A 57,671-nucleotide genomic window follows, 5' to 3' on the forward strand; every position below is an offset into this window, starting at 1 on the left:
CGGAAACCATCGCTTCCCTGCTGCTTTGCGCAAAAAATCTGCCTGACTTTATCTGGCGCCCCTGCTCTAGCGACACAGTCGGTTCTCCGGTGATCTTTCCGTCCTGCTTTTTTGAGGAATTAAAAAATCTCCCTCCCAAAAAGGGAGGGAACGTGATCGTTTCCAGGTATCCAAATCTCGTCCGGACACTTCCGGTTTCTTATTCGGAAGAATTAAAGGACATCGATACAAAAGAGGAGCTGCTTGCTATTTCACAGTATTTGGAGCAGCAGTCATCAAACCGCTGTTGGCGCTTTGATGACTGTGGGGCTTTCGCCCCTTAAAATACTGTCCAGACTGCTCCGCTTGCAAGTTTACTTGCAGCGGTGCATCTGGACAAGACTTTTGCTTCCTCCTCTCCGCCGGGCAGCAGTCATCAAACCGCTGTTGGCGCTTTGATGACTGTGGGGCTTTCGCCCCTTAAAATACTGTCCAGACTGCTCCGCTTGCAAGTTTACTTGCAGCGGTGCATCTGGACAGTATTTTACCCGGCTCAATGGGAGAGCATATTTTCGATAAAGATTCCGTATCCCCGCGTGGGGTCATTTACAAAGACGTGGGTGACGGCACCGACAATTTTCCCGTTCTGGAGGATCGGGGAACCGCTCATGCCCTGGACGATTCCACCGGTTTTTTCCAGCAGTCTTTCATCTGTTACCTGGATTTCGATTCCGCGGTTGATGTTGTCGTGATCCAGGTGAAGGGCTTTGATTTCGATCGTATAGAGCTGCGGCGCTCCGTCCTCCTCCAGGCAGCTCAGGATCTGTGCTTCTCCTTTTTTTACTTCCTGTTTCAATCCAACCGGCAGTGCTTCGCCCTGTATTTCGTCCGCTTCTTCCTGGCTCAGGGTGCCGAAGATTCCTTCGACAGAATTTATGGAGATCGCGCCGATCCGGTTTTCTTTCTTATAATCGATCACTCCGGTCAGTTCTCCCGGCGTTCCACTAATGCCTTTTCGAATGTTGACGATTTTTGTTTTGTAAAGACTGCCGCTCTGTACCTCCATCAAGTCCGCCGTATCCGTATCGTTGATTCCATGTCCCAGTGCGCCGAAGCCGTTTTTCTCATCCAGATAGGTCATCGTACCCACGCCCTGCGCGTTATCCCGAATCCAGATACCCAGCTTGTATACCCCCTCTGTGTTCTGCTGCGGCGTAACCGTCACATCAAAGGTCTGTCCGTCCCTACAGATCGTCAGACACAGCTCCTTTCCCTCCGACGCTGCTACTTGCTCAGTGAACTGCTTTTTTCCTTCCAATTCTACGCCGTCCACCTTTAAAATGTAATCTCCCGCCCTCAACAGGTATCTTGCCGGTTCCTTTCTGCTATGATCCAATCCTTCAAAATCGCTTTCTGCGATCACTAAAATCCCCTCGGTTTTGATGTAAATTCCCACCGGGACGCCTGCCGGAATCAACCGCTGTCCCTCGACCACATGGACGTCCACCTGTTTAAACGGCACGATTCCAAACAGCTTTACATCCATCGTGTAATCCTGAATCTGACTCGCCTGCACGGTCAGCGGTCTGTTCAAATTGACCGGAATCACGTCTTTCTGCGCCGTCTTTTCGCCGTAAATCGTTCCGCTCACCGGCACATCCAAAAACAACTCCTGCTCTTCTCCGGCGCGAATCCGGATGGAGGAGGGGATTTTCTGCCAGGTCTGGTAAATCCAGCCGCCAGCACCACCAAGCACCGCCATCAAAATCCAGAATGCTAAAATCTTCCGAAGACAAGGCTTTCGTTTCTTTCCAGCTGCATGCGTAGGAAAAACGCTGCTTGGCGCATGAGGCAGCGAAGCTGCACTGTTTTGCATACAGTTTTCCGGATTCCGTTTTTTGACAACGTCTTTTTTCTCCATGCAGCTTCTCCTTTCTGATTTCCTTCCAATAGCCTGTAGAATCCTGCGCCTGCGGCGGGTAACATAAGCGACATCATTTCCCTTCGCCTCCCCGCGGAGCGTTTTTTATCGTATAGATACAAAGTTTCCTGTACGATAAAAAAAGAGAACATCATCTCTGACGTCCTCTTTAGTATGCTCAGTTCTGTTTCTTTTTTTCTGCCAAATCCTTCATTTCTTTTGCATTGGCAAGCACCGATTCTGTCAGCTGCGCCGCTCCGGAAAGCCTTGCAAGCTCTTTCAGGCTGTCTGCCTCGGACAGCTCTGTGATCGTCGTCGCCGTAGAATGGTCGGTTGCATTTTTTTCAATATAAAAATGATGATCCGCCATCGCCGCGATCTGCGGCAGATGCGTGATGCAGATAATCTGGTGCGTTCTGCCTAAAATTCCCAGTTTTTCCGAAACCTTCCAGGCGGTCTTTCCGCTGATTCCGGCATCAATTTCATCAAAAATAAACGTGCCGATCTTTTCCTGCTTCGCCGTAATCGTCTTTAGCGCAAGCATGATTCTGGAGAGCTCGCCGCCGCTTGCAATCGCCGCCAGCGGTTTGACCGGCTCTCCGGGATTAGTCGAAATCAAAAATACAACCTCGTCCTTTCCCTCTGCACCAAAGCTGTCTTTTTGCGTCAGGGAAACCTGAAATTCCACATGCAGAAAGTTCATATCCTGTAATGCGCTTTCCATGTCCTTCTGAAACTCCTGCGCCGCCTTTGTTCGAAGCGCTGTCAGCCTCTGTGCCAGCTGTGCTAACATTTTTTCGTTCTCAGAAAGTTCCCTGCGCCTTTGCTCCAGCCATTCCTCCTGGTGCAGCAGGCGATCCAGCTCCTGATTTTTCTGTTCTGCGTAAGCCAAAACTTCTTCTATGGTGCTGCCGTATTTATCTTTTAGGTGATTGACCGTATTTAAACGATTTTCCGTCTCTGAAAGCTGTTCTTCATCAAATTCGAGATCGGACAGATATTCCGAAACTGCCCGATTAAAATCGTTCAACAGTCCGTCCACATCCGCCAGCAGCTGTACCAGCTGTCCGAGTCCGTCATCACAGGATAATACCTGTGACAGCTCCCGAAGCGCACGCCCGGTCAGCTCCCCGGCTCCGTTTCCTTCTTCCTCTCCGGTCAGTCCGTGTACCAGATTCAACGTCTCTGCAATCTTGCGCCCGTTCACCATCCTACGGTAATCACGTTCCAGCTGCTCGTCCTCACCTGCCTGCAAATTTGCTTCTTCAATTTCATCCCGCTCGAACTCTGCGAGGGAAATTTCCCGTTTACGTGTCTGTTCGTCCAGCTCGTTTTCCGCAATCTCCTGCAGAATCGCGCTGTGCTCACGCCAGCAGGCAGCATACGCTTCTTTTACATGGGGCAGCTCTTTTTCCGCATATGCGTCCAGAATTTCCAGATGTCTCTTCGTCTGCAAGAGAATCTGGCTATCATGTTGTCCGTGAATGTCGATCAAAAGCCCTGCCAGCTCGCGCATCTGGCGGATCGGCACAGTCTCCCCGTTAATCCGGCAGATACTTCGGTTTGGCATGACCCTTCTCTGTAAAATAATCTGATTGTCCTCCGCCGGAAGATCCATCCGGCGAAGTGCCTCCCTCACTTCTTCTGACCCTTCAAAGGTCAGCTCGATCAACGCATATTCCGCACCCGTCCGGATCATATCCCGATCCGCCTTTGCGCCAAGCGCCAGCGCCACCGAGCCAAGAATGACGGATTTTCCGGCGCCCGTCTCGCCCGTCAGAATGTTCAGTCCCGGCTGAAAGAACACTTCCGTCTCTTCAATCAGCGCCAGGTTCCTGACATGCAGACTCACTAACATTGTTTGGCTCAATCTTGTACTCCCTTTACTGTTTCATCAGTTCCCGGATTTTTCCCATCAGAATCCGGGTATCCTCTACGGAACGAACTGCAATCATAATCGTATCATCGCCTGCGATACAGCCGACCACTTCCCCGAAATGAATGGCATCCAGCGCAGCCGCCACTGCCATCGCCATTCCGGAAACCGTCCGCATGACCAAAATATTCTGCGCCATATCCATCGATACAAAGGCGTCCCTCAGCACGCGGATATACTTGTCCGACAGCAGCTCATTTTCTTTTTTCAGAATCACATATTTCTGCCGCCCATTTCCGGTCGGAAGCTTGGAAAGGTTCATCTGACGGATATCGCGGGAAATTGTCGCCTGCGTCACCGTAAATCCGGCTTCTTTTAATTTTTCCGCAAGCTCTTCCTGGGTTTCGATCTCATAGCGTGATACCAGCTCTGCAATTTTCTGATGTCTGTTTTGTTTCATTCCTGTTTTCTCCCCTTACAGACGGTTAATCGCTCATCTTCCGATGCAGCACGTCCAAAAAACCGGCTTCACTGATTTTGATAATCGAAGTCGTCTTGATGCTTTTGGTTACTCGCACCTCGTCAAGCGGAGCCAGCTCCACGTTTCTCGCCCCATCAAAGCATGCCTCAATCCCGGTCTCTTCCCGCCCCGCCTTGCCGATAATCCGGATAATAATCTCATCGTCCGCCCGCAGGACGATGCTTCTCGTCTGCAGGGTATGCGGACAAACCGGCGTCAGCAGAATCATCTGAGCGCCCGGCTCTACCAGAGGACCGCCTGCCGACATGTTATACCCGGTTGAACCAGTCGGCGTCGCAATGATAATGCCGTCCGCATGATATTCCTTTAACAATTTTCCATTTACATAGATCTGAAAATACAACATTCGCAGATGGCCGCAGCGCGTGATCGTGATATCATTTAGTGCACTGTTTTCCTCTTCCATCCTACCCTGCCGGTAAATCTGTCCGCACAGCATCATTCGGTCTTCTACCTGATAGCTGCCCGCCACCAGCCGGTCTATTGCATCTTCCATTCCACTTTTTTCTACTTCTGTCAAATAGCCGAGGGTTCCCAGATTGATCCCGAGCATCGGAATCTGGCTATCCGCCGTATCCCGCGCCGCCCGCAGCATCGTCCCGTCCCCGCCCAGTACCAAAATCGCATCTGTCCGGTCTCCCTCCCTCAGAAGAATCCGCTTCCATTCCTCTTTCGGAATTTCGTCCGCATAAACACTGCATGACGCCTGCCGCAGCTTCAACAGCTCCTGCACTCGTCGGGTGATCTCCAGATCCGGATCTTTCGGGCGGTTCGTAATGATAATAAAATGTTTCATAATTCTTTCCCCTGCCCGGATTTTTATTCTTTGAGCGTCTCGTGTGCCTGCTCTACGATCCTCGCAATCAGCTGGCGATTTTCTTCTGTTTCGGAAATACCGCCTTTAGCAGCCTGTGTCTCTTCCAGTGCAGCCTCTGCCGCCTGTTCGCTTTCATAGGCTTCCGGCTGCTCTTCTTTCTGTATAAAAATCAGATATTCAATATTTCCCTCAGGTCCCTTGATCGGCGACCAGGTCAACCCCAACACGGAAAAATGTAAAAGCGCCGCAAAATCCATAACCTTTGCAATGACCTCGCGATGCACTGCCGGATCGCGGACAACACCCTTTTTCCCGACCTTTTCCCGACCTGCCTCGAACTGTGGTTTGATCAGACAAACCATCTGTCCGCCGCATTTTAAAAGTCTCCATGCCGGAAGCAGGATTTTCGTCAGGGAAATAAAGGAAACATCCACCGATGCAAAATCGAGGTCATCCGCAATCTGATCCCTCGTCAGATACCGGAAATTCGTCTTTTCCATGCAGACAACGCGCTCGTCCTGCCGCAGCTTCCACGCGAGCTGACCGTGTCCGACATCGACGGAATAAACCTTTTTCGCCCCGTTCTGCAGCATGCAGTCCGTAAAGCCCCCGGTCGAAGAACCGATATCCATACAGATATCACCCTCCAGTGTGATCGGGAAGCACGCCATCGCCTTTTCCAGCTTCAGACCGCCGCGGCTCACATAACGCAGCGAGCTTCCCTTTACCGTGATCGTCACCTTCGATTCATCGAACATGGCTCCCGCCTTGTCCTCTCTCTGTCCCTGGACAAAGACCTCTCCCGCCATAATCACAGCCTTGGCTTTTTCTCTTGATTCTGCAAGTCCCTGCTTCACTAACAGGACATCCAAGCGTTCCTTCATTTTGCTTCCAGTTCCTTTTCTATCTTTTCCAGGACAGCGGATGTACTGATTCCGATCTCCTGTTTCAAAATATCTACATTGCCGTGCTCTACATATTCGTCCGGAATCGTAATCGGCAGTACCTCGATCGGCAGCTTTTCCTGCTCCACGAGCGTAATTACCTTTTCAGACAGACCGCCACTCGCCACATTTTCTTCCATCGGCACGATCAGGTCGTGGTTCTTTGCAAGGTATCGAACCATATTCTCATCGATGGGCTTGACAAATCTTGCGTTGACAACTGTACAGGAAATGCCTTTTTCTTTCAATGCTTCCCGCACCTCTACCGCAGTCTTTACCATGCTGCCGACTGCAAACAGAGCAATCTTTTCTTCTTCGAACAGCATCTCACTCTTGCCCATTTCAACGTCCGCACGCTTGTCCGCCAGCCCGTCATACGCCTCACCGCGGGGATACCGGATTGCGATCGGCCCTTTGAAATCATAGGCAAACTTCATCATATCGGAAAGTTCCCATTTGTTTTTGGGCGCCATGATGTGCATATTCGGGATGGACGATAAAAACGACAGATCAAAAATGCCCTGATGGGTCTCACCGTCGCTTCCGACCAGCCCCGCCCGGTCAATCGCAAAGATTACCGGAACATTCTGCAGACAGACATCGTGTAAAATCTGGTCGTAGGCACGCTGCAAAAACGAAGAATAAATCGCCACAACCGGATGCAGTCCGCCAACCGCCAGACCTGCTGCAAAGGTCACTGCATGCTCTTCCGCAATGCCAACGTCAAAAAAACGTTCGGGGTATGCCTTACGGAAACGCTTTAATCCGGTTCCGTCCGGCATCGCCGCCGTAATCGCCACCACATCGGGATGGCGCGCCGCAAGCTTTACCATGACGGTAGAAAAAATATCTGTATAGTTGGCTTTTGTTTTTTTCTTTACCGGAACACCGGTTGCCACATCGAAGGGCTCTGCCCCATGGAATCTCGCCGGATGCTTCTCTGCCGGAGCATAGCCCTTGCCCTTCTGGGTCAGAACATGGATCAGGACGCAGTTTTTGCGCCGCTTCGCCTCGCGGATGACCCGAACCAGTCCGTTGACATCGTGTCCATCCACAGGCCCTAAATAGGTGATCCCCATATCCTCAAACCACATACCCGGAATCACCAGCTGTTTTAAGCTGTTTTTGGCGCGGCGCACACCGGTCACAACGCCGTCTCCGTAACGCGTGTTGCGCAGTGCGTCGTAAATGTTGTCCTTGATGTCCAAATAGGCGTTCGAAGTACGGATGTTATTCAGATATTTGGAAACACCGCCCACATTTTCGGAAATAGACATGTTGTTATCATTTAAAATAATGATAAAGTTCGTCTCCATCCTCGCCGCATTGTTCAGCGCTTCGTATGCCATTCCACCTGTCAGCGCACCGTCTCCGATCACGGAAACAACGGTATTGGTTTTACCCTGAATATCTCTTGCGCGCACAAGTCCCAGTCCGGCAGAAATCGAAGTGGAGGAATGTCCCGTATCAAAGCTGTCGCAGTCGCTCTCTTTGCGTTTCGGAAATCCGCTCATTCCGCCGTATTTGCGCAAATGGTCGAAGCCCTCACGTCTGCCGGTCAGCAGCTTATGGGTGTAGGACTGATGCCCGACGTCCCATACGATCTTATCTTCCGGCAGATTCAGCGCGATATGCATCGCCATCGTCAGCTCGACAGCTCCCAGATTCGAGCCGAGATGCCCGCCAGTTACACTGATCTTCTCAATCAGGAACTGACGGATTTCCTCTGCAAGAAGCGGATAATCCTTTGGATTTATTTTTTTGATATCATTTGTCTGCTGTATCTGTTCCAGAAGCATAAGCAGCCCCCTCTTTATTTTTCTCTTGTAATCAGTGCACGAACCAGATCTTCCAGAAATTCATTTCGCCGGTCAAAGGAAGAAAGAATCTTCAGTGCTTCTTCCGACAGCGCTTCCACATCTTTTTTCGACTGTTCCAGTCCGTTTAACCGCACATAGGTTACCTTATGATTCTTTTCATCGCTTCCAACCGGTTTGCCAAGCACCTCCAGAGAACTGGTCACATCTAAAATATCGTCCTGAATCTGGAATGCGATGCCGATATTTTCCGCCGCCTGCTCCAGCTTCTTTACCGCCTCGTCCGGTGCTCCTGCCAGAACGGCTCCGATCATCAGCGCCGCTTCAATCAGCGCTGCCGTTTTATTTTTGTGGATGTACCAGAGCAGCTCTTTCGTCACATGATCTGCCGGCAGCTCTTCTGCACAGATGTCCGCGCACTGTCCGCCGATCATACCATAGATGCCCGCTTTGTTGGCGAGAATCTGCAGTGCCTTTGCGACAGCAGCGTACCGGGCTGCGATGTCTGCTGCTTCCCCGATCATGGAAAACGCTTCTGCTGCCGTCTCGAACGCTTTATTTAACAGCGCATCCCCGGCCAGCACCGCCATGCCCTCGCCATATACATTCCAGGTTGTCTTGCGTCCCCGGCGGTATTCGTCATTATCCATCGCAGGCAGGTCGTCGTGTACCAGGGAATAGTTGTGAATCATTTCCAACGCCGCCATAAAAGGCTCCACAATTGCAGAGTTCCCGCCAAACAGCCGGAAGCTCTCTTCCATCAGAATCGGGCGCAGACGTTTTCCACCCGCCAGGACGCTATAATTCATCGACTCGATGACTTTTTTCTGATATCCTTTTTCTTCTGGCAGATATTTTGTTAAAACGTCTTCTGCATGAACTGTTTTCTCCGCAAGCGTTTCTTTAAAATTCATCCAGTTTTCCCTCCCCGTTTAAGACGAGAACCTTTTTCTCCACTTTATCAATGCTTTCATTACAGTATTTCAAAAGCTCCATTCCCTTCTGGTATACGGTAAAGGACTCCTCCAGAGAGATATTTTCATCCTCCAGCGCCCTTGTCACCTCTTCCAGACGTAAGAATGCTTCTTCCAGCGTCAGCTCTTTTTCGGCTGTTTCCATTCTTCTTTCTCCTTCACCTGTGCAACAATCCGTCCGTTTTTGACATGGATCGTCACCAGCTCTCCGACCTGTATCCGATTGACGTCGGTTACCGTCCGCCCTTCTGCGTCCGCCACATGGGAAAATCCCTGACTGAGCTTTTCCAGTGGCGACAGGCCTTTTAATTTCTCCGCATATAAGGATACCTGATACCTGCGTTCCCGAAGCTTTTCCTGCATCTGCCGTTCCAGCTTTTCTTCCAGGGAAACCAGATAGCTTCGCTTCTCCCGGATCTGTCCTGCCGGGCTTAAATGAGAAAGGCGGATCTGGTCGTTCGACAGGCGCATCCTCGCAGATGCGATCTGCTGTTTCATCCGTCTGGTATAGCGCAGTGCAAGCTCATCCAGCTGCGTCTGCATCAGCGAATAATCGTAAACTGCAAGCTCTGCACCTGCAGACGGCGTCGGCGCACGCAGATCTGCAACAAAATCGGCGATTGTCGTATCCGTTTCATGACCGACTGCGGAAATAATCGGAACGCTGCAGTCAAAAATCGCCTGTGCGACAATCTCTTCATTAAATGCCCAGAGGTCTTCAATGGAACCGCCGCCGCGCCCGACAATCATCACATCAACCTTGCAGCGTTCCAGCGCCCGTATTCCGTTGACAATGCTCGCAGGCGCCTGCTCTCCCTGCACGATCGCAGGATACAGGATAATCTGCACATATGGATTGCGTCGCGTCGCAATATTGATAATATCGCGCACTGCAGCTCCAGTCGGTGCAGTCACAACGCCGAGCGTCCGGATAAAACGAGGAATTGGCTGTTTATACTCCGGTGCAAACAGCCCCTGCTCCGCCAGCTCCCGCTTGAGCTGTTCAAAACGCTCATACAGCTGTCCTGCCCCGTCGAGCGTAATCGACTTTGCGTACAGCTGATATCTGCCGTCCCGTTCAAACACGTCGATCGTCCCTCCGACGACGACCTGCTGTCCTTCCTGCATATGAAATTTCAGTCCGCTCCGGTTGCCGGCAAACATAACACAGGCAATTGCGCCCTTTCCATCCTTCAGGGTAAAATAAATATGCCCTGAAGAATGGTATTTACAATTGCTCACTTCGCCTTTGACCAGAATGGACTGGAGTAAAAAATCCTGGGTAAACATATTTTTGATATATCCGTTTACCTGGGCTACTGTATAGACATTTTTCATGCAAATTTCGCCAGAATACCGTTTACAAATCCGGAGGAACCTTCCTGTCCGAATTTCTTTGCAAGCTCTACTGCTTCGTTGATTGCGACACCGGTCGGAACCGTCTCGTCAAACCGAATCTCATAAACCGCAAGGCGGATGATCGTCAGTTCCACCTTTCCCATACGCTGGGTATCCCAGCCTATCGCCGTTTCATTGATCAGCTTATCAATCTCCGGCAGTTTCTCTGCAATTTTTTCATATTTAGAACGGATATAGGCAGCATCCTTTTCGGAAATCTCGGTATCTCCATCTTCCAGGAAAAGGGTACACTGCTCCGGCATATCGTCCTTCTGATTAAACTCTACCCGAAACAGCAGCATAAAAATCTGTTCTCTCAGCTCTCTTCTGTTCATCTGTTCTCCCATCCGGCTTTCTGTATCAGTGTTTTCCGGCACTCATATTCACGCCTGCAATACGGATATTAACATCCGTTACAGTCAGACCAGTCATATTTTCAATTGCATTCTTAACACGTTCCTGTACCTTCTGGCTGGTAGCCGGAATGTTGTATCCATACTCCATCAGTACAGCCAGCTCAGCTCTTACCTGATGGTTGAATACCTCTACCTTTACGCCCTTTGTCAGACCTTTTACGCCAACCTTGCTCATCAGCTCGTTGGTAATATTGCCTGCCATGGAAGAAACACCTTCTACTTCCGTAGCGGCCAAAGATGCGATAATTGCAACAACTTCATCAGCAATCTGAACAGTGCCGATGTTTTCATCCTCCTGCAGTACATAGGTATTTTTAACGGTTTCTTTTCCCATAATGGCGCCTCCTTTACTCTCACATCTCATTATAACAAAATCCTTCTGGTTTGGCTAGACTTCGTTTCCTGTACAGGCACGAAATCTGTCCGGTATCCGTCACGAGACCTCTGTAAACCAGAAATAAAACGTCCTTTCTCTGTCGGAATCAAGGTACGCTGCCGTTGTTTCCGACTCCGGCAGATATGCGAAGATCCCCTGTTCCTCAATTAACAGCCGGTACACTTCCTGATAAACGGTATCGTCCGCACACTGAAAACAAACCATCGGCGCGCCCTTTTGCGCTGCGCGTGCAAAGATTTCGTCGATTTTTTCTTTGTCCGCACTCTGCAGATACAGTCCCTCATGGCGGTAATACTGATCCTGCACCGCATTACAGACCGGAAGCAGCTGGTTGTCATCCATCGAATGCGTCCGTTCGATCTCCTGTGTCGTCACGCAAAAATAATCGTAGTTGACCGTTTCCGTCAGCGCTGGCGTTTCTTCCCCTTCTTCTCTCTGATAGGAAGCGTCTCCCCAGGTCGGATCGATGTAATACCAGTCCCCGTCGAGAAAAACGATATTCCAGGCATGTCCTTCCCCGTTCACTTCTCCGGTAACGAGCATCGCAGGAATCCCTGCAAGCTGGCACAGATACTGAAATGTCTTGGCATAGCCCTGGCAGACGGAACGCTGGTTTAACAAAACGGAGCAGATATTTTGGCTGTCCGCACTGCCCTGCTCGTATTCCGTGCGCAAAATCAGTTCATCGTAAATATATTTCGCCTTTTCAAAATCGTCCGTCCCATCCGGCAGCCCTTCCAGCCAGAGCGCTGCAGCCGCTTCCAGCTGTGCCCGGCGCGAAAGAACTTCGTCTGATTCCAGCGTCCAGGTTCCGGTAAACGTGATCCTGCGAAGTTCTGTTCCAAGCCGATAAGTCGTCACCTCATAGCCGTCCGCATAAAAAATTTCCGGGTGATCCGCCATCACATACCGGAACACGCGCTCTACCATTTCCGGATCCTTTACAGAAAGCTCCGTTTCTTCCTGATAGCTTATAAGGCTGTTTAAAATCTCCCGGTACAGCTGTTCTTCGTCTCCGGACAGCTGCGAATACCCGTAGGAAAAGGCTGCATCGGACTGTGCCGACAGGTCCTTTTCGCCAAACGGAGCGCCGTCGGCAGTGTTCGTCCAGCCGGACTGCGGTTCGCTGCCTTCGTCTTCCCGGAACAGGTCTGATTCCAGTCGATCTGCCGTATCCGTTTCTGCTTCCTCCAGCCAGTCTTGTCCAATCGTCAAGTCTTTGGACGCATCCCATTCGTTGTCGCAGCCTGCAAGGCACAGCAGCAGAGCTGTGAATATGACACTGCAGAACCTGTAGGCGTTTCGTACAACGCGAATTTTAAAAGAAGCTTTCTGTTCAAAGGCAGCGATTTCTTTTCCATCCGTATTTGCTCCGCCTGCAAGGATTTTTTCCATAGGCATCTCCCGGTCTGTTTAGTTTTTCCCGAATTCGGAAAGTTCCAGTCCCTTATTTCTGTCAAGCACCATGCCGACGCTCCAGGAATTGACAAACAGGAGCAGCGGATTGCCCTTCATATCCTTGATCTTCTTCATATCGGAGGTGCCGACTAACTTCGTCAAATCGACCTCTTCTTTATTTGCAATCCAGCGGATATGCTCATAAGGAAGCGGCTCAAGACGAATTTCAACATTATATTCGCTTTCCAGACGGAATTTTAAAACGTCAAACTGCAGGACGCCGACAACACCGACGATGATCTCTTCCATACCGGTATTGAACTCCTGGAAGATCTGGATTGCGCCCTCCTGCGCGATCTGCGTAATACCCTTGACGAACTGCTTCCGCTTCATGGTATCGACCTGGCGTACTCTTGCAAAATGCTCCGGCGCGAAGGTCGGGATCCCTTCATATGCGAACTGCTCTTTCGGCATACAGAGCGTATCGCCGATGGAGAAAATGCCCGGATCGAATACGCCGATGATATCTCCGGCATAGGCTTCCGACAGGATTTTGCGGTCGTTTGCCATGATCTGCTGCGGCTGGGAAAGTCTCATAACTCTCTGGCTCTGGACATGCTTGACGTCCATATCCGCCTCAAATTTGCCGGAACAGATTCTCATAAATGCGATTCTGTCACGGTGCGCTTTGTTCATGTTCGCCTGAATCTTGAACACGAACGCGCTGAAGTCATGCTCTACAGGGTCAATCAGTCCGATGTCCGCGCGGCGCGGCAGAGGCGTCGTCGTCATCTGTAAAAAGTGCTGTAAAAAGTCCTCCACGCCGAAGTTGGTCAGCGCTGAACCGAAAAATACAGGGGTCAGTTCGCCTGCCTGTACCTGCTCCAGATCAAATTCTGCACTCGCACCGTCCAAAAGCTCGATTTCTTCCAGAAGCTTTTCCTTTAAGTTCTCGCCGACAAAGCCTGTCAGCTTGTCCAGCTCGCTAAGCGGAATCTCGGTTGCTTCGCCTTCCTTGGTTCCCTTTTCGGTATCGGAATAGGTGATCACACAGCGCTTTTCTCTGTCGTAGACTCCCTTAAAGCTCTTGCCGGAACCGATCGGCCAGTTCATCGGACAGGTTGCGATGCCCAGCTCCTTTTCGATATCGTCCAACAAGTCAAACGTATCGTTCGCGTCGCGATCCATCTTATTGATAAAGGTAAAAATCGGGATCTTGCGCATAACACAGACCTTGAACAGCTTTCGGGTCTGCGCCTCTACGCCCTTGCTCGCGTCGATGACCATGACTGCGGAATCCGCCGCCATCAGGGTACGGTATGTGTCCTCTGAGAAGTCCTGGTGTCCCGGCGTATCCAGAATGTTGATACAAAAGCCATCGTATTCAAACTGCAGGACGGAAGAGGTTACGGAAATACCTCTCTGCTTTTCGATCTCCATCCAGTCGGAAACTGCGTGTCTGGCTGTCGCCTTACCTTTCACGGAACCAGCCAGGTTGATCGCTCCGCCGTACAGCAGGAATTTCTCTGTCAAAGTAGTCTTTCCGGCATCCGGGTGAGAGATAATTGCAAATGTTCTTCTTCTGTTGATTTCTTCTTTCAGATTGCCCAACGTATTTCTCCTCGTCTTTCTATCAGGAAACATCCGGACCGTCTGCCGGATGCCTCCTGTCTTCATAATCCAAACCAGCCGCCTCCATTCTTCCATGCAGGCAGCCGCATATCTGCACAATTAGAATCAGTGTATCATATTTTCTTCTGTTTGGCACGCATTTCTTTTGGGGATTCGAAACAGCCGTAACAACGCTGCTTTTTCTGCCTGGGACAACGCGTTCTGCTCCTCTCTACCGGGAGAGTGGATTGATGACGATATTCTGCGCGGCGATTCCGGTCTTGCGCGCCACGATGTCCTCGATCTGCGCACACTGCGCGTCCGACAGCACGGACATGCCGACCACAACATCTGCCGATTCATCCGTAATCGTCACGACAGCGTCCGCATAGCCCCTTGTCTCCAGCAAAATTTCTGCCGCCGTCTCCCGCTCTGTCAGATCAGTCAGCGCGATCATTTCATCGACCGCTTCCTGCTTCTGATTCTCTGCGATGTTGGCGTTATTGATGATCTCTAAAAGCGTCTCTTTATTTTTGGCGCGCGTCTGTTCTTTTAAAAGCCGCGCCCCGGAAAGGCTGCTGACAGAGCCAGAGTTGGTATAGACTGCTTCGCCCGGAATCTCTCCCTCCTGCACCTCGGCATCCAGCGCCTCTTCCGCAGAATCTGCTGCGTCATCCGTCAGCGCTGCAACATCCTGATCGCTGATCGTCTGCATATTTTCATTCAGAAAATTCTCCGCCGCCACATCCTCCGTATCCGAATCCAGGCTTGCGATGTCCCCTTTTCCATCTTCATCCGAAAGCTCCAACAATGCTTCCATGTCCGATTCCTGCCCGGCAGACGCCCCGACGTCCGCCAGCTCTTCTTCCCCAACCTTTGTCCCTGCAAAATTCAGATACCCAGCCACCGCTATCATAATAGCAAGCGCTGTAATCATGACCTGATTGCGTTTGAACATGTTTTTCAATTTCTGCTCCCTTCCGCATTGCTCTTTGTTTTGATCCGGCACGCCTCCGGTATGCATTACAGCAGGCTTACCGGGTGTCCGCCATCTTTGCTACTTTTATTTTATGAGGCTCTATATCAAATAATGCCTCAATGACTTCGGTAATGTTCTTCTTCAAAACGGGGGAATCCCCACCCTGTGCAAGCACCGTCACGCCCTCCACCTTTGCAGAAAGCGTATGGGTCACATACGGTGTTTTACTGCCGTCCCTGCCGGTCTGATAGACCGTGTTTTCCTGACGCGAGGACTCGGAAATCACCCGGCTCGTGCCGCCTGCGTCGTTCTCACTCGTCTGCGAATTCGTGACAGACGGCGTCTCCTTTTCTATGACCTGTTCTTCTGTGGAAGCGTATGTGATCAGTACCTCCACCCTGCCTGCACCCTCCATCCGGGATAAAAACTGAGCGAGCTTTTCTTCCATCGCTTCCTGTTGTGCACTGTTGCTTTCTGAATCCATTGTAACCGTCTGGGTGTCCAATTGAACGGACTTGCTTTCGTCCGTCTTATTTTTTTCTTTTCCGGTCGGAATCGCGACCACCATCAAAAGAACACCTGACAGCGCCAGTACGATCATATTTTCTTTTGTCATCTTTTTTCGACACCAGGAAAACAGCTTATTCAACTTCTACCACCTCCAGCTGGGTCTGACCGATTCCAATCACAGCGGCAAACCGCTCCTTTAAATCCTCCCGCGCAGTGCCTTTTAAAGCTTCCCCATCCGCCAGGACAAACTGTTCCTGCCGGGCTTTGGTGCTCTCGACCGGTCTGACCGGCTCGACCGATATGCCGGAGTCCTGCCCTGCCCCTTCTTCACTGCTCTGACCGGGCGCACCCACCGCCTGCCCTCCCCCTTCTGCGTGCTTTTGCCCGGAAACGCTGATAAAAACCGTCCCATCCTCCAGCAGCCGCACTCCTTTTACTCTGACGCCTGCCGCCTCCGCCTCCTTTTGCACACGCGCCTCGATCGAATCTGCCATATTATTACGAAACAATCCCGTTTCCTGTTCCTCCAGCTTCTCCAGATGCTGCGAAAACATCTCATTTTCCGTCTCCAGCAAAGCAACCCTCTCCCCGAATTCTCCCGGAAGGTCTGCGTCTGCGACGGACAGGATCGGCACAAGCAGCATCGAAAGCACTGCCATCGATAAAATCACATTTTCATATGGAAGATATCTTTTGCCGGGAAGCAGATGACGAACCAACTGTGTCGTCAGAATAAACAGGGTTGCCTCTTTTAATACCTGCAGCAGATTTTCCATGCTCTTCCTTTCTACAGCCTTCCTGCAAGGCAGCTCACAATCGCAGCCAGTATCCAGACGCATGCTGCGCCGGTGCCCGCCAGCTTCAGCGAAGAAAACACCACATCCGCCGTTTTTGTCATACAGGCGGTCAGACGTTTATCCGCCACAAGTCCGACAAACGCCCCGGCGAGCTTTAGCACCACACCGTATGCCGCGATTTTCAAAAGCGGGACGACGAGCAGGACAGCGAGCAAAATTCCGACGAACATGCCGAGGCTGTTTTTAACCAGAACCGCAGAACCTAAAAGCACCTGCGCCGTTCCTTCTGCCAGATCACCAAGACCTGGAATTGCAGCAATCGCCTTTTGCGCAGCCGTCCGCTTCCAGGCATCCAGCGCTGGTGCCACCATCGATTGCAGCACGCCAAGACCGGTCACCGTTCCGAGGCAAAACTTCAAAATCCAGGACAAGGATTTTTCCACCAGCTCCATCATCGCACTCAGTCGCCCCTCCTCCCATACGCCGGACAGCACGACCAGCAGCATCCAGAGCGGAAGCAGCAGCAGGCAGAACCCGGAAAGGAACCGTTCTATCAGAAAAATGAACCCCAGCGTAAGCTCATAATACCCTGCCGCCGTCACACTGCCCGCTGCAGGTCCCAACGAAAGACAAAGCGCCGGCAGGGTCAGGTGCGAAAACTGCTTCAGCGTTTCCAGCGTGCTGCCGGTAATCCGGTACACCGTCGAAAATACCTTTAACAGTACGGTCAACACCAACAAAAAAAACATATCATGGGCGATCTGCGCCACCTGCTGATTTTCAAAGCTTCCCATCAGGCAGGAGACCAGCACCGACAGGATGCCGAGCAGCAATAAAACCGATAAAATCTGCCGCATCCCGGAAAACTCCTGTCCCACGCTGCCTGTGATCTGCCGCCCCAAAAGCTGCAGTGCCTCCTTTCCATTTCCGGACAGAATATCTGAAAAAAGCTGCTCCAGACTAAAATCTGCCAAAAACGCAGAAGAAAAGCACCGGTTTAACTGCTCCATCAGCTCTGTGAGATTCAACTGTTCCAGATAATGCTCTGTATTCCCAGGTTCCACCCCTTACCCTCCTGCAAATCCTGCAATCGTTTCCGCCAGTGCAAGGAAAATCGGCATTCCGGCAAACAGAATAGCGATTTTTCCAAACAGCTCCACCTGGGATGCGACCGCACTGTAACCGCTGTCTTTACAGATTCCGGAAACCAGCTCGCTGATCCACGTAATTCCGACCACCTTAAACAGAAGTGTCAGATAACTTTGCCCACCGGAAAGCTGCTGCCATAATCCCATCAACTGTTTTTTTGCCTGTCCCATATAGGAAAGGGTGCAGGAAAATACCACAACCGCCAATGCTGCACCCAGATAGATGCCATATTCCTGTTTTCCACCTTTAAACTGCAGTGCAAGAAGCACTCCCATCAGAGCGAACGCGCACACTTTCACCAGCTCCATCTGCATCCCTCCCTTTCTTTCAGAAATTCATAAGGAAAATAACGTCTGAATCGTCGAAAACAGATCGAAAATATAGGGTACAATCCAGCTTAGCACCAGAATCAGCGCCGCCAGGGAAAGCAAAAATGCGTGTTCTTCCCGGCCGCTGTGCTTGAGCACCTGGCTTAAAATTGTCACTAAAATCCCCACCGCCGCTATTTTAAAGATCAGTCCAACTTCCATCTAGTCCCTGCACCCCTTCTTTCAGATGATCTGTTTTTACCAAAAAAGCACAACCACGAGCGCTCCAGCTGCCAGGCTGACAGACAACACCATCCTTTTTTCTGACGCTGCCTTTTCAAAAACAGATTCCGCCCGGCTTTTGAATTCGCCGGACAGCCTGAGCATCCACTGTCTTTGTCGTTCCCGGTCTGGAAAGCCCTGCTCCTTTGCAAAGGAAAGCAGCTTTTCAGCTTCTTCCCTCGAGAGCACCGTCTGAGCTGCCCATGCACCGAGTTCTGCGTTCCACACTACTTCCAATGGCTCGCTGCGCTCCTGCTCCAGGCGGTCTGCACAGTGAAGGAGTGCCTCTGCAAGCGCTGACGCTTCTTCTTTTCCGAAACTATCGTTTTCTGCGTCCTTTGCCAGCCAGACTGACATTTGGGAAAATACGTCCGGCAGGCGCTCTGCGCTGTAGCCAATTTCCTCCGCCATCCGCAAAAACAGCTCCGCCAGCAAAAAGAGCGTTCCTGCATGTCTGCTTTTTTCCCGGCAAAAGGCGATCCCGCTCCCGAAGCTCCCGGCAAGCGTCAGGCAGATGCCGATCAGGCGCAGCATGCCAGACCGGACGCCAGCAGCTGTCCGTCTCCGTCCCGTACCTGCTCGACGAAAAAGGTGCCGTCGCAGTGTTTTAACACCAGATACCTTTGAAACGCGCCAGCCTGCAAAAGCGGCTGTAAAAACCGTTTCCGGCTCAGCTCTTCATACGAACCTCCATGAACCGTAGCGAGCACGCTGCACCCGCATTTGAGCACCTGCTCCAGCGCAGTGGTATCCTCCCGGTCTCCCAGCTCATCCACCGCCACAACATCCGGCGCCATGGAACGCAGCAGCATCAGCATTCCGGCAGCTTTTAGACACCCGTCTAAAATATCTGTCCGCATTCCAAGATCATTGACCGCAATCCCATCACAGCAGCCTGCAAGCTCCGACCGCTCATCCACAACGCCGACTGTCATTCCACCAGCCAGCCTGTTACCATCGGAAACCATCCGGATGATGTCCCGAAGAAGCGTCGTTTTTCCACAGCCCGGAGGAGAAATCAACAACGTACTGCATAGCTTTTTTTCTTCATATAAATAGGGCAGCACCGCGCCCGCGATTCCTTTCGCTTCATGGGCGACGCGGATGTTCAGACTGGAAATGCAGCGGATATTTTTGACGCTGCCGTCCGTTCCCATTAAGACCTCCCCGGCGACGCCGACCCGGCAGCCAAACGCCGTGCTGATAAACCCCTTTCCCAGTTCCTCTTCATACGCATACATGGAATACCGGCAGATGTGCTGAATGATCTGCAAAATCTCCTTCCGGCTGGCGATCCACTGCAGCGTAGGCTGCAGTGTCTTTTGCAAACTGCCGTCCTCCGTTGCGAACCATTCCTCGCCGTCTATGTAAAACAAAACCGGACGTCCGATGCGGAAGCGGATTTCCTGCAGGCCACAGGTGTAGCGCTGGCGGCTGTGTGACGCGCCGCCGATACTGAGCGGTTGCCTGTCCGGCACACCCCTGCCTCCGGCGCTCTCCAGTGCCGTGCGGACCTTCTGCCGGTATGGCTCCGGGAACAGCTGCAGCACTGCAAAACAGTCACGCGGCTCTTTCCTGATCTCTGTCTGATTCATACGCATCCCTCCCAAATTTTTCCATCGGTTTCTGAGTACCGTTCTTTTCCAAAAGAACAAACAGCTCATGGGCCAGCAGCGGAAAACAGGAAAGCCCCGCCAGATACAGCCATTCCCCTACAGAGAGTCTGCCCGTTGAGAACACCCCGGTCAGAAACGGCAGCTCTGTCACCGCTGCCTGCAGCAAAAATCCAATCCCACCGGCAACCAGCATCAGCCGGTTTTCAAACGGCCTGCGTGAAAAAATGCTCTGCCTCACATCCCGCATTCCGACCGCGTGAAACAGCTGCGACATGCCGAGCACAGTAAAGGCATAGGTCTGCGCCCGTTTTAACACCTTTTTCTGTTCCAGAAACGCGGCCAGCACCGCAACCGAAAAATCCGCCCTCTCCTGTTTCATCAGCATATACGGAACGGTAAAAAACGCCGTCAGGCTGATGCCGGCAATCAGTGCGCCGTAAAAACAGATTACCGAAAGTCCACCGTTTGCTAAAAGGCTTTCCGACGCTGTTCGGGGCGGTCTGCCCATCAACTTTTTTCCATCGTTTTTATCAACACCGAGCGCCAGTGCCGGGAGCGAGTCCGTAATCAGGTTGATCCACAAAATATGTGCGGATTGCAGCGGCGAGGGAAGTCCCATCAGCACTGCTGCAAACATCGTCAGAATTTCCCCCAGGTTGGAGGACAATAGAAACAGCACTGATTTTCGGATATTTTCATAGACGCCCCTGCCCTCCTCCATCGCCCTGCGAATCGTCGCAAAGTTGTCGTTTGTCAAAATCATATCGGACGCCTGCCGCGCCACATCCGTTCCGCCCTTTCCCATCGCAATTCCAACATCCGCTGCCTTTAACGACGGCGCATCGTTGACACCGTCCCCTGTCATCGCCACGATCTGTCCCCGTTTCTGGAACGCCCGCACAATTTTCACCTTATCTTTCGGGGAAACCCTCGCAAACACCCGGATCTCATCCAGATGTCCTGCAAGATCATCCTCCGACAATCCGGACAATACCTCTCCCGTCATGCACTGGCTTTGTTTTGATACGATTCCGAGTTTTTTCCCGACCGCAAACGCTGTCGCTACATGGTCTCCTGTGATCATAACCGTGCTGACGCCCGCCTTCTGAAAATCCGCCACCGCACGGATTGCCTCCGGGCGGATCGGATCCCGCATACCGGTTATTCCCAGAAAAATCAGGTTCATCTCCGCCATGTTTTCCGGTTCCCCTTCCTGATACGGTCTGCAGGCAAACGCCAGCGTCCGCAGTTCTTCTGCCGCCATCTTTTCCACTCCTGCCAAAATCTGCTGCCGGTGCGCCTGCGTCATCGGCACAGGCTGTCCCCACACCATCACCTGACTGCAGCGCTTTAAAATCCGATCCGCCGCGCCTTTAACATACCATGTCAGCTTTCCCTGTTCCCGGCAGAGCACGGACATCATTTTCCGGTCAGAATCAAAGGCATTCTCTTTTTTCCGTTCAAAAGAAGTTCCCAGTGCGTTTTTTTCAAATCCATATCTCGCCCCGAAATCCAACAGCGCGAGCTCCGTCGGATCTCCTACCCTGCTTTTTTCAATCTGTGCATCGTTGCAGAGAAGCATCGCCAGAAACAGATCCCTGTTTCTTTTTCCGTTCATCCGCTCTGCAGGCAACAGCTTCTGGTCTGCAAAACAGGCTTCCACCGTCATTTTATTCTGCGTCAGCGTCCCAGTTTTATCCGAGCAGACGACAGAAACCGCGCCCAATGTTTCCACGCTCGGCAGACGACGGATGATCGTATTGATCTTTGCCATCCGCGTCACGCTCAGTGCCAGACACAAAGTGACCACCGCCGGCAATCCCTCCGGGACAGCTGCCACCGCAAGGGAAATCGCCGTCAGAAGCATATCGAACACCGGACGCTTCTGCACAATCGCCAGCAAAAACAACACGATGCAGATTCCAAGGGAGCCCAAGCTTAAGAATTTTCCAAGCTCTCCCAGCTTTTTTTGCAGCGGCGTCGTCTCCTCCCGGCTTTCATGCATCAGCGCCGCGATTTTTCCAATCTGCGTCTGCAAACCCACCGCACAGACCATCCCCGTCCCTCGCCCTGCGCTCACCATCGTCGATAAAAACGTCATATTGTTCCGGTCCCCCAGCGGGATCCTGCCGCCCTGTTTTCCGGAAAGTCTCGCCGTCTGTTTTTGCACCGGAAGATTTTCCCCCGTCAGCGCCGCCTCCTGGAGCTGTAAATTCTCCGCCTCCACAAGCCGCAGATCCGCGGGAACCATCGCCCCCGCCTGCAGGCAGACCAGATCACCCACAACAAGCTTTGCCGCCGGAATTTCCTGCTCTGAACCGTCCCGGATCACGACCGCACGCGGCTGCATCAGCTGCTTTAAGGAATCCAGTGCCCGCTGCGCTTTTCCCTCCTGCAAAACGCCGACCGCAGCATTCAAGCAAACAACGAATGCAATAATTCCTGCGTCACTGTATTCTCCAAGCAGCACGGAAATAAGCGCTGCTGCGAGCAGCACATAGATTAACGGATCGTTTAACTGCTCTAAAAAGCTTTGCAGCACCGACTTTTTTTCTGCCTCCGGCAATCGGTTTTCTCCGTTTTCCCAAAGCCTGCGTTCCGCCTCCTGCGCAGAAAGTCCCCGCTTTGGATCGGTATGCAGGCTGGCTGCAGCCTCCTGTATCGTTTGCCGGTAAAATTCCTGTTTCTGTACCATGCTTCCTCCGACTCTGCCCTGAACACTTCTGTTTACAGGTACAACCTATGCAAAAAAAGGACAGCTTATGATAGGGAATCCGGCACGAGAAAAAAACACACTATCGGAAAAATCCGGTAGTGTGTTTATAAAAATGATATTCATGACAATAGAATGCTCGCAGAGCGTGCATTCTATTGTTTGATTCGGGTTTGAATGTCCTCACTTCGTCCCAATCAGCCGGATGACCGCCTTTTTCCACATCCGGTAGGGCTGATAGCGCACGGGAATGTCCACGATTTGAGATTTGTCCAGAATGCTCTTTTGATGGCTGAAGGTTTCGAAGCTCCTTTTGCCGTGGTAAGCGCCCATGCCGCTGTTTCCGACGCCTCCAAAGGGCAGCTTAGGCGTTGTCAGGTGCATCACGGTGTCATTGACGCAGCCGCCGCCAAAGGACGTATAACGGACAAATTTTCTGCGCGTCTTTCTGCTCGAAGTGAAGATATAGCAGGCGAGCGGTTTTTCCCGATTCTGCACAAAGCGCTGCGCTTCGTCCATATTTTCCACGACAAGGATCGGTAAAACAGGTCCGAAAATCTCTTCCTGCATGACGGCATCTTTTTCAGAAACCGGAAACAGAATTGTCGGCTCGATCTGCAATGTTTCTTCCTTTGTCCTGCCGCCGTAAACGACTTTGTTCTCCTCTATCAGCCCGCTGATCCGGTCAAAATGCTTCCGGTTGACGATTCGTCCATAGGATGGATTTGCAAACGCATTTTCGCCGTACATTTTTTTCGTCCAGTAGATCAGATATTTTAAAAATGCGTCCTTCACCCGGCGCTCCACCAGCACATAATCCGGTGCAACACACGTCTGCCCACAGTTTAAAAATTTTCCAAATACAATCCGTTTTGCTGCCAGCGACAGCTTTGCCGTATGGTCAACGATGCACGGGCTTTTTCCCCCAAGCTCCAGGGAAACCGGTGTCAGATGCTTTGCTGCCTTTTCCATAACAAGCTTTCCGACAGAGACACTTCCCGTAAAGAAAATATAGTCAAACCGCTGTTCCAGCAGCTCCTGGTTTTCCTGCCTGCCGCCCTCGATCACCGCAACATAGCCTTCCGGGAAGCATTCTTTTACAATCGCTGCAATGACAGCCGAAGTTGCAGGTGCATAGGCGGACGGCTTTACCACGCAGCAGTTTCCTGCCGCAATTGCTCCGGCGAGCGGCTCCATCGCCAGCATAAACGGATAATTCCACGGGGACATCACGAGCGTGACGCCGTATGGCTCCTGCACCAGATATCCTTTTGCCGGAAAATTCGCCATGCTGACCGGGACACGTTTTGTTTTGCTATAGGCTTTGACATTCCGGTACAGCCCGCGGATTTCCGCAAGCGTCAGCCCGACCTCGCACATATAGCCTTCCGTTTCCGATTTCCCAAGATCTTCTGTCAACGCCTGACAGACTTCTTTTTCGTGCGCCAGGATCGAAGCCTCGAGCCGTTTCAGGGCAGCCTTTCTGAAACGGATCTCATAGGTCTTCCCTTCTGCAAAAAAGGCGCGCTGCTTCTGCAGGATCCGGTCAGTCTCACTTCTCTGCCTTCTGCGGTTATACAGCTCTTTCTTTTTGGTCAGCATACAAACCTCCCCTTTCGATCTACCTGCAGAACGTGCATTTTATTCATGACAATAGAATACTCGCAGAGCGTGCATTCTATTGTTGCTTTTTCTGCTCTACAGTCTGTCTTGCAATATCTGCGTCCACGATTTCTTCTCCGGTCTGATGCGCCAGCTGTGCGCGGGATGCGGCGCTTAAGCCATCGTTTACCTTTGCATTTTGGTCGCAGGTGCTGCAGCGGTCCAGCTGCTCCTTTGTCACCTTGCCGTCCCGATAATCGCGGACAATTTTATTTTCATACATGGAGTAAGGCTTTTTTATAAAAAGGGCTTTGAATTTGTGCCAGATCACCCATGCTGCCGGAACCCAGATATATTTATGCATTGCCGGGGAAACCGAACCGATCATCCAGCAGTTTCTGTCACAGCAGCGCACCTTTTTGCGCACGGCTTCCGCCTCCGGGCTACTCCACAGCTCATCCCAGCTTTGGGTGTTTAAATTGCCCATCACTTCTTTGTCCTTTGTACCGTTGCAGGGCATGACATCTCCATAGGGATCGATGAAAAACGTATCGAAGCTCATATCACACGGCAGCAGGCGCTTCTGTCCGTAAATATAATTGATCAGACCGTGGTTGAAATACGCGCGGAACCACTTTTTCGGGCTGTTGGATTTTAACAGCTCGTTAACCAGCTTTTCAAAATTTTCAGCCACCATCGGGCGGTCATGAATGATATTTTTGGCTTCCACGAAATAAAAGCTGTTGTGCAGGCTCGCCGTTGCAAACTCCATGCCCATCTCATTAGAAAGCTCGTAAAGGGGAACGAGGTCCGGTGCGTTTTTATCCTGCACCGTCATACCGAAGCCGACATCCTTCATGCCCATTTCCCGCAGGGTTTTCAGGGTCGTATATCCTTTATTAAAACCGTCCTGCAGACCGCGGATTTCGTTATTCGTCTGCTCTAACCCTTCGATCGAAATGCGGATGCCGATATCTGGAAATTCCTTGCACAGATCAACGATCCGATCCGTAAAAAATCCGTTCGTGGAAATTACAATACGGTCGCTCTTTTTATATAATTCCCGGACGATGTCCTTTAAATCCGTGCGGATAAACGGTTCCCCGCCGGTGATGTTGGTAAAGTACATTTTCGGCAGTTTTTTTATCGTTTCGATTGAAATTTCCTCATCCGGTCTGGAAGGTTTTTTATAACGGCTGCACATCGAACATCTCGCGTTACAGCGGTAGGTTACAATGACAGTTCCGTTGAGTTTTTTTTCTGACATGCGTATACTCCTTTTCTATTTGAAATTCAGAAGCCGCCCCGTGCAAGCACGGCGGCTTCTGAACTTGCCTTTTGTGCTGCGATTGATATCACCGGATTGCTCCGCAATCCGATGACATTCGGAATCCGCTGATTTACTTCGTAAATCGCTGCTTCCTCATGTCTTGCGGGATCCAAATTCAGAAGCCGCCCCGTGCAAGCACGGCGGCTTCTGAACTTGCCTTTTGCGCTGCGAATGATATCACCGGATTGCTCCGCAATCCGATGACATTCGGAATCCACTGATTTACTTCGTAAATCGCTGCTTCCTCATGTCTTGCGGGATCCAAATTCAGAAGCCGCCCCGTGCAAGCACGGCGGCTTCTGAACTTGGATCCCTGATATCATCATACTATGCTTTCCGGTTTCGGGCAAGCGACATTCTCTTGCTGCGCGCTACCTCGTATAGTCGTTTAGCAGCTGTTCGATCTGCAGATTCACGCTTTCCGGCATGCCTGCCGTATCTTTTTCCAAGAGCTTTACATAAAAATTCAGCTTCTGGCAGGCTGCCTTTTTGCCCTCAGCAGCTTTCATGCGAACCTTTACACGGCGTTGTTCCATCAGCGGGATGACAACATAGTACATGCAATCGTCCCGAAACGAAAGGTAGCCCAGTTCTTCGCCCTGGCTGTTTTTTACATAAAGGCGGTGTTTAGTCAGGCGCTTCGGGGAGATCACTTCGCCCTCGGCTGCCTGGATGTTTCCGGTCAGCTCCAGCATCGCCGGAATCAGAAAAATCCGGTTTCCTTCTGCGTCCGCTTTCTGCTCCTGTCCAAGCTCTTTTAACAGCGCCGTGCTGTTCAGAAACTGCTGTGCCAATAAATAAACCAGAGCCGCCAGCGTCTGTATGCGGAGCCGCTCACTTTTATATATCTGTTTTTTGCGCTCTACTTCTTCCAAAATCTGCGATGCGCAGGCGAAAATGCTTTTCTGGAACAGGGAAAAGTCCTCTTCTGTCTTCCAGATATATTTTCCTGCTGCGATTTTAAAATACCCGATTTTCTCGCCTTCACTGTCCTCCGCATAGGAATAAATTTCCCGTTCGCGCCACGCCCGCAGGTTGACTGGTGCATCCCAGACCTGTGTTTTTGACGCACGGGATTTCACCTGATACGACTTTTTAGACACATGTCCATCATACCAGCCGTTCTTTTTCAAATACGCATACGCATAATTTAACAGCTGCGCACTGTATTCCGTCTCTTCCTCCGGCTGGACGTCCGGATGTGCGCTTAGTATCCTTTGCCGATATTTTTTCTTGATCAGGCGCTCAACTGCCTGTCGGTTAAAATTTTGAAACGCGTTGTCAAAGCTTTGGGGATTTTCTCCTATTGCTTTGTATGCCGTGCGGGACGATGTGGACGCTGCTGTTGTGTGCAGCGATGCCGCCCCGGATGATACTGCATCTTCCGGCGTTTCCAGAGCTGCCGCCTCGATTTCTTCCTCCGTGATTCCAAGGATTTTATATGCTTCCTGTTGTGTCATGTCAAAAATTCCTGTCCCAAAATTGATTTCCCGCTGCCGTACAGCCAAAAAATATGATTTCGGCGCTGCGCAAAACTCCGCCAATCGCTGCCGAAAATACGATTCCCGACGACGGGTCTGCGCCAGATCTGCGCCACCCCGTCTCTTTACGATTATGCACCGTTTTTATCTTTTACACAACAGGAAATAAAAAACCGACAGGTGCCCAATCAGCCCTGCCGGTTTCCATTTTTCCTTTTTTTCTGTTTTACACCGCCCCGACAGAAGCCAAACTCAGTCTCCTGCCTGGATACAATTTTTACCTTTTACATGCAGCCTCAGATGCTATACCACTTGATCTCATTAGCTTCCAGCTTCAGGAAAAAGCTGCTGCCGTCGCCGCAGTATACAGTCGTTTCCTGCGGTTCGTAGGTATTGTTGACCACACAGTATTTTCCGTTTTCCACATATGCATGCACTTCTACGTTGAAGTTTTCACTGTACCAGCAATGCAGAATGTCCTCACCGTGGGCACTCCACAGAATACTGCGGTACAAAATCCGGCTGTTTTCGAAGCTGTAGGGCAGACCGCTGATGTAAACGCTGCGCCCTTTTCCAAACTCATTGACAGCCATCTGCACCTCCCGGTCGCGCTGCACCAGAATCTCAGTATCAGCATAGGCATACATGTTTTTCTTGCCTTCGCCAAAATCCACCGGCTTTGTGATATCCTGCAGGATAAAATGTTCCGGATGCTCTTCCCAGTTGTACTTATCATAGTTTAAGGTAAATCCGGTTTCTTTTTCCACACCGATCAGGTCAGCGAGCTGCAGATAATGTCCCTGATATGCATGTCCGGAGGGTTCTCCGACTCCGATAAAGCCTCCACCCTCGTATACAAACTTCCGGATTGCCGCCGCTACCGCAGGATTTTCCCACGCTGCTCCGCCGGTATGCGCTGTATCCCCGTCACCTACATTGATGATGACATCGATTTCCTTTAACAGGCTCGGATCGGCTAAAATATCGTCAAACGAAAGGAACCATACCTCAAAGGGTGCACCGCTGAGTGCTTCAATAATACCTGCATAGCTGTAATTTTGCTTCTGATACAGTGCATGATGCACCATATGACAGCCCCAGCTCCTGATTTTTCCCCAGCTGTTTAACACTGCAACCTTTTTGACGCAGTACGGCGTCGTCTGGCGAATATTCTCATACAGCTCCCGAAACTCGTTGCAGACGCTTTCCACATAATCCAGAAACTCCGGGAAATCCAGCGTGAGCTTTAAATAACCGCCATACCCGATCCGGTCGATGGGCTTTCTCAAGATCGCACGACGCGCCGTGATCCAGTTTTCCTTTGCTTCCTTTACCGGGTCGCCGCCCTCATGGAAGGTATCCGGAAAGAAATACGGTAAAAATCTTCCCTCTGTATACTTTACGCCCTCAATATCAGAAATCAGGCGCAGCGTGCTTCCGTTTCCGACGCTTCCTACTACCGCATCCAGACCGATCGTTGCAAATTCCTTCATAAAGGGCTCTGTTCCGATCCAGTGGTCGCCTAAAAACATCATCGCTTCCTTGCCGTATTCGTGGGTGATATCCACCATTTCCTTTGCAAGCTTTGCGACTTCCCGACGCTGAAATGCCTGAAAATCCAGAAATTCCTTCGAAGGCACGCGATACTGGTTGTTGTAATAGCCCTGATCGATAATAAATTCCGGGCGGAACCGATAGCCAACCTCTTTTTCAAACTGCTCTAAAATATACGGGCTGACAGACGCGGAATACCCGTACCAATCCACATATTTTTCTCGTTTTAATTCGTCAAACAACAGCGTAAACTGGTGGAAAAACGTCGTATAGCGGATGACATTCACATACGGATGCTCTTCACAGTATTTTTTCAGCCGCTCCATCGAATATTTGTGGGTTTTGGGCTGCCGGACATCAAAGGTGATCTGATGTTCAAAATCCTTCCACTCATTCGTCACGGCGTTGTACATATGCACCGGGTCCCAGATGATATAGGCTAAAAAGCTGACGGTATATTCATGAAACAGCTCTGCGTCATGAATGATCACATTTCCGCTTTCTTTCTCGTATTCCCACTGCGTGCAATCCACGACAGCCCCGGTCGAGCGGTCGATTACCTCCCACCAGCGCCGAATATCATCCCGGGTATTGACCTCCATCAACTCTTTGGAAATGCCTTTCATCAACGGAATTTTCAGCGTTTTATCAACCGCCGTATAAAAAGCCGACATGATATAGCATTGCTGCACCTCATCCGGATTTTTCTTCGCCCATTCATTGTCTTTTCTGGTCGTATAATAGGTCGCATAAATCTTTGCACCGGTTTCAACCAGCTCCTTGGGAAATTCTGTTCCATCACAATCCCGGATCGCATCTGCGCCCCATCGTTTCATCAATTCTATCGTTTCCGGCACGATGTCCAGATTTGTCGGAATCGTCACTCTCCCTGTCCGCTCCCTCATCGTTCTTCCTCCTCCAGCAAAATAATTTCATCCGCTTTCTGCGTATACGTTCCGCCGTCCATATTTTTTCGGACAAACGGTATTCCTTTCCGGACATAATACCTGTTGTGAAAAAGCAGGGCATCCGGATTCTGCGCCGGACTGATCGTCCCGGAAAGGTCATCGAAGCTCACATTGTTGCAAAACCGGCTGTGAATTGCTTCCTCCAGACAGAACATCACGCAGCCGCCCTCATTCTGCCTGCTGAAATTATATTCATACACCGTCCCGTCTCCGGAATCCGCATCGTATGCCATTCCATCCTGATTCAGCCTCGTATCTGCTGCCTCATTAAACCGAAACAGCGCGTCCTTACATTTCCATGGCCAGATCGCAGCTGCCACTTTTCCGCCCCGCTTCTGGGGCTCCTGGTAAATCCGGTCGTTGATCTCCTGCGCCGCGCTGTCCGAACAGTTATGCTCCACCACAGGTCTTAACGCATACATTACAGTAATCGCATCGCCTCCTGACCGCTTCACATAATTATCCCGAATCGTAATATTTTCGTGTCCATACTTTAAAAACGCTTCTTCCGAAAGCTCTGCTCCGGCAAAAGCGGCATGCGCATAAGTATAGCCGACTGCAATTCCCCAGCGGCTCACCCGGTCTACATAACAGCCTTCTACTGTCACATCCCGGAAACGCGCAGCTTCTGTGTTCCTTGCGATCGGCTTCAGCGCCGTCATATAGATACCGCCGTTGTTCATATGCTTGTCGTACACATTTCCATTGACGTCGTGGATGACAAGATTGCGCAGCGTAATCCCGCTTCTGACACCTTTATTCCTCGCAGCGACGGCAACTCCGGTTCGGTTCATTTTATCCGGTGCACTGTATCGTTCCCCGATAATATCCTGACCGCTGTTTGTCAGCTCGAGATCCTGCAGCGTCACATATTCTGCATCATACAACAATACCGCAGACGATACATATCCGCTCCTGGTATGTGTCGGGGAATCCAGCTCACATCCATAATCCTGATACCAGATTCCCTGCCCGTTTGCTGCGATAACCGGCGGATGCTGCTCTGCTTGCGTCCGATCCTCATATGCACCGATCACAATCGGTAAATCCTTCGTCCCGCTGTCCGTAATCTGTAAAAACTGTCCGGCAAATACGGAATTGTTTTCCAGCAAAATCCGGTCGCCTGGCTGCAGCTTCAGACGGTTGATCGCAAAAAGACTGGCATATGGCTCTGCACTGCTTCTTCCGCTGTTTTGGTCATTCCCGTGTTTCTGACTGACATAATATGTCCTGCACAAGTCTGTCATAAGCCGCCTCCCTCAGTCTTTTTTCGATCACTGCTTCGATTTCTTCATAGGAAAACAGATCTCCCTGCGCGCGCGTCAGCAGATCCTGATTTTCCTGATAAAATGTCCTTTTCTGTGCTTCTGTTATCTCAGGGCAATATCCAGAATCCCGTACTGTCCCGGAAGGAAGAGCAAATTCCAGTCGGAATCTGGTCAGCTCATATTGCAGATACATCGGTCTGGTAAAGCTGCAGGGTCCGTAAAAAACTTCTCCGGCAGCTTTTTTTCTGCGGTTTTCTTCGTTTTTCTGCAGGCGCCGCTGTTCCAGCGCATCAAAGCCCGCCTGCCCAATCAGCCCCAGTGATACCGCGAGCTCAAGCTCTGCCTCTGCCCGGCAAAATTCCTCTTCTGATAACGCGTATGCTCTTCTCATTTCACTGCTCCTGCAATTCCATTTGCAAAGCTCTTCTGCAGACATAAAAAGATGACCGCGGTCGGAAGGGTACAGATCAGGACTCCAAGCATCAGCATTCCATAATCCACGCTGTATCCGCTCTTTAAATTGGCAACCAGCATCGGCATCGTAATCTGATTTTTATCCTGTAAAATAATCGTCGGCCACAGATAGTTATTCCACGCATTCATGAATGTTACCGTCATTGCTGCTCCGTAAGTAGACTTCATGATCGGAAGAAACATCGTGAAAAAGATCTTGATCTCACTGAGTCCTTCCAGTCTGGAGGCCTCGATGATATCATGTGGAAAAGAGCGTGCAGCCTGTCGGAACATCATGATCAAAAACGGCGTCGAAATCGACGGCAGTGCCAGCGCAATCCAGGTATTGACCAGCTTCCATGCAGAAAACATTTTAAACAGCGGAATCATGATTGCAACAAAGGGCAGCATCATTGCCAGCAGCAGGATGCTCATCAAAATATCTTTTCCTTTATCATGGTAGATTTCGAAGCCATAGCCTGCGATCGAGCAGACCAGCAGCGCAACTACCGTGATGACAATGGCATTTCGGAAGGAATTAAACATCGCACGTCCGAGATTCTGCGTCGCGATCAGTGTCTGGAAATTTTCCAGAAGATGGGTTCCCGGCAGTAATCTTCCGCGCACAATGTCGATACTGGTATTGGTCGCCCCGCAGATCATATAGTAAAGCGGAAATGCCGACAAAAAACTGGCAAGAATTAAAATCACATAAGAAAAAGCTGTTTTTACTTTAGTCACGCTTGTCACCTACTTTCATCTGAATGGCTGACAAAATTGCTACGCTGACGAGGATAAACACAGACAATGCCGCCGCATAGTTAAATTTCGGCGTTTCTACAAAGGAAATATTGTAAATATAATGTGCCAGCGTCATCGTCGATTTTCCAGGGCCTCCTGCTGTCAGGTTGACCGATTCATCAAACAGCTGCAGGGTTCCTGATGTGGACATGATCGCAGTCAACAAAATTGTAGGCTTCAGCAGCGGAACCGTAATCTTCAAAAACTGCTGAAACGGTGTCGCTCCGTCAATATAGCTCGCTTCATATACGGAATAGTCAATATTCTGCAGTCCGGCCAGATAAAAGACCATGTTGTAGCCTGTCCATCTCCAGATCAGTGCAAGGATGATCACCCATCGGGCTGCCCAGGCATTCTGAAACCAGTCTATTCTGGAAAATCCGATGGCAGTGATCACATTGTTGACCAGTCCATCCTGAGCAAACAAAGATTTAAAGATCATCGAATAGGATACCAGTGATGTTGCACAGGGCAAAAAGATCAGCGTACGGAAAATACCTTTTCCTTTGATCTTGGGATTATTTAACAGCTGTGCAAGTCCCAGCGCCAGCACAAGCATCACCGGAACCTGAATGATAAAATAAAAAACGGTATTGAACAGACACTGCTGGAATGTCTTATCCTTTAAAATTCTCTGGTAATTTGCCAATCCGACAAAGGTGCTCCCACCCGTTCCTTTTTTGGAAAAAGAAAGGATCAGTGCCTGCACCATCGGGTAAAAGCAAAAAATAAAGATCAGAAGTGCCGCCGGGATCAGAAAAGCCCAACCGGTCAGATTATGTCTTTTTTCCAGACTCATCTTCGCTTTTTTCTGCATACTGCTCTCTCCTGTATACTTCCTGGATAAAAATACCGGGAACGCAATACGCTGCATTCCCGGTACTGGTTCATATGTTTATTCGCTGATGTTAAATTCTACCGTATCCTGTGCATTCTGGATTTCTGCCTCAACATCCGCACCATTCTGTACGACATTGGTGATAGCATCCGTCAACGCGCTTCTGATATCAGAATAATATGCGCCGTAATCGATTCCGGGAACCTTTCCTGCAAATTCCACGATATCCTTATAAACAGCCTGTCCGCCGTAGAATTCAGAAGCTTCGCCATATGCATCAGAAGCTGCTGCAGGCAGGTAGCTTGCGATCACGCCTGCATTCGGAAGCAGCTCGTCATACAGGTCTACACTGCTGCCAAAGGTTGCATTTAAGAAGTCAAATGCAAGCTCTGTGTTTTTGCAGTTAGAGGATACTGCCCAGCTTGCGCCGCCGCAGTTTGCATAATTGGTTGCGCCGTCAATTTCGTCCAGTGCAGGCATGTTCACGATCGCCCATTCGCCGCTCTGGTCTTCTGCTGCCTGAATAGAGGACATGATCCAGCAGCCCTGGATCACACCGGCAGCCTCGCCTTTGTTCATGGAAGCGATGTACTGATCCCAGTCTGTGTAATCTACCATGATGCCTTCCTCAATCAGCTGTTTGTATACTTCGATCGCTTTCTTCAGTGCTGCATTATCTACCAGCTTCACTTCACCGTCCTGCATGGGAGACGCGCCTGCGGACTGCAGCATTTCAATTACGATTTCCGAACCGCCGGAGCTTGTCAGCATCGGTACGCCATTGGCATCTACTACCTTCTTTGCAAGTTCCATAAATTCAGACCAGGTAGTATCCTTGAAATCTTCTACCGTCAGTCCTGCTTTTTCTACCATATCAGAGCGGATCGCCATGATCGTTGCACCGTTATCAAAGGGAATTCCGTAATGCTTGCCATCTACGGTAGAATCTGCAAGCTTACCGCCGGAGAACTGAGAAAAATCGATGCCGGAATCTGTCAGCTCTGTAAAGATCTCCGGATAGTTTGCAACATCTTTATGGAAGGAATAATCCTGCATCAGGAAGATATCCGGCAGAGTATCGAAGTTTCCAGCTTCTGCTGCAGTGATCAGACTCTGTTCAATATCGGTATATACCTTTTCCTGAATATCCAGCTTGAAATTCGGATGCTCCTTCTGATAAAGTGCTTCTGCCTGCTTCATTGCATATACATTAAAGTTAGGATCCCAGCACCATACAGTCAGGACTTCTTCCCCTTCTGCAGCCTCAGCTTCTTCTGTCGCTTCCTGCACAGTTTCTGTCTTTTCTTCTGCAGCCTTGCTTTCTGCAGGTGCCGCTGCCTGCTTGCTGCCGCAGCCTGCCAGTGCCGATACAGCCATTGCTGCGGTCAATAACACGCCTACTAATTTCTTTTTCATACCCGTTCCTCCTTGTAAACGTTCCATCACTTGTTGATGTATTTATTATATCTGTCCCTGGGCAGCGATTCAATTTCTATGTTGTTATAATTTATTATTATATTGCTGTTTTTTATTAAAAAATGCATTTTTCAGCTTTTTCATTCGTCATATTTTTTATATTTTTTCTATAATACGCTTTTTCAGCATACAGGTTGCACATCATTTTTTCATATATTTTCTTTTATTGCTGCGCAATATTTTGATATTTTAGGGCAATATATTGTACCGGTTTCCATACATTCTATAGTATAATGAAATCAGGATTTCCTTTTTTATTCATGACAATAGAATGCTCGCAGAGCGTGCATTCTATTGTTTGTTCTGACAGTTTTATTTGTTCTGATAGGAGGATATTTTTCGATGGGTAATAGCCGGCATGATCTGAGTATTCCAAAAGATTATTTCATGAAAGATAAAGCGAAGCTTCTTTATGTCTCTTCCTCTACCTACGGCGGAGACTGGATCTCCACGCCCCACACACATTACTGTTCTGAGCTGTTCTATGTTTTAGACGGCGTCGGTCAGTTTCAGGTGGAGGATCGGATTTTCCCAGTATCCGCAAATGATCTCGTCATTATCAATCCAAACGTTTCCCATACAGAGCTTGGATTTCATGCAAATCCGCTTAAATATATCGTCCTGGGGATTGAAAACCTGGAGCTGTCCGTCGCAAATGAAGGGGAAAATTTCTGTATCGTCAGCTTTCGGGAGATCAAAGAAACGATGAACTTTTACCTGAAAATGATGCTCCGGGAAATTGAAACCCGTGCGCCCGGCTATGAGGCAGTCTGTCAGGATCTGATGGAAATCCTGATCGTGCTGTTTGGCAGACAGACAAACTTTAAGACCATCCTGACGCCAACCAATAAAAGATCCTCTCACCTGTGTGAATCTGTCCGGCGCTATATCGACGCAAACTGCAGTGAGGATATTTCGTTGGAGCAGCTGGCGCAGTTTTCACACGTCAACAAATATTATCTGGTGCATGCGTTTTCCAACGTGTACGGCATTTCTCCGATCAACTATCTGATGCGCGCCCGCATCGAAAAAGCGAAAACCCTGCTTTCCACAACAGACTTTTCCCTCTCCGTCATCAGCCGCTCCTGCGGTTTTTCCTCTTCCAGCTATTTTTCCCAGACCTTTAAAAAGCTGTCAGGAATGTCCCCCAGCGCATTTCGCAGGGCAAGCCGGCAAGACGAGACAACTGCGAAATAAATGCGTTTCTATACGATGAAAAAGAATGTGCCCTGGCACATTCTCGCGCCGAGGCGCGGTTGCTTCGGCAACCATCTACCCTTGCGCCGAGTGCGCATCCTCGCGGAGCGTTTTTTATCGTATAGAAACGAAGTTTCCTATACGATAAAAAAGAGGCTGCCGCAGGTGCGACAACCTCTCAATTTTCAACAACAGAGTGTCCGCAGATCGTACATTCTGTTGTTTTTATTTTTTTTCTCCGGATCAAAAGCTGAATCCTTATTTCGTCTTCAAAGCCTGAATCCGTTTGATCGCTTCTTTTGTATTTTCATGTGTTCCGAAGCCAGTCAGGCGGAAATACCCTTCGCCGCTTGCACCGAATCCTGAGCCGGGCGTGCCGACTACCTGTGCTTCGTTTAAGAGCTTATCAAAGAACTCCCAGGAGGTCAGGTTGTCCGGGGTTTTTAACCAGACATAGGGAGAATTGACGCCGCCAAAGGCCTGATAACCCGCTGCAATTAAGCCCTCGCGTATCTGGCGGGCATTTTCCATGTAGTAGGCAATCTGCTCCTTGATCTGCGCCTTTCCTGCCTCCGAATAAACCGCCTCACCTGCGCGCTGGACGATATAAGGCGCGCCGTTGTATTTCGTGCCGTGACGTCGAAGCCATAAGTCATTTAAGGATACACCATTGCTGACAAGTTCCTTGGGAACAACCGTGTAACCGAGACGCAGTCCGGTAAAGCCCGCGTTTTTGGAAAAGCTGCGCATCTCGATGGCACAGGTCTTTGCTCCCTCACACTCATAGATGCTGTGCGGGATATTCTCTTCCGTGATATAGGCTTCATATGCCGCATCAAAAAGAAGGACCGCATGAATTTCATTTGCATAATCGACCCATTTCTGCAGTGCTTCCTTTGTAATTGCCGCACCAGTCGGATTATTTGGAAAGCACAGGTAGATCAGATCCGGTGTCTTATCAGGAAGCTTCGGTGCAAAGCCGTTTTCCTGGGTACAGGGCATGTATACCAGTCCCTCATATGTGCCCAGCGCTTTGTCATATACACCGGTTCTGCCTGCCATGACATTCGTATCCACATAGACCGGATAAACCGGATCGCAGACCGCAACAAGATTATCGGTCCCAAAAATCTCCTGAATATTTCCGACATCACACTTTGCACCGTCCGATACAAAAATCTCATCCGGAGAAATCTCGCAGCCCCGTGCTGCAAAATCCTCTTTTGCAATCGCGTTTAACAAAAAATCATAGCCCCGCTCCGGTGCATAGCCATGAAAGCCTTCCTTTGTGCCCATCTCGGCAACCGCTTTCTGCAGCGCCTCGATAATCGCAGGTGCAAGCGGCAGCGTCACATCTCCGATCCCGAGACTGATGACTGTTTTGTTCGGATGCATGCTTTTGTAGGCAGCCACCTTTTTTGTTACTGTGGAAAAAAGATAGCTTCCCTGCAGTTTTAAGTAATTTTCATTGATTGTAAACATGTTCTTTTTCCTCATCCGTCATAAATCAGCAGCAGAATCATCTGCGCGGTTTCAACCATGTTCGTGCCGGAATCCATGCTGCTTTTCTGAATATAGCGGAACGCCTCCTGCTCTGTCATATGATTTCTTTCCATCAGCAACCATTTTGCATTGTTAATATAGTTCTGTTCCTGTTCCGTTCTCTTTTTCGGCTGGCTTTTGCGCTTCTTTAACCGTCTGTCCAGCTGTGCCAGCATCATCTCCACAGTACTGGCAAGATCGTTTGGACGAATCGGATATGTCAATGTCACCATATCGTGCGGTGCACTTTCCAGTTCCGACGTAGAAGCAAGCAACAGCATATCAAAATAATCGGGCAGATATTCCGCCAGCTGTGTATAGTGCATGTCCCTGATCCGATAACTGCAGATCACGACACCGCTGTCTAGCTGGTGTACCTGTGAAAGCGCCATGGAAGCTGTTGTGCAGAGTGCAGCAGCCGTCAGTCCCCGCCGGGCGAGGATGTCTTTGATATGTTTTGCGTCCTCGAGCTTCGGCAAAACAATTATGATGCTGCTCATCCTGTCACTCCTTTAAGTGCGATACAGATATTTATCTACTTCCCATTCGGATACCTGGGACATGTACTCATTCCACTCAGCTTTTTTTGCTTCTACATAAAGATCCACGAACTCCTGTCCGAGAACCATTTTTACAAAAGAATCCTCTTCCATGAACGCAACTGCTTCACGCAGCGTATCCGGCAGATGATCGATACCGGCTGCAGCCTTTTCTGCCTCCGTTCTGCTTGCAAACAGTCGTGCAGATTCCGCTCCGGGATCCAGATGCTTTGAGATTCCATCCAGCCCTGCGGCCATGCAGAGGGCAATCGTCAAATACGCATTTGCAGACGGATCGGGAAAACGCAGCTCGATCCTGGTATCCTCTCCCCGCATAAAAGGAATCCGAAGCAGGGTATTATGATTTTTGGTTGTCCAGATGATATCTCTGGGTGCATCGCAGCCGGAGGTCAGACGCTTATAGGAGTTGACCAGAGGGTTCGTCACGGCACACATGCCTTTGACATGGGCCATAATACCACCCATGAACCATTTTGCTTCCTGACTTAAACCATCCTCCGCTTCCGGATCGCTGAAGATATTTTTTCCATTCTGAAACAGGGAAATATTGATATGCATGCCGGAACCTGCCGTACCAGCCTTTGGCTTCGGCATAAAAGTCGCATAAAGACCGAACCGCTTTGCAATGGAACGCACTGCCGTCTTGAACGTCACAATCCGGTCCGCGGTTTCCATCGCACCCGCATAACGGAAGTCAATTTCATGCTGTCCGGGCGCTTTTTCATGATGGGAGGATTCGATTTCAAACCCCATATCCTCCAGCGTCATCACCATATCACGGCGGGCATTTTCTCCCAGATCCAGCGGGCTGATATCCATATATCCGGCCTTTTCATGGGTTACGGTTGTCGGCACGCCGTTTTCATCCTCGTGGAACAGAAAAAATTCACATTCCGGATCAATCTGAAACGTATATCCTTCCTTTTCGACCTTTTCCATCGTCTTTTTCAGGATTTCTCTCGGGCTGACCGCAAGCGGTGTTCCATCTGCCCTGCAGACATCACACAAAAGTCTTGCAACTTTTCCCTGCTGCGGTCTCCATGGCAGGATTACAAAGGTATCCAAATCCGGGCACAGATACATATCCTCTTCCCCGTTTCTCAATTCTCCGTACATGCAGGAACCATCAATCAGATAGCGGTTGTCTTTCATATACTGCAGCTGGGTAGCGGTCACGGCAACGTTTTTGAGCGTGCCGAACATGTCTGTAAACTGCAGACGAATGAATTCAACGTCTTCATTCTCTACCATTTGCAGAATTTCTTCTCTGGTTTTCATGCTTCTCTCTCCTCTTTAGCGGACAGTCTGTCCGCCTGTTCCCTGAATAATTGTTGTGAATTTTCCAATGCTCCGGCGGGTCTCCAGCCCTCATAGCCTTCTTCGTGCAAGCACGGTCGGCTTTTGGGCTGGAGATCCGGTGTGCTGTCACTCGTAGGTGTATCCCATCAACGACTTGTCCACTTCCTTTGCGGCTTCCCTGCCTTCGGCAATCGCCCATACGACCAGTGACTGACCTCTGTGCATATCTCCCGCAGTGAAAATCTTCTCTTTTCCGGTGCGGTAAGAGCCGTTTACGGTTTCCACATTGGTTCTCGCATTTAATTTTACACCAAAACTCTCTGCAACGTAACCCTCACTGCCTAAAAATCCGGCTGCAATCAGCACCAGATCCACCGGAATTTCCTTCTGTGTGCCCTCGATGGGAACCATCGAAAGCCGTCCGGTCTTTTCATCCTTCTTCGGCTCAAGGCTTACCAGCACCGCACTGCATACGGTTCCGTCTTTTTTCTTTTTAAATTCTGTTACTGTTGTCTGATAAATTCTCGGGTCATGACCGAATACATCGATTGCTTCTTCCTGACCGTAATCGGTCTTTAAGACCTTCGGCCATTCCGGCCAGGGATTGGATGCTGCCCGACACTCCGGCGCTTTCGGCATCATCTCCAGCTGTGTCACGCTTGCCGCACCCAGCCGAATCGAAGTTCCGACACAGTCATTTCCGGTATCTCCGCCGCCAATTACCAGCACATTTTTTCCTTTTGCCAGCTCATAGGGCACTTTTTCAAAATTCGTATCCAGGAGCTGCTTTGTTACAGTTCCCAGAAAATCCACTGCAAACCAGATGCCTTTTGCATCCCTGCCGGGCACCTGGATATCTCTTGGATGGGAGGCCCCGCCGCAAAGAATCACGCGGTCGTATTCTTTTTCCAGCTCCTTGCCAGAAATATCTTTTCCAACGTCTGCATTGCAGATAAACTTGATGCCGGCAGCCTTCATGACTTCGATCCTTCTGTCGATGATGCTCTTGTCCAGCTTCATATTCGGAATGCCGTAGCGCAGCAGACCGCCGACTCTGTCATGACGTTCATAGACCGTTACGCTGTGTCCGCGTTTGTTCAGGTTCCAGGCTGCAGACAATCCGGCCGGACCGCTGCCGATGACCGCGACCTTCTTTCCGGTGCGTACCTTTGGTTCTTCGCCTTTTACCAGACCATTCGCGTAAGCATATTCAATGACCGCACGTTCATTTTCCTTCGTGGAAACCGGTTTTGCGTGCAGCCCGCAGGTACAGGCCGCCTCACACAGCGCGGGGCAGACCCTGGAAGTAAATTCCGGGAAGCAGTGAGTCTTTGACAAACGGACATAAGCCTGTTCCCAGTTGCCGTGCCAGACCAGATCGTTGACCTCCGGCACCAGATTATGCAGCGGGCATCCCGAAGCCATTCCGGCAATCATTGTACCCGCCTGGCAGAAGGGAACGCCGCATTCCATGCAGCGCGCTCCCTGCAGACGCTGCTCCTCTTCCGGCAGCTGTCCGTGAAATTCCTTAAAATTTTTGATTCTTTCCTTTGGAACCGTCACCGGTCCGTCTTTACGCTCATATTCCAAAAAACCTGTAGGTTTCCCCATGACTGTTTCCTCCCGTTACGCTCTGCTGCCGACACTCGCATAGAATGCCTCAATCTGCGCTTCCTGGCGGCTCATGCCCTGTTCCTCAAACTGGGAGGACAGCTGCAGCATCCGCTTGTAATCTCCAGGAATAATCTTTTTGAACTTCGGCAGATACTCTTTAAAGTGATCCAGTACCTCCTGTCCCTTTTTGGAACCGGTATTGTGCACATGCGCCTCGATCATGGCACGGAGCTCCTCCTGGTCAAACTTGGTCTCCACCTTCTCCATGAGTACCATTTCCTTGTTCAGGTTTTTATACAGACAGCTTTCTTCATCCAGTACATAAGCGATGCCGCCGCTCATACCTGCCGCAAAGTTTTTGCCGGTAGGTCCCAGTACAACCACATGACCACCAGTCATATACTCGCAGCCATGCTCTCCGACGCCTTCTACAACAGCAGTTGCACCGGAATTGCGGACGCAGAACCGTTCTCCTGCCACACCTGCGATATAGGCTTCTCCGCTTGTTGCGCCGTAAAGGGCAACGTTGCCGATAATGATATTTTCTTCCGGTTTAAATTTCGCTTTTTCCTGTGCAAAGACTGCCAGCTTGCCGCCGGAAAGTCCCTTGCCGAAATAGTCGTTGCTGTCACCGCACAGCGATAAGGTCAGACCTTTTGGCAAAAATGCACCGAAGCTCTGTCCGCCTGCGCCTTCACAGTGAATCGTGATGGTATCCTCGGGCAGTCCTTCCGGATGCTGTCTTGTGATTTCTGCGCCCAGAAGTGTGCCGAAGGTACGGTCGGTATTGGTCAGCTTCACGCTGCAGGATATTTCTGTTCCGTTCGCAATGGCTGCCTTTACTTCTTTCTTCTTTAATAAAACGGATTCATCCTTTGTCTTTTCCAGTTTGAAATCATATGCGCATGCAGGATCGAAAACACTGACCTTTCTTTCCGCCTGTGCGCCCTCGTACAGGATTCTGCTCAAATCGATCGTCGCTTTTCTTCCGGTCAGACCATCCTTTTTCTTTAACAGATCGGTACGCCCTACCATCTCATCTACAGTTCTGACGCCAAGCTTTGCCATGTACTCCCGCAGCTGCTGCGCGATAAAGGTCATGAAGTTAATGACGTATTCCGGTTTTCCGATAAAGCGCTTGCGCAGCTCCGGATTCTGGGTTGCGATACCCATCGGACAGGTGTCCAGATTGCAGACACGCATCATGACACAGCCAAGGGTTACCAGCGGAGCAGTAGCAAAGCCGAATTCCTCTGCTCCCAGAAGCGCTGCCATCGCAACATCCCTGCCGCTCATGAGCTTACCGTCTGTCTCGATGACAACGCGGTTTCTCAGACCATTCTGCAATAGAGTCTGATGGGTTTCTGCCAGTCCCAGCTCCCACGGAAGTCCTGCATTATGGATGGAGCTGATGGGCGCAGCACCGGTACCGCCGTCATAACCGGAAATCAGGATTACCTGTGCACCTGCTTTTGCAACACCGGCTGCAACGGTTCCGACACCGGCTTCCGAAACCAATTTTACGGAAATTCGTGCATATTTATTTGCATTTTTCAAGTCGTAAATTAACTGTGCCAGATCCTCGATGGAATAAATATCATGATGAGGCGGAGGAGAAATCAGGCTCACACCGGGTGTGGAATGTCTTGTCTTTGCAATCCAGGGATACACCTTCTTGGCAGGAAGATGTCCGCCCTCGCCGGGTTTTGCCCCCTGAGCCATTTTGATCTGAATCTCTCTTGCACTGACCAGATACCGGCTCGTTACGCCGAAACGTCCGCTTGCCACCTGCTTGATTGCAGAGCTTCTGTCATGATCGGTTCCTGCGGATTCCAGACGCTCATCGCTCTCGCCGCCTTCACCGCTGTTGGATTTGCCGTGTAGTTTATTCATGGCGATCGCCAGCGCTTCATGCGCTTCCTCGGAAATCGAACCGTAAGACATCGCACCGGTCTTAAACCGCTTTACGATGGACTCTACGCTCTCTACTTCTTCAATCGGAACACCAGTCTCCGGGAAGTTGAAGTCCATCAGGCTGCGCAGATAACCGGTTTCCTCTTTATCCACCATCTTTGTATATTCGCAGAACTTTTCGTAGCTGCCATCCCTTGTCGCCTGCTGCAGCATATGGATCGTCTGGGGATTGTAACGGTGTTCCTCGCCCTGGCTGCGCATCTTATGTCTGCCCATGGAGGACAACGTCAGGTCTGTTGCCAGTCCCAGTGGATCAAACGCCTTGGAATGCTGCGCATCCGTCTGGGCTGCGATATCTTTTAAGGTAATACCGCCGATCCTGCTGACCGTTCCGGTAAAGTACGCATCGATGACCTCCTGCGAAATGCCGATCGCCTCGAAAATCTGGCTGCCCTGATAGGACTGAATCGTGGAAATGCCCATCTTGGACGCAATCTTTACGATGCCCTGCAAAATCGCATGGTCATAATCTTCTACTGCCGCATAATAATCCTTGTTCAGCAGACCGTCTTCTACCAGCTCTGCGATGGTGGAATGGGCCAGATACGGGTTGACCGCGCACGCACCGTAGCCTAACAGCGCCGCAAAATCGTGCACCTCCCTCGGCTCGCCGGATTCCAGGATAATGGACAGTGCCGTACATTTTTTCGTCTTGACCAAATGCTTGTGTACGGCGGAAACTGCCAGCAGCGACGGGATTGCAACATGGTTTTCATCCACACCGCGGTCGGAAAGAATCAGGATATTCGCACCCTCCCGGTACGCCTTATCCACCTGTACGAACAGATGCTCCAGCACACGATCCATCGGTGTGCTCTTATAGAAAATGATCGGCACACAGACAACCTTAAAGCCGGGCTTTTTCATCGTGCGGATCTTCAACAGATCGAGGTCTGTCAGGATCGGATTGTTGATCTTCAGTACCTGACAGTTTTCCGGCTTCTCTTCCAGAAGATTTCCGTTCTTGCCGGCATATACGGTTGTGGAAGTGACGATTTTTTCCCGGACCGCATCGATCGGAGGGTTCGTTACCTGCGCGAACAGCTGCTTGAAATAATAAAACAACGGCTGATATTCTTTGGAAAGGACAGCCAGCGGTGTATCCACACCCATCGCGCCGATCCGTTCGGTTCCGTTTAACGCCATCGAGCAGATACCCTCCCGGTATTCCTCGTAGGTGTAACCAAACGCTTTCTGCAGACGCGCCCGTTCTTCTTTGTTATAAGAAGGAATCCTTTCATTCGGGATTTTTAACTCATGCAGTGTAACCAGATTGGAATCCAGCCATTCGCCGTAAGGCTCCCGCTTCGCGTAGGTCTCCTTGATTTCTTCGTCTGTTAAGACTTCGCCCTTTACGGTATCCACCAGCAGCATTTTACCGGGATGCAGTCGCTCTTTTTTCAAAATATGCTCTGCGGGAATTTCCAGGACACCGACTTCAGAAGAAAGGATCAGTCTGTCATCGTCTGTAATATAATATCTGGAGGGACGCAAACCGTTTCTGTCCAGAACAGCGCCCATCAGGTCACCGTCCGAAAACAGGATGGAAGCAGGACCATCCCAGGGCTCCATCATCGTCGCATAGTACTGATAAAAATCGCGTCCCTCCTGGGAAATCGTATCATTGTGGGTCCAGGGCTCCGGGATTGTAATCATGACCGCAAGCGGCAGCTCCATTCCGCTCATTACCAGAAATTCCAGTGTATTGTCCAGCATTGCGGAGTCCGATCCATTTGTATTGACTACAGGAAGCACCTTCGTTAAATCATCTGCCGAGAACCGCGGTGCACACATTGTTTCCTCCCGCGCCAGCATCTTATCCGCATTGCCCTTGATCGTGTTGATCTCACCGTTATGCACAATAAACCGGTTCGGATGTGCACGCTCCCAGCTGGGATTCGTATTGGTCGAAAATCTGGAATGGACAATTGCAATCGCGGAATCATATTCTGCATCCTGCAGGTCCTTAAAGAAGGTTCTCAGCTGTCCCACCAGAAACATACCCTTATACACGATGGTCCGGCTCGATAAGGACGGCACATAGGTATTATCGTTACTCTGCTCAAATACGCGACGTACCACATAGAGCTTTCTGTCAAAGTCCAGCCCTGCTGCAATATTTTCCGGCTTTTTGACAAAGCCCTGGCAAATGACGGGCATACATTCTCTTGCCTTATGTCCCAGCACCTCCGGCGCAGTCGGCACTTCTCTCCAGCCTAAAAACTTCATGCCTTCTTTTTCTACAATAATCTCAAACATCTTCTTCGCCTGGCTGCGCTTTAACTCGTTCTGCGGGAAAAAGAACATGCCGATTCCGTATTCTCTTTCGCCGCCGAGCTCGATGCCGATTTCCTGACATACTCTGGAAAAAAAGCGATGGGAAATCTGAGTCAGAATTCCGACGCCGTCTCCGGTTTTTCCCTCCGCGTCTTTTCCGGCACGGTGTTCCAGCTGTTCTACAATTTTTAATGCATCTGCAACAATCTGGTGGTCTTTTCTGCCTTTGATATTAACCACAGCTCCGATGCCGCAGTTATCATGTTCAAAGCTCTGGCTGTAAAGTCCCTGCTGTACCTGATTTTCTCCCATGGTAGTCCTCCTTATTTAAACGGCGCTGCTGCCTGCCGCTTCATATGCTACTGCCGCTTTTACAAAGCCCTCAAACAGCGGGTGCGGCAGGTTCGGTCTGGATTTGAATTCCGGGTGTGCCTGTGTTGCAACGAAGAACGGATGCTCTTTTAATTCGATCATCTCCACGATTCTTCCGTCCGGAGACAGTCCGGAAAGTACCATGCCGTTTTTCGTCAGCACTTCCCGATAATCATTGTTGACTTCATATCTGTGGCGGTGACGTTCGGAAATCTCTGTCTTTCCATACAGCTTATGGGCCAGTGTTTCCGGCTGCAGGACACAGGGATATGCGCCCAGTCTTAAAGTACCGCCAAGATTGGTAATTCCGTTTTGTTCCGGCATCAGTGCGATGACCGGATCAGGCGTTTCGGGATCGAGCTCAATGCTCGCCGCTTTGGAAAGTCCTGCTACGTTTCTTGCAAATTCAACAATCGCAAGCTGCATGCCAAGGCACAGCCCAAGATACGGAATTTTGTTGCGTCTTGCATAACCGATTGCAAGAATCTTTCCTTCCGTTCCTCTCTGTCCGAATCCGCCCGGTACCAAAATGCCGTCCACATCGTGCAGATATTCCTCCAGATTTTCCGGTGTCAGCTCTTCTGCATCGATCCAACGAATGTTGACCTGTGCGCGGTTTGCGATGCCGCCGTGCTTTAAGGCTTCCGCTACGCTCAAATAAGCATCATGCAGAGCTACATATTTGCCAACCAGCGCGATGGTGACAGAACTGGTGGGATGATGCAGATCCTCCAGCATCTTTTTCCAGTCTTCCAGATTCGGCTCCGGGCAGGGCAGATTCAAACATTCACAGACCGCCTGAGCCAAATGCTCTTCTTCCATCATCATCGGCACTTCATAAAGGGACGGTGCATCCAGATTCTGCAAAACATGTTCCTTTTTCACGTTACAGAATAATCCGATCTTTTCTTTCATTTTTTCATCAATCGGATAATCCGAACGGCAAACCAGGATATCCGGCCAGATCCCCATACTCTGCAGCTGCTTGACGCTCATCTGGGTCGGCTTTGTTTTCATTTCACCGGATGCCTTTAAATATGGAATCAATGTAACCTGAATCAGGATGGCATTTTCCCGTCCCATCTCGTGCTGAAACTGACGGATCGCTTCCAAAAACGGCTGGCTTTCGATATCGCCGACTGTACCGCCGACTTCTATAATAGAAATGGTATCTTCCTCCGGGGACTTCTCCCGGTAAAATTTTGATTTGATTTCGTTTGTAATATGAGGAATGACCTGTACGGTACCGCCGCCGTAATCTCCATGACGTTCCTTGTGCAGAACCGACCAGTAAATTTTACCCGTTGTAACGTTGGAATTCTGATCCAGGCTTTCATCGATAAACCGTTCGTAATGTCCCAGATCCAGGTCTGTCTCCGTGCCATCATCTGTTACAAATACCTCTCCGTGCTGGATCGGATTCATCGTACCGGGATCCACATTGATATAGGGATCCAGCTTCTGCATGGTTACATGATATCCTCTCGCTTTGAGCAGCCGTCCCAACGAAGCTGCGGTAATTCCTTTTCCAAGACCGGACACAACGCCGCCGGTCACAAATACATATTTTACGCCCATGCTCTCCTCCTTGCTGCCCTGCAACAGCATTTCCTACTGTCAGTGTGCCGTTCATAAAAATACTTTGTTATCCATAAAAGATTGTGCCTCTTTCTGTAACATGGAACCCATGTTACACATAAAAGAATGTGCCTTGGCACATTCTCGCGCCGAGCGCGGTCGCTTGCGACATTTTTCATCTTCGCGCGAGTGCGCATCTTAGGCACGTCAGTGCCTCTTTCTGTAACATGGAACCCATGTTACAGAAAGAAAGGGGTCAGGAAACCTGCAATGCAAGTTTCCTGACCCCTTTGTCAGCCTACATCTTATGTACGACACTATTTTTCATGCAATGTAGTCTACCCTATCTTTTTTCATTTGTAAAGAGGTTTTTTAATTTTTCCAGTTCCCATGTAGCTTTCTGCAGGCAGATTTCATGCTCGCATGAAAATCTGCCTGCGGAAGGCTACAGAGGGAGCGCCGCTCTTATGAGCAAAAATAGCTGCGCAGCAGCGGAAAGCATCGCAGATGCGTTTTGCGAATGGCGCGGGGGAACTGGATCGCATGCGACGCGCCCTTATCATGCGCCGGGGTTCTCCCCAGCCGCGCCGCCTTCATGCACCAACAGCCTCCGATACGTTTTGTCCATCCCGATCGCTCCAATCGGCGCGGTCACGAGAATCGCAAGCACTGCAACCGAGAGCACAAGCTGTCCGCACGGCAGACCGAGACTCAGCGGAACCGACCCGATCGCCGCCTGTACGGTTGCTTTCGGCAGATAGGCGATCACACAGAACAGCTGCTCTTTTTTATTCAGCTGCGTCCCTGCCATACACAAGAACACGCCTGCTGCACGAAACAGGAGCGCAATCCCGATCATCAAAAGTGCACTCGCACCAGCGCTTGCTGTATACCGGATATCGACCGCCGCGCCGACCAACACAAACAGCACGACTTCCGCTGCCAGCCAGAGCTTGCCGAATTTTTCAGACAGGCGCTTCGAAACCTCCGGCACACATTTTGCCTTCAACATGCACGCCATGCTCACAACCGCTAAAAGCCCGGACACCGGAACGATTCCTTTCAGCCACGTTTCCACTGCCATCAAAAGAAACGACAGACCGAGCACCAGGATCACCTTCATGCTGTTTCGGACACAGTGGGCATGGGCGTATGCCGTTTCAAAAACCCTTGCCAGCACATAACCTGCAGCGGCTCCCAGCACAACGCTGAACACGATCGAAATCGGAATCTGCACAAAGTCCGACGCCTTTGCGCTTCCTCCCTGCGCCATGCGCACAAATGTCGTAAACAGAACGATGACGAAAATATCGTCGCAGGATGCACCCGCCATAATCATCTGAGGGATGCTCTTTTGCGTCCCGTAACTGTTTTCCATCAGCTGCACCATCCGCGGAATCACGACCGCCGGGGAAACCGCCCCAAGCACTGCACCCATCACGGCAGCCTCGACGCGCGTAATTCCAAGCACATACGGAGCAAATAAAAAGAACGCAAAGATTTCAAAGCTCGCTGGTACAAATGCCATCATCATAGCAGGGCGTCCGACTTTCTTTAAATCCGCAAGGTTTAAGGACAGACCAGCTTTTAACAAAATGATAATCAGCGCCATCTGGCGAAGCTCCGACGAAATGCCCAGAATCGACGGATCCAGCAGATTCAGCACATACGGTCCGAGCACGATGCCCGTAAAGAGCATTCCAATAATCCTCGGAAGCCCTATCCGCTCACAGACCGCCGCCATGGCAAGACCTGCCAGAAAAATAAATGCAAGGGATGTTAACATGTTTTCCTCTCATTTCTATTCTCTGTGGAATTGGAATGCGCCCGCTGCGGCATTGCTCTGCGAACATTCTACTGTCAAAAATCAAAAAAGCCGATGTCCTCTGCGATTTTTGTTGCACACAAACATCCTTTCTGCGGACATTTGCAGTCAGCCATCGATGCCAAAATCCTGTCGCTTTTGCATCTAAAATCACAGAAGTCATCAGCTTACAATTCTTTCAAGCGGTTCCGCCATACGGCGCGGGAGAACCTCATTCCCGGAGAGTATTATAACAACACTGCTCTGGTGTGTAAAGGAAAAATCCAGCCTTTTATTTCATCCCCACGAATTTTGCATCCGCTTCATCGAAATAATCGTCCATATTGCTGCTCAATCCGCTCGCTTTCCATGCCTGATCGAAGGGAATGCTTTCCTGATTGCTCAAATAGATAAACGTACTGTCGCTCTCTGCCGCATTCATCCTGCCGCTCACTTCCAGTCGGTACTTGTAAGAATGCCCATCTTCGATCTGCCAGGTTCCGTCGCTCATCTCATAATAAGGAACCATCGTCACTTCCCGTCCTGCCGCCATCTCTTTCTCGACATCCAGAACGTCCGTAGCGGCATAGGTCTTTACCACGGTCGCTTCTTTTTTGCCACATCCGGATAATGCAAACAGCAGGCATAATACAAAAGCGGCACGAATCATTTTTTTCATAGGCATACTCCTCACCGCTTCGCAGATTCTTCAAATACAGGATATTTTTTCTTATCTGCGTCTGTAATTTTGCGAATCACCCTGCAGGGATTTCCGGCTGCAATTACCCCATCCGGAATATTCCTGTTCACAACGCTCCCTGCGCCGATAATGGTATTGCTTCCAATCGTCACGCCCGGCAGCACCGACACGTTCGTTCCAATCCAAACATTGTCCCCTATAGTAATCGACAGAGCGATTTCCAGTCCGCGCCCTCTCTGTTCGCTGTCAATCGCATGACCGGCTGTTGAAAATACGCAGTTCGGAGCAATAAATACATTGTCTCCAAAAGTGACCTTCGCGCCATCCGGTATCGTGACATTATGGTTCGTATAAAAATTTTCCCCTACAGAAATATTGAATCCATAATCACAGTAAAACGGCGCTGTAACGACCGGATTTCCTTTTATGCTTCCGAACATCTGACTCAACAGTTCACCCTGCTATTTACTCTCTGACGGTTTACAATTGGTGAAATTCATAACATAAATCCGCACAACGGGTTCTTGCCTCTACAATCTCCTGGTCATAGTTTGCATCATATAAATATCCGTTCTGTGCCTTTTCCCATTCTGTCATGTTCTTTCTCCTTTTTATTGCAATTACCTATTATATAATTTTACAAATCATCTGTATTTTACAGCCGTTCAACGATCACATCCCCTATTTTGATCTATTCTCACAGCCACCATTCTGGCGTCAGATCCCCCAGTGTTACCACTCTTTCCTTCTCATAGTCCATCATGATTTCTATCGAACGATAATCCTCCGGCATCAGCTGCGCCATGAATTCCCGGCATGCTCCACAGGGCGGAATTGCCTCGCCTTTCCAGTTCACTGCAATGACACGCCGGATCGCGTCCTCGACGTTTGTAATCATATTGAAAATCGCATTGCGTTCCGCGCACACACCCAGTGTACATGCGGTATCAATGCAGACGCCGACATAAATTTTGCCGGAAGCCGACTCTACCGCTGACGCATCGCTTGTTTTTCATTGGCACCATTATAGCATACCTTCTGCCACTTGACTGTCCCAAGCCGTAGAAATAAAATAATCTCAAGGCTTTTAAGCTCCCTGCGGACCATTTTCGCACCTGCAGGAAAATCTGTACTCAGAATGGAGGTCTTCCCAAAATACTATGAAAAAAAGAGCAATCGAATCCCGCGTGGAACAGGTCTATCAGATCCGCCCGGAACATTTAAACGGTGCAGGACGGCTTTTCGGCGGCAGGCTGATGGAGTGGATTGACGAAGTCGCCGGGCTCGTCGGCATCCGTCATTCCCAGTGTAATGTCATCACTGCATCCGTCGATAACCTGAAATTCATCCGCGGCGTGTTTCAAAATGACCTTGTCGTTCTGGTCGGAACCCTCACCTGGGTCGGCAGCACTTCCATGGAAGTCCGGGTCGATACCTATGTGGAAAAACTTAACGGCACACGATATCCCGTAAACCGGGCTTACCTCACGCTCGTTGCCGTTGACGAAACCGGAAAACCGACCAAAGTTCCGGGACTTTTGATCGAATCCATCGGTCAGCAGGCGGAATGGGAAGCCGGACAGAAAAGAAAAGAATTTCGCATCCAACGAAATAAGGAAGGATTTTAATCCTTCCCTTTTTTCATCTCCTGTATCCGTTCATTCATCTCTTTCGCTTCCCGGCGGTAATGCAGAAGAAAAAATAACCAGATCAGAAATGCTGCTGCCAGCTGGGCAGCCATCATCCCGATTTTCTGCCAGACTCCGGCCTCTGGCGAAATCCAACCAACCGCGCATGCGACCAGCGTATAAATCACGCAGCCGCTTCCCATATGGATCACAACACGGATCGGCATCGGCATATTTTCTTTCCGGTAAACGACAGCCGGAACGCCAAAGCCCCAGCCGACCACCACACAACCGACCACCATCTTCGTAAACTGATACCCGGAAAGGCTGAAATTTCCGCCATAATACAGGTCAAATATCATTCCGACAAAACAGAAAATTCCAAGTGCAATCCCTGTGCTGATTCCAACATATTTCGCTGCTTCTTTTACAATCGCTTTCATGCTTTCCCCTCATTTCTGCGCACGCTTTTTGAGCATGCGAGTTTGTGTCAAGTGCGCGCAGACACAAATCTCGTGATTGAAAAATTATATTTTTCAATCTTTATTCCTCCTACAGACCAAGATATTTCTTAAATTCCGGCAGATATTTTCTGGATACATAATCCTTACAGCCGTTTTTCAGCTTCAGAAGAAGCGTTCCGTTAAATCCCGCTTCGATGCTGTCCAGATAGGAAAGATTGACCAGCGTGGATTTCGAAATCTGCATAAACTGCTTTCCAAGCTGCTTTTCTAATTCATAAAGTCTCTTTCTGGAACGATATTTTGAACACTTCCCAAAAAGAATCGTATCCCCGGCCTCCACACGCACCATATAGATTTCCTCCGGCTGCAGAACGACGAGATTTTCCTCATTCTGCAGCACCGTGATCGGCGTTTCCTGCCGGCTGAAGCTTTCCATGATCTTCTGAATTTCGTCCGTTATTTTATCCGCATAAATGACTGCATACGGAATTCGGTATTCCGGTGAAAGTTCAATGCTCACTTTCATGCCCAGACCTCCTTTCCTTTCGTTGACAAAAGCATACACGAAAACATGCGGTTTGTCTCAGGATCGGAGGTAAGTTGACAAAAAAGCACCCTCAAATGCACCTATGGGTTTGCTGCACAAATTTTCGTTTTTATCAAAAAAGGGGCTTGACAACCGGAGTATTTGTGAGTATGATACGTCACATAAAGCAAAGGCGCTTTGGAGAATCTTCTCCGAAGTGCCTTTTTTCGTTCTAAAGAATACCTTCTGCAGGACGAAACGTTTCGTCAGACAAAACACCGAAATGTACAATGCTTACCCTACAGTTGAAAGGAGATTTGATCTATGTCAAAAAGTATTCCTGAAATTTACGGCAGCCTGGTCTTTAACGACAAAGTGATGCGGGAAAAGCTCCCCAAGGATATTTACAAAGCGCTGCGTAAAACAATCGAAAATAACACCCATCTGGAACTGGATGTTGCCAATTCCGTTGCGGTTGCCATGAAGGAATGGGCAGTTGAGCACGGTGCTACCCATTATACGCACTGGTTCCAGCCCATGACCGGTTTCACTGCTGAAAAGCATGACAGCTTCATCAGTCCGGTCGGAGATGGTCAGATCATCATGGATTTCTCCGGAAAAGAACTGGTAAAGGGTGAACCCGATGCATCCAGCTTCCCGTCCGGCGGTCTGCGCGCTACTTTTGAAGCAAGAGGTTATACGGCATGGGATCCTACTTCTCCCGCTTTTATTAAAGATGGAACCCTTTACATTCCTACCGCTTTCTGTTCTTACAGCGGCGAAGCACTGGATAAAAAGACTCCTCTGCTGCGTTCCATGGAAACTCTGAACACAGAGGCAGTCAAGATTCTGCAGCTGCTCGGAAACAAGGATGTTACAAGTGTTTCCACCACCATCGGTCCCGAGCAGGAGTATTTCCTGGTTGACAAAGCTCTGTATGAGCAGAGAAAAGATCTGATCTTTACCGGCAGAACTCTGTTCGGCGCAATGTCTCCCAAAGGTCAGGAAATGGAAGATCATTATTTCGGCGCATTAAAGCCCCGCGTATCCGCATACATGCATGATCTGGATGAAGAGCTCTGGAAGCTTGGCATCCCTGCAAAGACAAAGCATAACGAAGTTGCTCCTGCACAGCATGAGTTAGCTCCGATTTTCGACACGGCAAACGTTGCCGTCGATCACAATCAGCTGACGATGGAAGTCATGAAAAAAGTTGCTGACAAACACGGTCTGGTATGCCTGCTCCATGAAAAACCCTTCGATGGTATCAATGGTTCCGGTAAACACAACAACTGGTCCATGATTACAAATACTGGTGTAAACCTGCTGGAGCCCGGACGTACTCCTGCTGAAAACGCACAGTTCCTGATTTTCCTGATGGCTGTCATCAAAGCGGTTGACGATTATGCAGATCTGCTGCGTATCTCCGTTGCCAGCGCAGGAAATGATCATCGTCTCGGTGCAAACGAGGCGCCTCCGGCTATTATCTCCATCTTCCTTGGAGATGAGCTGACTGCTGTTCTGGATTCCATTGAAAATGATACCTTCTTTGGCAAGCATCCTCTTGTTCAGATGGATACCGGCGCAACTGTACTGCCTCATTTCTTTAAGGATAATACCGACAGAAACAGAACCTCACCCTTTGCATTTACCGGCAATAAATTTGAATTCAGAAGCCTTGGCTCTTCCAGCTCTGTGGCAGGTCCAAACATCATTTTAAATACAGCTGTTGCAGAAGCACTGCGTCAGTTCTACGGAGAATTAAAGGCCTTCCCCGAAGATCAGATGGATGAAGCAGTTCGCGCTCTGGTAAAGAGAGCGATCCTGAAGCACAAAAAGGTTATCTTTAACGGCAACGGCTATTCTGACGAATGGGTTCAGGAGGCTGAAAAGCGCGGTCTGTACAACTTAAAGTCCACTCCTGATGCGCTTCCTTATTTCATTCACGAGAAGAATATCGACCTGTTTACCAGCCATCACATCTTCTCCAAAGAAGAGATCTTCTCCAGATATGAAATTTTGCTGGAGACCTACAGCAAAACCATCCATATCGAAGCAAAGACCATGGAGGATATGGTTCGCCGCGATTTCCTGCCTGCCCTGATGACCTATACAGACGAGGTTGCAGCATCGATCTCCGCGAAAAAAGCAGTTCTTGCAACACTGCCCTGCACCGCACAGGAGAAACTGCTGACCACACTTTCCGGCTATTACGAAGCAATTTATACCGCGGAAGAAAAGCTGGAAGCAGATCTTGCAACAGCAGAAGGCATGAGCGATCAGCCTGCCCTGTCCCTGTTCTATCACGAGACCATCCTGCCTGATATGGATGCAGTCCGCAGCGCTGTAGATGCTGCAGAAACCTATATTCCTGACAGCATCCTGCCTTACCCGAACTACGAGAAGCTGCTGTTTTCCGTTTAAAACAGCCGGAAGGGACACTTTAAAATGAGTTTTTTTGATCCGGAACAAGAGGATAAACTGAAAGAGGAATGCGGCGTCTTCGGGATTTATAATCCCGATGGCAGCGCCGCTGCCCCTTCCATCTACTACGGGCTTTCTGCTCTGCAGCACCGCGGACAGGAAGCCTGCGGTATTGCCGTCTGTAACACAAATGGCCCGAAAGGAAATATCACCTGGCACAAAGACATGGGGCTTGTCAGCGAGGTATTTCATGAAGAATCCCTGGATTCCCTGAAGGGAAATATCGGCATCGGACACGTCCGCTACTCCACGACCGGCGCAAGCACCGTGGAAAATGCGCAGCCCCTCGTCTTAAACTATTTAAAAGGCACGCTTGCGCTTGCCCATAACGGCAACATCACAAATGCATCCGAGCTCCGTCAGTCTCTTCAGGAGGGCGGCGCTATTTTCCGCTCTACGACAGACTCCGAGGTCATCGCCTGCGATATCGCACGGGAAAGAACCCACACCTCCTGTGTGGAAGATGCAATTTTACAGACTGCACGCAAATTAAAGGGCGGTTACGCTCTTGTCATCATCAGCCCCAGAAAACTGATCGGCGTCCGAGATCCGCTCGGTTTAAAACCATTATGTCTGGGCAAACGTGGTGACAGCTACATCCTTGCATCGGAAAGCTGCGCCCTGACAGCTGTAGACGCAGAATTTGTACGTGATATTCTTCCCGGCGAGATCGTTACCATTACCGAAAATGGGATCAAATCCGATTCCCGTCTCATCGAGGAAAGTAAAGCTGCACAGATTCCTCATGCACATTGTATTTTCGAATACATCTATTTTGCCCGTCTGGATTCCACGATGGACAATGTAAACATATATGATGCCAGAATCCGCGCCGGAAAAGCGCTTGCTGCTTCCTACCCGGTTGAGGCGGATCTTGTTACCGGAGTCCCGGATTCCGGTCTGGCTGCGGCAATGGGCTATGCGCAGGCCTGCGGTCTGCCCTTCGCCCTTGCGTTTCACAAAAACAGCTATGTGGGAAGAACTTTCATCAAACCCACCCAAAAGGAGCGGGAGTCCGCTGTTCACCTGAAACTGAGCGTACTCTCCAGCGTCGTCAAAGGCAAACGTCTTGTCCTGATTGACGATTCTATCGTCCGCGGCACGACAATGGCCAGCCTGATCCGTATGTTAAAGGATGCCGGCGCAACGGAGGTGCATGTACGTATCAGCTCCCCTCCTTTTCTTTTCCCCTGTTACTACGGAACCGACGTTCCCAGCAACGATCAATTGATCGCGTCCTCCCACACTGCTGCCGAAATCTGCGCCTCTATCGGCGCAGACTCCCTCGGTTACATGAAGCTGGAGGACTTGAAGCAGATGACCGGGGATCTTCCACTTTGCAAAGCATGCTTTGACAGTCACTACCCTGTATAACTCTCCCCCTGACTGTCAAATGCATACTTTATATATCTGTACCGGAACTGCACCGGTATGGAAAATACCAGCCCGCAGAAATTCTGCGGGCTGGTGTTATGTACAATAAAAACGTCCCGTAAAAATTCTTTACTTATCAACAAAACGACAGTTTTTGAAAGCCTTTCTGTTGTGCTTCCAGCTCCGCAAACAGGTTCCAGACCTGCCTGGTACTTTTCCTTGCCTCTCTCTTTCTCGCCTGATTATAATACATTTTTTCTTTATTGCTTCTCTGCGGAAGCAAATGATAATCCTGTTCCATAATCTTTTTAGCACGGTCATGACCGGCAATATATTTCAGATATTTCGCAGGATGACTATTTTCTCCTGCATCCACCTGTCTGTGATACCTGGCTTTTTTTGCCTGCTCCATTGTCATCTTTTTCCCGCCAAACGGACAGTGGAACAGCTTGTAACACTGCTTCCGGTCAAAAAATACTATTTTCCATGCAGCCATATCCGTAAGTACATATAAAATATCTCCGTCATACTCAATACTCATATGATGCTCTTTTGCCTGACGCTCAATATTCCACGCAGCTTTCCGGTAAGCTTCCGGATAAGATGCTGTTCTCTCTTTTCCTACAAGCAAAGCTATTATCTTCTCAAGCTGCCCTGTCTCTTCTTTCCCATCATATCCGCTGCATTGTATCAGATTCGTCCGTCCTATCGTCTCATCCCAAATTTTCTTATACAGCCTGAAATGCTGCTTTTCTGGATCAAACCGGATTTCCCAACAATAATTTTTCGCCTGGATTTTGATCTGATTTTCTTCCAGCTTCGCTAATCCGTCAATCTCTTCAAGAATCTTTTTCATCGCCGGTTCGTAGTCCCTGTACATTTTGCTGAGCTTACAGCAACATTTACAGGGAGATAATTTTCCAGCTGTTTTCTTCTGTAGCTCCACTAATGTCAGATATCCTTCCTTGATACGATTCAAATACTGACATCCCGGTCTGTGATATATTTTTGACTTACTGCTCATCTGCACGATCATACTCATCTTCTCTCTTTCTGTCCCTGTCTGGAACAATTCCAGCATAACAGATAATGTGTCCAAAAAAACGGACTTGCTCTTTGGATTTTCAAGTTTATAAATTTTTCATTTTTTCCTTGACACGTTCTTAGCACGGTGCTATACTGCCAACATAGCAAAGGTGCTACGACAAAACGTCGCAGCACCTTTTTTTATCCGACACTCCAACTCAATTTCGCATGCGGTCGGATAAACATACTTCGAATCTCGGGCAAACCGGATTGTCTGAGATCCACCTGAAACGATGCAATGGGGCTTCGAAACACAGAAAATCCCTGGCATCGTTTTTTTATACCACAAAATGAGGAGGAAATGTTCCTCTGCTCCTGCAGAGAGCAACCCACGCAAGCGTGGGTGGGCATTTCCCTCCGGGAAACGAGGAGGAACTATTATGACAGAAGAAATCTTAAGCGTTTTAAACGGCGAAGTATTCGGTGTCTGGTTTCTGATCGGCGCCGCGCTGGTATTCTGGATGCAGGCCGGATTCGCAATGGTGGAAACCGGCTTTACAAGGGCAAAGAACGCCGGCAATATCCTGATGAAGAACCTGATGGACTTCTGTATCGGTACCGTTGTTTTCATCCTGATCGGCTTCAGCCTTCTCCTTGGAGAAGACATGGCCGGCATCATCGGAAAACCCGGATTTGACATTTTTACCGATTATGCAAATTTTGACTGGTCAAACTTCGTATTCAACCTTGTGTTCTGTGCAACAACCGCTACCATCGTATCCGGTGCAATGGCAGAACGTACAAAGTTCATTTCCTACTGTGTGTACTCCGGAGTCATTTCCGCAGTCATTTATCCGATCGAAGCACACTGGACATGGGGCGGCGGCTGGCTTTCCCAGATCGGCTTCCACGATTTCGCAGGTTCCAACTGCATCCACATGGTCGGCGGTATTTCCGCTCTGATCGGTGCAGCAATGCTTGGTCCCCGTATTGGTAAGTTTGTAAAGGATAAGACAGGCAAAGTAACGAAGGTAAACG

At 49.9% G+C, this 57,671-nt stretch carries 52 protein-coding genes and 1 riboswitch (2 of these 53 only partly in view); of the genes, 6 read left to right on the forward strand and 46 right to left on the reverse strand.

Translation table 11 applies throughout. The annotated features are described in order from the left end of the window. Positions 1-323: the final stretch of an NTP transferase domain-containing protein gene (locus OCV62_RS07805; RefSeq protein WP_262585836.1), read on the forward strand. It extends 802 nt beyond the left edge of the window; 323 of the gene's 1,125 nt are visible here — the last part of the coding sequence; the start codon falls outside the window, past its left edge; its stop codon occupies positions 321-323. 209 nt (positions 324-532) lie between these two features. On the opposite strand, the gene spoIVB is transcribed toward OCV62_RS07805, so the two are convergent. From spoIVB to OCV62_RS07965, 32 genes are all read right to left on the reverse strand, one after another. After that, entirely contained in the window at positions 533-1,900 is a 1,368-nt protein-coding gene (spoIVB, locus tag OCV62_RS07810) for a SpoIVB peptidase (protein WP_262585837.1), read from the reverse strand. A gap of 178 nt (positions 1,901-2,078) precedes the next feature. Next, entirely contained in the window at positions 2,079-3,758 is a 1,680-nt protein-coding gene (gene recN, locus OCV62_RS07815; RefSeq protein WP_262585838.1) for a DNA repair protein RecN, read from the reverse strand. 25 nt (positions 3,759-3,783) lie between these two features. Continuing rightward, on the reverse strand, positions 3,784-4,236 hold the full coding sequence (gene argR / locus OCV62_RS07820) for an arginine repressor (protein ID WP_021915452.1): 453 nt from the start codon (positions 4,234-4,236) through the stop codon (positions 3,784-3,786). Positions 4,237-4,261: 25 nt separating this feature from the next. Next, positions 4,262-5,113: an NAD(+)/NADH kinase gene (locus tag OCV62_RS07825; protein ID WP_262585839.1), complete on the reverse strand. Its 852-nt coding sequence runs from the start codon at positions 5,111-5,113 to the stop codon at positions 4,262-4,264. 23 nt (positions 5,114-5,136) lie between these two features. Then, positions 5,137-6,018: a TlyA family RNA methyltransferase gene (locus OCV62_RS07830; RefSeq protein WP_262585840.1), complete on the reverse strand. Its 882-nt coding sequence runs from the start codon at positions 6,016-6,018 to the stop codon at positions 5,137-5,139. After that, a complete protein-coding gene (gene dxs / locus OCV62_RS07835; protein ID WP_118495949.1) occupies positions 6,015-7,877 on the reverse strand; it encodes a 1-deoxy-D-xylulose-5-phosphate synthase in 1,863 nt (620 codons plus the stop codon). The genes OCV62_RS07830 and dxs overlap by 4 nt, the downstream gene beginning before the upstream one ends. A gap of 14 nt (positions 7,878-7,891) precedes the next feature. Then, the gene (locus OCV62_RS07840; protein ID WP_262585841.1) at positions 7,892-8,809 is read right to left on the reverse strand and encodes a polyprenyl synthetase family protein; all 918 of its coding nucleotides are present in this window, start codon (positions 8,807-8,809) and stop codon (positions 7,892-7,894) included. Further along, the gene (gene xseB, locus OCV62_RS07845; protein ID WP_021915457.1) at positions 8,799-9,014 is read right to left on the reverse strand and encodes an exodeoxyribonuclease VII small subunit; all 216 of its coding nucleotides are present in this window, start codon (positions 9,012-9,014) and stop codon (positions 8,799-8,801) included. The genes OCV62_RS07840 and xseB overlap by 11 nt, the downstream gene beginning before the upstream one ends. Further along, complete coding sequence (xseA, locus tag OCV62_RS07850) at positions 8,990-10,207, reverse strand: exodeoxyribonuclease VII large subunit (protein WP_021915458.1); 1,218 nt, start codon at positions 10,205-10,207, stop codon at positions 8,990-8,992. Before xseA ends, xseB begins: the two co-directional genes overlap by 25 nt. Continuing rightward, positions 10,204-10,602 carry a transcription antitermination factor NusB gene (gene nusB / locus OCV62_RS07855; RefSeq protein ID WP_021915459.1) on the reverse strand — a complete coding sequence of 133 codons (399 nt, stop codon included), beginning with the start codon at positions 10,600-10,602 and terminating at the stop codon, positions 10,204-10,206. Before nusB ends, xseA begins: the two co-directional genes overlap by 4 nt. A 25-nt stretch (positions 10,603-10,627) precedes the next feature. After that, the gene (locus OCV62_RS07860; RefSeq protein ID WP_021915460.1) at positions 10,628-11,017 is read right to left on the reverse strand and encodes an Asp23/Gls24 family envelope stress response protein; all 390 of its coding nucleotides are present in this window, start codon (positions 11,015-11,017) and stop codon (positions 10,628-10,630) included. A gap of 99 nt (positions 11,018-11,116) precedes the next feature. After that, a complete protein-coding gene (locus OCV62_RS07865; protein WP_262585842.1) occupies positions 11,117-12,475 on the reverse strand; it encodes a transglutaminase domain-containing protein in 1,359 nt (452 codons plus the stop codon). 18 nt (positions 12,476-12,493) lie between these two features. Then, positions 12,494-14,089: a peptide chain release factor 3 gene (locus OCV62_RS07870; RefSeq protein WP_118495951.1), complete on the reverse strand. Its 1,596-nt coding sequence runs from the start codon at positions 14,087-14,089 to the stop codon at positions 12,494-12,496. Positions 14,090-14,321: 232 nt separating this feature from the next. Continuing rightward, positions 14,322-15,098 carry a SpoIIIAH-like family protein gene (locus OCV62_RS07875; RefSeq protein ID WP_262585843.1) on the reverse strand — a complete coding sequence of 259 codons (777 nt, stop codon included), beginning with the start codon at positions 15,096-15,098 and terminating at the stop codon, positions 14,322-14,324. 25 nt (positions 15,099-15,123) lie between these two features. Then, positions 15,124-15,684, reverse strand: a complete 561-nt coding sequence (locus tag OCV62_RS07880) for a stage III sporulation protein AG (protein ID WP_262585844.1) — start codon at positions 15,682-15,684, stop codon at positions 15,124-15,126. Positions 15,685-15,709: 25 nt separating this feature from the next. Beyond that, entirely contained in the window at positions 15,710-16,354 is a 645-nt protein-coding gene (locus tag OCV62_RS07885; protein WP_262585845.1) for a stage III sporulation protein AF, read from the reverse strand. An 11-nt stretch (positions 16,355-16,365) separates the two neighbouring features. Next, on the reverse strand, positions 16,366-17,439 hold the full coding sequence (locus OCV62_RS07890; RefSeq protein ID WP_262585846.1) for a stage III sporulation protein AE: 1,074 nt from the start codon (positions 17,437-17,439) through the stop codon (positions 16,366-16,368). A gap of 3 nt (positions 17,440-17,442) precedes the next feature. Further along, positions 17,443-17,832, reverse strand: a complete 390-nt coding sequence (locus tag OCV62_RS07895) for a SpoIIIAC/SpoIIIAD family protein (RefSeq protein ID WP_262585847.1) — start codon at positions 17,830-17,832, stop codon at positions 17,443-17,445. A 27-nt stretch (positions 17,833-17,859) separates the two neighbouring features. Further along, a complete protein-coding gene (gene spoIIIAC / locus OCV62_RS07900; protein ID WP_021915466.1) occupies positions 17,860-18,054 on the reverse strand; it encodes a stage III sporulation protein AC in 195 nt (64 codons plus the stop codon). Between the two features lie 36 nt (positions 18,055-18,090). Then, a complete protein-coding gene (locus OCV62_RS07905) occupies positions 18,091-18,648 on the reverse strand; it encodes a stage III sporulation protein AB (RefSeq protein ID WP_262585848.1) in 558 nt (185 codons plus the stop codon). After that, entirely contained in the window at positions 18,636-19,709 is a 1,074-nt protein-coding gene (spoIIIAA, locus tag OCV62_RS07910; protein WP_262585849.1) for a stage III sporulation protein AA, read from the reverse strand. Before spoIIIAA ends, OCV62_RS07905 begins: the two co-directional genes overlap by 13 nt. Continuing rightward, positions 19,675-22,425 carry a cation-translocating P-type ATPase gene (locus OCV62_RS07915; protein WP_262585850.1) on the reverse strand — a complete coding sequence of 917 codons (2,751 nt, stop codon included), beginning with the start codon at positions 22,423-22,425 and terminating at the stop codon, positions 19,675-19,677. The genes spoIIIAA and OCV62_RS07915 overlap by 35 nt, the downstream gene beginning before the upstream one ends. 201 nt (positions 22,426-22,626) lie before the next feature. Next, entirely contained in the window at positions 22,627-24,045 is a 1,419-nt protein-coding gene (locus OCV62_RS07920; protein WP_262585851.1) for an aldehyde dehydrogenase, read from the reverse strand. Between the two features lie 76 nt (positions 24,046-24,121). Further along, positions 24,122-25,312, reverse strand: a complete 1,191-nt coding sequence (locus tag OCV62_RS07925; RefSeq protein WP_262585852.1) for a radical SAM protein — start codon at positions 25,310-25,312, stop codon at positions 24,122-24,124. 26 nt (positions 25,313-25,338) lie between these two features. After that, positions 25,339-25,593, reverse strand: a complete 255-nt coding sequence (locus OCV62_RS07930) for a hypothetical protein (RefSeq protein WP_262585853.1) — start codon at positions 25,591-25,593, stop codon at positions 25,339-25,341. A gap of 153 nt (positions 25,594-25,746) precedes the next feature. Further along, positions 25,747-26,835 carry a hypothetical protein gene (locus OCV62_RS07935; RefSeq protein WP_262585854.1) on the reverse strand — a complete coding sequence of 363 codons (1,089 nt, stop codon included), beginning with the start codon at positions 26,833-26,835 and terminating at the stop codon, positions 25,747-25,749. A 317-nt stretch (positions 26,836-27,152) separates the two neighbouring features. Further along, positions 27,153-29,315 (reverse strand): 1,3-beta-galactosyl-N-acetylhexosamine phosphorylase, encoded by a 2,163-nt coding sequence (gene gnpA / locus OCV62_RS07940; RefSeq protein ID WP_262585856.1) that lies wholly within the window; start codon positions 29,313-29,315, stop codon positions 27,153-27,155. Then, complete coding sequence (locus OCV62_RS07945; RefSeq protein WP_262585857.1) at positions 29,312-30,625, reverse strand: polyhydroxyalkanoate depolymerase; 1,314 nt, start codon at positions 30,623-30,625, stop codon at positions 29,312-29,314. Before OCV62_RS07945 ends, gnpA begins: the two co-directional genes overlap by 4 nt. Next, on the reverse strand, positions 30,576-31,037 hold the full coding sequence (locus OCV62_RS07950) for a hypothetical protein (RefSeq protein ID WP_262585859.1): 462 nt from the start codon (positions 31,035-31,037) through the stop codon (positions 30,576-30,578). Before OCV62_RS07950 ends, OCV62_RS07945 begins: the two co-directional genes overlap by 50 nt. Then, positions 31,034-31,840 carry a carbohydrate ABC transporter permease gene (locus tag OCV62_RS07955; protein WP_262585861.1) on the reverse strand — a complete coding sequence of 269 codons (807 nt, stop codon included), beginning with the start codon at positions 31,838-31,840 and terminating at the stop codon, positions 31,034-31,036. Before OCV62_RS07955 ends, OCV62_RS07950 begins: the two co-directional genes overlap by 4 nt. Next, positions 31,833-32,717, reverse strand: a complete 885-nt coding sequence (locus OCV62_RS07960) for a carbohydrate ABC transporter permease (RefSeq protein WP_021915478.1) — start codon at positions 32,715-32,717, stop codon at positions 31,833-31,835. Before OCV62_RS07960 ends, OCV62_RS07955 begins: the two co-directional genes overlap by 8 nt. A gap of 78 nt (positions 32,718-32,795) precedes the next feature. Further along, positions 32,796-34,154, reverse strand: a complete 1,359-nt coding sequence (locus OCV62_RS07965) for an ABC transporter substrate-binding protein (RefSeq protein ID WP_262585864.1) — start codon at positions 34,152-34,154, stop codon at positions 32,796-32,798. A 402-nt stretch (positions 34,155-34,556) separates the two neighbouring features. Here OCV62_RS07965 and OCV62_RS07970 point away from each other — a divergent pair, with 402 nt between their 5' ends. Then, positions 34,557-35,411, forward strand: coding sequence for an AraC family transcriptional regulator (locus OCV62_RS07970; protein ID WP_262585866.1), 855 nt, complete (start codon positions 34,557-34,559; stop codon positions 35,409-35,411). Between the two features lie 258 nt (positions 35,412-35,669). Here OCV62_RS07970 and OCV62_RS07975 read toward each other — a convergent pair whose 3' ends face one another. The 11 genes from OCV62_RS07975 to OCV62_RS08020 form a co-directional block, all read right to left on the reverse strand. Continuing rightward, complete coding sequence (locus OCV62_RS07975) at positions 35,670-36,893, reverse strand: LL-diaminopimelate aminotransferase (RefSeq protein ID WP_262585868.1); 1,224 nt, start codon at positions 36,891-36,893, stop codon at positions 35,670-35,672. Between the two features lie 11 nt (positions 36,894-36,904). Continuing rightward, complete coding sequence (locus tag OCV62_RS07980) at positions 36,905-37,453, reverse strand: ANTAR domain-containing response regulator (RefSeq protein ID WP_118495966.1); 549 nt, start codon at positions 37,451-37,453, stop codon at positions 36,905-36,907. Between the two features lie 12 nt (positions 37,454-37,465). Next, entirely contained in the window at positions 37,466-38,791 is a 1,326-nt protein-coding gene (gene glnA, locus OCV62_RS07985; protein ID WP_262585871.1) for a type I glutamate--ammonia ligase, read from the reverse strand. A 147-nt stretch (positions 38,792-38,938) separates the two neighbouring features. Then, on the reverse strand, positions 38,939-40,423 hold the full coding sequence (locus OCV62_RS07990) for a glutamate synthase subunit beta (RefSeq protein ID WP_262585873.1): 1,485 nt from the start codon (positions 40,421-40,423) through the stop codon (positions 38,939-38,941). A 15-nt stretch (positions 40,424-40,438) separates the two neighbouring features. Next, positions 40,439-44,989 carry a glutamate synthase large subunit gene (gltB, locus tag OCV62_RS07995; RefSeq protein ID WP_262585874.1) on the reverse strand — a complete coding sequence of 1,517 codons (4,551 nt, stop codon included), beginning with the start codon at positions 44,987-44,989 and terminating at the stop codon, positions 40,439-40,441. Positions 44,990-45,004: 15 nt separating this feature from the next. After that, complete coding sequence (locus OCV62_RS08000) at positions 45,005-46,627, reverse strand: CTP synthase (protein WP_262585875.1); 1,623 nt, start codon at positions 46,625-46,627, stop codon at positions 45,005-45,007. Positions 46,628-47,186: 559 nt separating this feature from the next. Then, on the reverse strand, positions 47,187-48,413 hold the full coding sequence (locus tag OCV62_RS08005; protein WP_262585876.1) for a cation:proton antiporter: 1,227 nt from the start codon (positions 48,411-48,413) through the stop codon (positions 47,187-47,189). A 185-nt stretch (positions 48,414-48,598) separates the two neighbouring features. Continuing rightward, a riboswitch (Fluoride riboswitch) is annotated at positions 48,599-48,680 on the reverse strand. A 43-nt stretch (positions 48,681-48,723) separates the two neighbouring features. Further along, complete coding sequence (locus tag OCV62_RS08010; protein ID WP_262585878.1) at positions 48,724-49,110, reverse strand: immunogenic protein; 387 nt, start codon at positions 49,108-49,110, stop codon at positions 48,724-48,726. An 11-nt stretch (positions 49,111-49,121) separates the two neighbouring features. Further along, positions 49,122-49,571, reverse strand: coding sequence for a sugar O-acetyltransferase (locus OCV62_RS08015; RefSeq protein ID WP_317258844.1), 450 nt, complete (start codon positions 49,569-49,571; stop codon positions 49,122-49,124). 40 nt (positions 49,572-49,611) lie between these two features. Continuing rightward, positions 49,612-49,728 (reverse strand): maltose acetyltransferase domain-containing protein, encoded by a 117-nt coding sequence (locus OCV62_RS18160; RefSeq protein WP_308728680.1) that lies wholly within the window; start codon positions 49,726-49,728, stop codon positions 49,612-49,614. A gap of 100 nt (positions 49,729-49,828) precedes the next feature. Continuing rightward, positions 49,829-50,029 carry a hypothetical protein gene (locus OCV62_RS08020; RefSeq protein WP_317258843.1) on the reverse strand — a complete coding sequence of 67 codons (201 nt, stop codon included), beginning with the start codon at positions 50,027-50,029 and terminating at the stop codon, positions 49,829-49,831. 262 nt (positions 50,030-50,291) lie between these two features. Between OCV62_RS08020 and OCV62_RS08025 the strand changes: the two genes are divergently transcribed. Further along, positions 50,292-50,759, forward strand: a complete 468-nt coding sequence (locus OCV62_RS08025; RefSeq protein WP_262585881.1) for an acyl-CoA thioesterase — start codon at positions 50,292-50,294, stop codon at positions 50,757-50,759. Here OCV62_RS08025 and OCV62_RS08030 read toward each other — a convergent pair. Together OCV62_RS08030 and OCV62_RS08035 are read right to left on the reverse strand one after the other, a co-directional pair. Beyond that, entirely contained in the window at positions 50,756-51,202 is a 447-nt protein-coding gene (locus OCV62_RS08030) for a DUF3021 domain-containing protein (RefSeq protein WP_262585882.1), read from the reverse strand. The two genes, OCV62_RS08025 and OCV62_RS08030, sit on opposite strands and share 4 nt — an antisense overlap. A gap of 109 nt (positions 51,203-51,311) precedes the next feature. Then, positions 51,312-51,749 carry a LytTR family DNA-binding domain-containing protein gene (locus tag OCV62_RS08035; protein WP_118495974.1) on the reverse strand — a complete coding sequence of 146 codons (438 nt, stop codon included), beginning with the start codon at positions 51,747-51,749 and terminating at the stop codon, positions 51,312-51,314. Between the two features lie 324 nt (positions 51,750-52,073). Between OCV62_RS08035 and OCV62_RS08040 the strand changes: the two genes are divergently transcribed. Together OCV62_RS08040 and purF are read left to right on the forward strand one after the other, a co-directional pair. Next, positions 52,074-54,173, forward strand: coding sequence for a glutamine synthetase III family protein (locus tag OCV62_RS08040; protein WP_262585883.1), 2,100 nt, complete (start codon positions 52,074-52,076; stop codon positions 54,171-54,173). A 24-nt stretch (positions 54,174-54,197) separates the two neighbouring features. After that, the gene (purF, locus tag OCV62_RS08045) at positions 54,198-55,607 is read left to right on the forward strand and encodes an amidophosphoribosyltransferase (protein WP_262585885.1); all 1,410 of its coding nucleotides are present in this window, start codon (positions 54,198-54,200) and stop codon (positions 55,605-55,607) included. A gap of 136 nt (positions 55,608-55,743) precedes the next feature. On the opposite strand, the gene OCV62_RS08050 is transcribed toward purF, so the two are convergent. Next, positions 55,744-56,688 (reverse strand): hypothetical protein, encoded by a 945-nt coding sequence (locus OCV62_RS08050; RefSeq protein WP_262585887.1) that lies wholly within the window; start codon positions 56,686-56,688, stop codon positions 55,744-55,746. Positions 56,689-57,073: 385 nt separating this feature from the next. On the opposite strand from OCV62_RS08050, the gene OCV62_RS08055 reads away from it, so the two are divergent. Then, positions 57,074-57,671, forward strand: the beginning of a protein-coding gene (locus tag OCV62_RS08055) for an ammonium transporter (protein WP_021914469.1). Its footprint extends 1,196 nt past the window's final position; 598 of the gene's 1,794 nt are visible here — the first part of the coding sequence; it begins with the start codon at positions 57,074-57,076; its stop codon lies off the right edge, out of view.

Source organism: Gallintestinimicrobium propionicum, from assembly GCF_025567525.1.
GTDB lineage: Bacteria > Bacillota > Clostridia > Lachnospirales > Lachnospiraceae > Gallintestinimicrobium > Gallintestinimicrobium propionicum.

Bases quoted from the DNA above. Each gene is read 5' to 3' on its own strand.
- spoIVB (WP_262585837.1), bottom strand. From the start codon at position 1,900: ATGGAGAAAAAAGACGTTGTCAAAAAACGGAATCCGGAAAACTGTATG.
- recN (WP_262585838.1), bottom strand. From the start codon at position 3,758: ATGTTAGTGAGTCTGCATGTCAGGAACCTGGCGCTGATTGAAGAGACG.
- argR (WP_021915452.1), bottom strand. From the start codon at position 4,236: ATGAAACAAAACAGACATCAGAAAATTGCAGAGCTGGTATCACGCTAT.
- OCV62_RS07825 (WP_262585839.1), bottom strand. From the start codon at position 5,113: ATGAAACATTTTATTATCATTACGAACCGCCCGAAAGATCCGGATCTG.
- OCV62_RS07830 (WP_262585840.1), bottom strand. From the start codon at position 6,018: ATGAAGGAACGCTTGGATGTCCTGTTAGTGAAGCAGGGACTTGCAGAA.
- dxs (WP_118495949.1), bottom strand. From the start codon at position 7,877: ATGCTTCTGGAACAGATACAGCAGACAAATGATATCAAAAAAATAAAT.
- OCV62_RS07840 (WP_262585841.1), bottom strand. From the start codon at position 8,809: ATGAATTTTAAAGAAACGCTTGCGGAGAAAACAGTTCATGCAGAAGAC.
- xseB (WP_021915457.1), bottom strand. From the start codon at position 9,014: ATGGAAACAGCCGAAAAAGAGCTGACGCTGGAAGAAGCATTCTTACGT.
- xseA (WP_021915458.1), bottom strand. From the start codon at position 10,207: ATGAAAAATGTCTATACAGTAGCCCAGGTAAACGGATATATCAAAAAT.
- nusB (WP_021915459.1), bottom strand. From the start codon at position 10,602: ATGAACAGAAGAGAGCTGAGAGAACAGATTTTTATGCTGCTGTTTCGG.
- OCV62_RS07860 (WP_021915460.1), bottom strand. From the start codon at position 11,017: ATGGGAAAAGAAACCGTTAAAAATACCTATGTACTGCAGGAGGATGAA.
- OCV62_RS07865 (WP_262585842.1), bottom strand. From the start codon at position 12,475: ATGGAAAAAATCCTTGCAGGCGGAGCAAATACGGATGGAAAAGAAATC.
- OCV62_RS07880 (WP_262585844.1), bottom strand. From the start codon at position 15,684: ATGACAAAAGAAAATATGATCGTACTGGCGCTGTCAGGTGTTCTTTTG.
- OCV62_RS07885 (WP_262585845.1), bottom strand. From the start codon at position 16,354: ATGGAAAATCTGCTGCAGGTATTAAAAGAGGCAACCCTGTTTATTCTG.
- OCV62_RS07895 (WP_262585847.1), bottom strand. From the start codon at position 17,832: ATGGAGCTGGTGAAAGTGTGCGCGTTCGCTCTGATGGGAGTGCTTCTT.
- spoIIIAC (WP_021915466.1), bottom strand. From the start codon at position 18,054: ATGGAAGTTGGACTGATCTTTAAAATAGCGGCGGTGGGGATTTTAGTG.
- OCV62_RS07905 (WP_262585848.1), bottom strand. From the start codon at position 18,648: ATGCTGCGCCTGATCGGCATCTGCCTGACGCTTGCCGGGAGCTTCGGG.
- spoIIIAA (WP_262585849.1), bottom strand. From the start codon at position 19,709: ATGAATCAGACAGAGATCAGGAAAGAGCCGCGTGACTGTTTTGCAGTG.
- OCV62_RS07915 (WP_262585850.1), bottom strand. From the start codon at position 22,425: ATGGTACAGAAACAGGAATTTTACCGGCAAACGATACAGGAGGCTGCA.
- OCV62_RS07920 (WP_262585851.1), bottom strand. From the start codon at position 24,045: ATGCTGACCAAAAAGAAAGAGCTGTATAACCGCAGAAGGCAGAGAAGT.
- OCV62_RS07925 (WP_262585852.1), bottom strand. From the start codon at position 25,312: ATGTCAGAAAAAAAACTCAACGGAACTGTCATTGTAACCTACCGCTGT.
- OCV62_RS07935 (WP_262585854.1), bottom strand. From the start codon at position 26,835: ATGACACAACAGGAAGCATATAAAATCCTTGGAATCACGGAGGAAGAA.
- gnpA (WP_262585856.1), bottom strand. From the start codon at position 29,315: ATGAGGGAGCGGACAGGGAGAGTGACGATTCCGACAAATCTGGACATC.
- OCV62_RS07945 (WP_262585857.1), bottom strand. From the start codon at position 30,625: ATGACAGACTTGTGCAGGACATATTATGTCAGTCAGAAACACGGGAAT.
- OCV62_RS07950 (WP_262585859.1), bottom strand. From the start codon at position 31,037: ATGAGAAGAGCATACGCGTTATCAGAAGAGGAATTTTGCCGGGCAGAG.
- OCV62_RS07960 (WP_021915478.1), bottom strand. From the start codon at position 32,717: ATGCAGAAAAAAGCGAAGATGAGTCTGGAAAAAAGACATAATCTGACC.
- OCV62_RS07965 (WP_262585864.1), bottom strand. From the start codon at position 34,154: ATGAAAAAGAAATTAGTAGGCGTGTTATTGACCGCAGCAATGGCTGTA.
- OCV62_RS07970 (WP_262585866.1), top strand. From the start codon at position 34,557: ATGGGTAATAGCCGGCATGATCTGAGTATTCCAAAAGATTATTTCATG.
- OCV62_RS07975 (WP_262585868.1), bottom strand. From the start codon at position 36,893: ATGTTTACAATCAATGAAAATTACTTAAAACTGCAGGGAAGCTATCTT.
- OCV62_RS07980 (WP_118495966.1), bottom strand. From the start codon at position 37,453: ATGAGCAGCATCATAATTGTTTTGCCGAAGCTCGAGGACGCAAAACAT.
- glnA (WP_262585871.1), bottom strand. From the start codon at position 38,791: ATGAAAACCAGAGAAGAAATTCTGCAAATGGTAGAGAATGAAGACGTT.
- OCV62_RS07990 (WP_262585873.1), bottom strand. From the start codon at position 40,423: ATGGGGAAACCTACAGGTTTTTTGGAATATGAGCGTAAAGACGGACCG.
- gltB (WP_262585874.1), bottom strand. From the start codon at position 44,989: ATGGGAGAAAATCAGGTACAGCAGGGACTTTACAGCCAGAGCTTTGAA.
- OCV62_RS08000 (WP_262585875.1), bottom strand. From the start codon at position 46,627: ATGGGCGTAAAATATGTATTTGTGACCGGCGGCGTTGTGTCCGGTCTT.
- OCV62_RS08005 (WP_262585876.1), bottom strand. From the start codon at position 48,413: ATGTTAACATCCCTTGCATTTATTTTTCTGGCAGGTCTTGCCATGGCG.
- OCV62_RS08010 (WP_262585878.1), bottom strand. From the start codon at position 49,110: ATGAAAAAAATGATTCGTGCCGCTTTTGTATTATGCCTGCTGTTTGCA.
- OCV62_RS08015 (WP_317258844.1), bottom strand. From the start codon at position 49,571: ATGTTCGGAAGCATAAAAGGAAATCCGGTCGTTACAGCGCCGTTTTAC.
- OCV62_RS18160 (WP_308728680.1), bottom strand. From the start codon at position 49,728: ATGACAGAATGGGAAAAGGCACAGAACGGATATTTATATGATGCAAAC.
- OCV62_RS08020 (WP_317258843.1), bottom strand. From the start codon at position 50,029: ATGATTACAAACGTCGAGGACGCGATCCGGCGTGTCATTGCAGTGAAC.
- OCV62_RS08025 (WP_262585881.1), top strand. From the start codon at position 50,292: ATGAAAAAAAGAGCAATCGAATCCCGCGTGGAACAGGTCTATCAGATC.
- OCV62_RS08030 (WP_262585882.1), bottom strand. From the start codon at position 51,202: ATGAAAGCGATTGTAAAAGAAGCAGCGAAATATGTTGGAATCAGCACA.
- OCV62_RS08035 (WP_118495974.1), bottom strand. From the start codon at position 51,749: ATGAAAGTGAGCATTGAACTTTCACCGGAATACCGAATTCCGTATGCA.
- OCV62_RS08040 (WP_262585883.1), top strand. From the start codon at position 52,074: ATGTCAAAAAGTATTCCTGAAATTTACGGCAGCCTGGTCTTTAACGAC.
- purF (WP_262585885.1), top strand. From the start codon at position 54,198: ATGAGTTTTTTTGATCCGGAACAAGAGGATAAACTGAAAGAGGAATGC.
- OCV62_RS08050 (WP_262585887.1), bottom strand. From the start codon at position 56,688: ATGCTGGAATTGTTCCAGACAGGGACAGAAAGAGAGAAGATGAGTATG.